Source organism: Flavobacterium pectinovorum (assembly GCF_022802975.1).
Taxonomy (GTDB): domain Bacteria; phylum Bacteroidota; class Bacteroidia; order Flavobacteriales; family Flavobacteriaceae; genus Flavobacterium; species Flavobacterium pectinovorum_B.
This window is the reverse complement of record NZ_JAFEVZ010000001.1, coordinates 57,672-115,342: the sequence shown is the minus strand read 5'-3', so window position 1 is coordinate 115,342 and position 57,671 is coordinate 57,672. Positions and strand designations below refer to the sequence as shown.

Annotated in this window: 47 protein-coding genes (2 of these 47 cut by a window edge); 24 read left to right on the top strand and 23 right to left on the bottom strand. The window is 35.0% G+C overall.

Annotation, left to right across the window (positions count from 1 at the left end; translation table 11 throughout):
- From FLV_RS00500 to pruA, 4 genes are all read left to right on the top strand, one after another.
- Positions 1–1,196: the 3' portion of a DEAD/DEAH box helicase gene (locus FLV_RS00500; RefSeq protein WP_243230014.1), read on the top strand. Its footprint begins 1,705 nt before the window's first position; only the last 1,196 of its 2,901 coding nucleotides appear in the window; its start codon lies off the left edge, out of view; it ends in the stop codon at positions 1,194–1,196.
- Between the two features lie 256 nt (positions 1,197–1,452).
- Complete coding sequence (locus FLV_RS00495; protein WP_243230012.1) at positions 1,453–2,706, top strand: DUF5103 domain-containing protein; 1,254 nt, start codon at positions 1,453–1,455, stop codon at positions 2,704–2,706.
- Positions 2,707–2,787: 81 nt separating this feature from the next.
- Positions 2,788–3,174: a Co2+/Mg2+ efflux protein ApaG gene (gene apaG / locus FLV_RS00490; RefSeq protein WP_110348906.1), complete on the top strand. Its 387-nt coding sequence runs from the start codon at positions 2,788–2,790 to the stop codon at positions 3,172–3,174.
- A gap of 225 nt (positions 3,175–3,399) precedes the next feature.
- Positions 3,400–5,025 (top strand): L-glutamate gamma-semialdehyde dehydrogenase, encoded by a 1,626-nt coding sequence (pruA, locus tag FLV_RS00485; protein WP_243230010.1) that lies wholly within the window; start codon positions 3,400–3,402, stop codon positions 5,023–5,025.
- 97 nt (positions 5,026–5,122) lie between these two features.
- Here the strand turns inward: pruA and FLV_RS00480 are convergent, their stop codons facing one another.
- The 5 genes from FLV_RS00480 to rsmG all read right to left on the bottom strand — a co-directional run bounded on the left by FLV_RS00480 (position 5,123) and on the right by rsmG (position 11,113).
- Positions 5,123–6,865 (bottom strand): CocE/NonD family hydrolase, encoded by a 1,743-nt coding sequence (locus FLV_RS00480; RefSeq protein WP_243230009.1) that lies wholly within the window; start codon positions 6,863–6,865, stop codon positions 5,123–5,125.
- A 57-nt stretch (positions 6,866–6,922) separates the two neighbouring features.
- Entirely contained in the window at positions 6,923–7,636 is a 714-nt protein-coding gene (locus tag FLV_RS00475) for a LytR/AlgR family response regulator transcription factor (protein WP_243230006.1), read from the bottom strand.
- The gene (locus FLV_RS00470; protein WP_243230004.1) at positions 7,633–8,694 is read right to left on the bottom strand and encodes a sensor histidine kinase; all 1,062 of its coding nucleotides are present in this window, start codon (positions 8,692–8,694) and stop codon (positions 7,633–7,635) included. The genes FLV_RS00475 and FLV_RS00470 overlap by 4 nt, the downstream gene beginning before the upstream one ends.
- A gap of 227 nt (positions 8,695–8,921) precedes the next feature.
- Entirely contained in the window at positions 8,922–10,337 is a 1,416-nt protein-coding gene (locus FLV_RS00465) for an alkaline phosphatase (RefSeq protein WP_243230003.1), read from the bottom strand.
- A 146-nt stretch (positions 10,338–10,483) separates the two neighbouring features.
- Positions 10,484–11,113: a 16S rRNA (guanine(527)-N(7))-methyltransferase RsmG gene (gene rsmG, locus FLV_RS00460; RefSeq protein ID WP_243230000.1), complete on the bottom strand. Its 630-nt coding sequence runs from the start codon at positions 11,111–11,113 to the stop codon at positions 10,484–10,486.
- Positions 11,114–11,220: 107 nt separating this feature from the next.
- Here rsmG and FLV_RS00455 point away from each other — a divergent pair, with 107 nt between their 5' ends.
- From FLV_RS00455 to FLV_RS00390, 14 genes are all read left to right on the top strand, one after another.
- Entirely contained in the window at positions 11,221–12,315 is a 1,095-nt protein-coding gene (locus FLV_RS00455) for a fatty acid desaturase family protein (RefSeq protein ID WP_243229997.1), read from the top strand.
- Positions 12,316–12,385: 70 nt separating this feature from the next.
- Positions 12,386–13,576 (top strand): pyridoxal phosphate-dependent aminotransferase, encoded by a 1,191-nt coding sequence (locus FLV_RS00450; RefSeq protein ID WP_243229995.1) that lies wholly within the window; start codon positions 12,386–12,388, stop codon positions 13,574–13,576.
- A 147-nt stretch (positions 13,577–13,723) separates the two neighbouring features.
- Positions 13,724–15,580, top strand: a complete 1,857-nt coding sequence (locus tag FLV_RS00445; protein ID WP_243229993.1) for a rhamnogalacturonan lyase — start codon at positions 13,724–13,726, stop codon at positions 15,578–15,580.
- A 200-nt stretch (positions 15,581–15,780) separates the two neighbouring features.
- A complete protein-coding gene (locus FLV_RS00440; RefSeq protein ID WP_243229992.1) occupies positions 15,781–17,952 on the top strand; it encodes a T9SS type A sorting domain-containing protein in 2,172 nt (723 codons plus the stop codon).
- A 127-nt stretch (positions 17,953–18,079) separates the two neighbouring features.
- A complete protein-coding gene (locus FLV_RS00435) occupies positions 18,080–19,000 on the top strand; it encodes a DUF1593 domain-containing protein (RefSeq protein WP_243229991.1) in 921 nt (306 codons plus the stop codon).
- A gap of 29 nt (positions 19,001–19,029) precedes the next feature.
- Positions 19,030–19,374, top strand: a complete 345-nt coding sequence (locus FLV_RS00430) for a DUF5060 domain-containing protein (RefSeq protein WP_243229990.1) — start codon at positions 19,030–19,032, stop codon at positions 19,372–19,374.
- A 137-nt stretch (positions 19,375–19,511) separates the two neighbouring features.
- Entirely contained in the window at positions 19,512–21,380 is a 1,869-nt protein-coding gene (locus FLV_RS00425; protein ID WP_243229989.1) for a peptidase U32 family protein, read from the top strand.
- Between the two features lie 154 nt (positions 21,381–21,534).
- Entirely contained in the window at positions 21,535–22,194 is a 660-nt protein-coding gene (locus FLV_RS00420; RefSeq protein ID WP_243229988.1) for a response regulator transcription factor, read from the top strand.
- A 101-nt stretch (positions 22,195–22,295) separates the two neighbouring features.
- Complete coding sequence (locus FLV_RS00415) at positions 22,296–23,774, top strand: MFS transporter (RefSeq protein ID WP_243229987.1); 1,479 nt, start codon at positions 22,296–22,298, stop codon at positions 23,772–23,774.
- 272 nt (positions 23,775–24,046) lie between these two features.
- Positions 24,047–25,435, top strand: coding sequence for a CmpA/NrtA family ABC transporter substrate-binding protein (locus FLV_RS00410; protein WP_243229985.1), 1,389 nt, complete (start codon positions 24,047–24,049; stop codon positions 25,433–25,435).
- A 190-nt stretch (positions 25,436–25,625) separates the two neighbouring features.
- Positions 25,626–25,991: a hypothetical protein gene (locus FLV_RS00405; protein ID WP_243229983.1), complete on the top strand. Its 366-nt coding sequence runs from the start codon at positions 25,626–25,628 to the stop codon at positions 25,989–25,991.
- Positions 25,992–26,514: 523 nt separating this feature from the next.
- Positions 26,515–27,285: an alpha/beta hydrolase gene (locus FLV_RS00400; protein WP_243229980.1), complete on the top strand. Its 771-nt coding sequence runs from the start codon at positions 26,515–26,517 to the stop codon at positions 27,283–27,285.
- A gap of 491 nt (positions 27,286–27,776) precedes the next feature.
- Positions 27,777–28,667 (top strand): hypothetical protein, encoded by an 891-nt coding sequence (locus tag FLV_RS00395; RefSeq protein WP_243229979.1) that lies wholly within the window; start codon positions 27,777–27,779, stop codon positions 28,665–28,667.
- 21 nt (positions 28,668–28,688) lie between these two features.
- Complete coding sequence (locus tag FLV_RS00390) at positions 28,689–29,828, top strand: OmpA family protein (RefSeq protein ID WP_243229977.1); 1,140 nt, start codon at positions 28,689–28,691, stop codon at positions 29,826–29,828.
- Positions 29,829–29,878: 50 nt separating this feature from the next.
- Here the strand turns inward: FLV_RS00390 and FLV_RS00385 are convergent, their stop codons facing one another.
- The gene (locus tag FLV_RS00385) at positions 29,879–30,805 is read right to left on the bottom strand and encodes a ClpXP adapter SpxH family protein (RefSeq protein WP_243229974.1); all 927 of its coding nucleotides are present in this window, start codon (positions 30,803–30,805) and stop codon (positions 29,879–29,881) included.
- A 188-nt stretch (positions 30,806–30,993) separates the two neighbouring features.
- Positions 30,994–31,353 (bottom strand): nuclear transport factor 2 family protein, encoded by a 360-nt coding sequence (locus tag FLV_RS00375; RefSeq protein ID WP_243229971.1) that lies wholly within the window; start codon positions 31,351–31,353, stop codon positions 30,994–30,996.
- 143 nt (positions 31,354–31,496) lie between these two features.
- On the opposite strand from FLV_RS00375, the gene FLV_RS00370 reads away from it, so the two are divergent.
- Complete coding sequence (locus FLV_RS00370) at positions 31,497–31,871, top strand: winged helix-turn-helix transcriptional regulator (protein ID WP_243229970.1); 375 nt, start codon at positions 31,497–31,499, stop codon at positions 31,869–31,871.
- A gap of 239 nt (positions 31,872–32,110) precedes the next feature.
- On the opposite strand, the gene FLV_RS00365 is transcribed toward FLV_RS00370, so the two are convergent.
- On the bottom strand, positions 32,111–33,415 hold the full coding sequence (locus FLV_RS00365) for an ammonium transporter (protein WP_243229969.1): 1,305 nt from the start codon (positions 33,413–33,415) through the stop codon (positions 32,111–32,113).
- A gap of 383 nt (positions 33,416–33,798) precedes the next feature.
- Between FLV_RS00365 and FLV_RS00360 the strand changes: the two genes are divergently transcribed.
- Entirely contained in the window at positions 33,799–34,545 is a 747-nt protein-coding gene (locus FLV_RS00360) for a PAS domain-containing protein (RefSeq protein WP_243229968.1), read from the top strand.
- Positions 34,546–34,795: 250 nt separating this feature from the next.
- Here FLV_RS00360 and FLV_RS00355 read toward each other — a convergent pair whose 3' ends face one another.
- From FLV_RS00355 to FLV_RS00335, 5 genes are all read right to left on the bottom strand, one after another.
- Entirely contained in the window at positions 34,796–35,602 is an 807-nt protein-coding gene (locus tag FLV_RS00355) for an ABC transporter ATP-binding protein (RefSeq protein ID WP_243229967.1), read from the bottom strand.
- Positions 35,603–35,700: 98 nt separating this feature from the next.
- Entirely contained in the window at positions 35,701–36,588 is an 888-nt protein-coding gene (gene ntrB / locus FLV_RS00350; protein WP_243229965.1) for a nitrate ABC transporter permease, read from the bottom strand.
- 147 nt (positions 36,589–36,735) lie between these two features.
- Positions 36,736–37,950: a CmpA/NrtA family ABC transporter substrate-binding protein gene (locus tag FLV_RS00345; protein WP_243229964.1), complete on the bottom strand. Its 1,215-nt coding sequence runs from the start codon at positions 37,948–37,950 to the stop codon at positions 36,736–36,738.
- Between the two features lie 29 nt (positions 37,951–37,979).
- Positions 37,980–39,431, bottom strand: coding sequence for an alginate export family protein (locus FLV_RS00340; protein WP_243229962.1), 1,452 nt, complete (start codon positions 39,429–39,431; stop codon positions 37,980–37,982).
- A 381-nt stretch (positions 39,432–39,812) separates the two neighbouring features.
- Positions 39,813–40,517, bottom strand: coding sequence for a Crp/Fnr family transcriptional regulator (locus tag FLV_RS00335; protein WP_243229960.1), 705 nt, complete (start codon positions 40,515–40,517; stop codon positions 39,813–39,815).
- A 276-nt stretch (positions 40,518–40,793) separates the two neighbouring features.
- On the opposite strand from FLV_RS00335, the gene FLV_RS00330 reads away from it, so the two are divergent.
- Together FLV_RS00330 and FLV_RS00325 are read left to right on the top strand one after the other, a co-directional pair.
- On the top strand, positions 40,794–44,312 hold the full coding sequence (locus FLV_RS00330; RefSeq protein ID WP_243229959.1) for a nitrate reductase: 3,519 nt from the start codon (positions 40,794–40,796) through the stop codon (positions 44,310–44,312).
- Positions 44,313–44,407: 95 nt separating this feature from the next.
- On the top strand, positions 44,408–45,841 hold the full coding sequence (locus FLV_RS00325) for a rubredoxin (RefSeq protein WP_243229958.1): 1,434 nt from the start codon (positions 44,408–44,410) through the stop codon (positions 45,839–45,841).
- A gap of 147 nt (positions 45,842–45,988) precedes the next feature.
- On the opposite strand, the gene FLV_RS00320 is transcribed toward FLV_RS00325, so the two are convergent.
- Entirely contained in the window at positions 45,989–46,852 is an 864-nt protein-coding gene (locus FLV_RS00320; RefSeq protein WP_243229957.1) for an AraC family transcriptional regulator, read from the bottom strand.
- A 97-nt stretch (positions 46,853–46,949) separates the two neighbouring features.
- Between FLV_RS00320 and FLV_RS00315 the strand changes: the two genes are divergently transcribed.
- Complete coding sequence (locus FLV_RS00315) at positions 46,950–47,312, top strand: DUF983 domain-containing protein (protein ID WP_243229956.1); 363 nt, start codon at positions 46,950–46,952, stop codon at positions 47,310–47,312.
- A 74-nt stretch (positions 47,313–47,386) separates the two neighbouring features.
- Positions 47,387–48,262, top strand: coding sequence for an ACP S-malonyltransferase (gene fabD, locus FLV_RS00310; RefSeq protein WP_243229955.1), 876 nt, complete (start codon positions 47,387–47,389; stop codon positions 48,260–48,262).
- Positions 48,263–48,596: 334 nt separating this feature from the next.
- Here fabD and FLV_RS00305 read toward each other — a convergent pair whose 3' ends face one another.
- The 9 genes from FLV_RS00305 to nirB all read right to left on the bottom strand — a co-directional run.
- Complete coding sequence (locus tag FLV_RS00305) at positions 48,597–49,130, bottom strand: YceI family protein (RefSeq protein ID WP_243229954.1); 534 nt, start codon at positions 49,128–49,130, stop codon at positions 48,597–48,599.
- 292 nt (positions 49,131–49,422) lie between these two features.
- The gene (locus tag FLV_RS00300) at positions 49,423–50,139 is read right to left on the bottom strand and encodes a pirin family protein (protein ID WP_243229953.1); all 717 of its coding nucleotides are present in this window, start codon (positions 50,137–50,139) and stop codon (positions 49,423–49,425) included.
- Between the two features lie 348 nt (positions 50,140–50,487).
- Positions 50,488–51,063 (bottom strand): Crp/Fnr family transcriptional regulator, encoded by a 576-nt coding sequence (locus FLV_RS00295; protein WP_243229952.1) that lies wholly within the window; start codon positions 51,061–51,063, stop codon positions 50,488–50,490.
- Positions 51,063–51,383: a DUF6370 family protein gene (locus tag FLV_RS00290; RefSeq protein ID WP_243229950.1), complete on the bottom strand. Its 321-nt coding sequence runs from the start codon at positions 51,381–51,383 to the stop codon at positions 51,063–51,065. Before FLV_RS00290 ends, FLV_RS00295 begins: the two co-directional genes overlap by 1 nt.
- Before the next feature lie 2 nt (positions 51,384–51,385).
- A complete protein-coding gene (gene purT / locus FLV_RS00285; protein WP_243229949.1) occupies positions 51,386–52,546 on the bottom strand; it encodes a formate-dependent phosphoribosylglycinamide formyltransferase in 1,161 nt (386 codons plus the stop codon).
- Positions 52,547–53,079: 533 nt separating this feature from the next.
- A complete protein-coding gene (locus FLV_RS00280) occupies positions 53,080–54,900 on the bottom strand; it encodes an ATP-binding protein (RefSeq protein ID WP_243229948.1) in 1,821 nt (606 codons plus the stop codon).
- Between the two features lie 11 nt (positions 54,901–54,911).
- Complete coding sequence (locus FLV_RS00275; RefSeq protein ID WP_243229947.1) at positions 54,912–55,496, bottom strand: DUF4202 domain-containing protein; 585 nt, start codon at positions 55,494–55,496, stop codon at positions 54,912–54,914.
- Between the two features lie 34 nt (positions 55,497–55,530).
- Positions 55,531–55,908, bottom strand: a complete 378-nt coding sequence (gene nirD, locus FLV_RS00270) for a nitrite reductase small subunit NirD (RefSeq protein ID WP_243229945.1) — start codon at positions 55,906–55,908, stop codon at positions 55,531–55,533.
- A gap of 264 nt (positions 55,909–56,172) precedes the next feature.
- Positions 56,173–57,671: the 3' portion of a nitrite reductase large subunit NirB gene (gene nirB / locus FLV_RS00265; protein ID WP_243229944.1), read on the bottom strand. It continues 1,012 nt past the right edge of the window; only the last 1,499 of its 2,511 coding nucleotides appear in the window; its start codon lies off the right edge, out of view — the gene reads right to left on this strand; the stop codon is at positions 56,173–56,175.

The window sequence follows — 57,671 nt, the reverse complement described above, 5'->3', positions numbered from 1 at the left end:
TGGTTTTTAACTGGTTTAATGAAGCCGGAAAGTTTACTCCGCACTTTTCTAAAATGCAATACGTAGGCAACGACAGAAAATTATTAACAGGAAGATTAGATTCGACCGATTTGATTTTTACGAGTTACAGTATCATTCACCGAGATATTTCACTCTTAGAAAAATACGATTTCCGTTATTTGATTTTAGATGAAAGTCAATACATTAAAAATAAAAATTCTAAGATTTTTAAAGCGATCAATAAAATCAGAACGGGTCATAAAATTGCCCTGAGTGGTACGCCTATCGAAAATTCGCTTGACGATTTATGGTCGCAGATGCAGTTTATAAATCCGGATATTTTGGGAACTTATAATTTTTTCGCAGAAAATTTTAAAATTCCAATTGAGAAAAAGCAGAATGAAGAAGTTTTGAGCGAATTAAAAAACCTCATCCAGCCTTATATTTTGCGACGAACCAAAGAGCAGGTTTTAAAGGATTTACCTGAAATGACTGAACAGATTTACTACTGCGACATGGATCCGGAGCAGGAAAAATTATACGAGAAAGAAAAATCTAAAGCTCGTAATTTTCTGCTTAAAACAGATGGATCAAGTCCGGATAAAATTAGTATTATCAATACTTTGATGAAGTTAAGACAGCTTAGTAATCATCCAAAAATGATAGATTCAGATTCCGAAATTGATTCCGGAAAATATATTGCTGTCAAAAATTATCTTCAAAATTTAGTCAAGGCAAAACAGAAAGTCATCATTTTCAGTTCGTTTGTTACCAATTTGAATTTTTATACCGATTGGTGTAAAGAAAATAAAATCTTCTATTGCGAAATAACAGGCGAAACTCCTGCAAGCAAAAGAGAACAACAAGTTAAACTGTTTCAGGAAAAAGAAGAACCCTTGTTATTTTTTATTTCACTGAAAGCAGGAGGCGTTGGTCTGAATATCACCAAAGCTTCTTATGTCCTGTTCTTAGATCCGTGGTGGAATCCTTTTGCAGAAAAACAAGGCGTTGGGCGAGCACATCGAATTGGACAACTGAACAAAGTAAACGTGATTCGTTTTATTTCGAAAAATACCGTCGAAGAAAAAATTATCAAACTCCAGGAAAATAAAAAGCTGTTGTCTGATTCCCTTTTAGAAGAAAGCTATATTAATGACGAACTTGAAGTTAATTTAGAATATATCCTGGGTTCTTGATAAATTGTTCTTAAAACCAATAAAATGGTATCGTATTCGTTACATAAATTTATTATATTTAACCCGTTAGGTAAAATTAGTTTTTAATGATAATTTTTCGTTAGTTCGAGTGATTTTCGATAGAAAATTGTATTGAGAACAGAAAAATTATCATTAAAAACGGTTCTCGATACTTTTTTGTTCTGTTTCCCTACACAAAAAACACTCGAACTGACGTTTTTAATAATTACTCCCAATGGGTTTACAATATATTAAGATGCCGAAATTTTTATATACTAGCTTTGTTTTTCTTTTTATTTTCACTTTAGCGAAAGCTCAGGAAAAAGAAATTGACCCTCCCTATAATATTAAAACTGTTTCTTTTGTTCAGAACGGAAGTAATGTGGTTCCAATATTTGAATTGGGATCTACATTTCAATTACAATTTGACGATTTGTATAGCAATGAAGCCAATTATTATTTTGAAATAGTACATTGCGATTACAATTGGAAACCTTCTGACATCCCGAAAACAGATTACATTCTTGGCTTTGATAATCAACGAATTATGGATTACTCAAATTCTTTTAATACGCTTCAGAATTATTCTCATTATCGCCTTTCTTTTCCTAATCAATTCACTACCCAATTACGCATTTCAGGAAATTATATTTTAAAAATTCTAAATGAAGACAGAGAAGTTATTTTCTCCCGAAAATTTATTTTATTCGAAAATCATGCTACAGTTGCTGCTCAGGTTAAACGAACGCGAAATTTAAACAACATCGATTACAAACAGAATCTGGACATGACAATAGCATCAAATGATATCACGTTTCAGACACCCTTAAAAAATGTAAAAATTCTTTTACTTCAGAATGGAAATTTTAATACGAGCATCAAAAATGTTCCTCCACAATACACACTTGGCAATCAACTGGTTTATAAATACGACAGCGAAACACAGTTTTGGGGTGGAAATGAATTCTTGTATTTTGAAAATAAAGACATAAGGGCCGCCAATAACAATGTCGCCAAAATAGGTTCAAACAATGATATTTACAATTCGTATTTATACACAAATGCGGCAAGGGGAAACCAGATTTATACCGTATATCAAGATATAAATGGAAATTTCGTAGTTAAAAACATCAATGCTTCCAATAATGAAATAGAAGCTGACTATGCCTGGGTTTATTTTAGTCTTTCTGCTCCGGCTTTCAGATTAAACAAAGACATTTACATTACCGGAATGTTCAATAACTACAGTTTGTCGCCCGAATACAAAATGGATTATAACGTCGAGAAGGCAATTTATGAAAAAGCGGTGATGATTAAACAGGGGTTCACCAGTTTTCAATACACTGTAGCCGGTAAAAATGGCGTCATAGACAATGAAAATGCTATAGATGGAAACTTTTACCAGACTGAAAATGAATATACTATTTTGGTTTATTACCGTGAAAACACTGACCGCTATGAAAGAGTCATCGGTAAAGGAAATGCTAACTCCCTGAATATTATCAATTAAACATTCTGAAAAAGGATTAAAATTGAATCATTTTTTTTTGTAAATTTGCAAATATAACTCACACATATATACTGCTTTAGTATGGTTTCTCAAATAACAAGAGGCATAAAAATATCTGTTTTAACTAGTTTTGAAGGCACATACTTCAAGAACTATAAGATTCATTTTGCCTTTAGTTATGTGGTTACAATTGAAAACCACAGTAAAGATTCGGTACAGTTAACGTCCCGTCACTGGGAAATCTTCGACTCGCTAAACGACCTTGAAGTAGTTGATGGAGAAGGTGTTATTGGCAAAAAACCGGTTTTAAAACCAGGTGAGAATCACACTTACAGTTCGGGTTGCTTATTGTCATCTCCTTATGGTGCTATGAAAGGTCACTTTAATATGATTAATTTTACTACAACTAAAATATTTAAAGTAATAGTGCCTACGTTCAGAATGTGCGCTCCGTTTGCACTGAATTAATTTAGCATTTATTCCCTCTTTTACTATTTCGTAAAACTCTCTTACTTTTATTAGATTTTAACAGTACGCCGGTTATATCAATATTATAATTCTGAATATTTTGTAATCCTGCATATCTTACTTATTAAATTACAACTTTTTAGTATTGTATTGTGATATAATCAAAATAACCTTTGTACTTTTGCCTAAAATTAAACAATTCGTAATTTCAAAATATCTCATCCCATGTTAAAAGGATTTTTTAATGTACCTAAAGCGGTAAATGAACCGGTAAAAGGATACGCACCAAACTCACCGGAAAGAGCCGCTGTTCAGGCAGCTTACACCACAATGTGGAATTCTCAAATTGACGTTCCTTTGCATATTGGAAGCGAAGAAATCAGAACCGGAAACACAAGAAATATTACAGCTCCCCATGATCACCAGCACGTTGTTGGAAAATATCATCTTGCTGAAAAACAACATATCGAAAAAGCGATTGCTAATGCTCTTGAATCAAGATATGCATGGGCAAACATGGCATGGGAACAGCGTGCTGCTATTTTCTTAAAAGCTGCAGAACTTATCGCAGGTCCATACAGAGCCCGTATCAATGCGGCTACTATGATTGGGCAATCTAAAAATATCCATCAGGCAGAAATTGATGCTTCTTGTGAGCTGATTGACTTTTTACGTTACAACGTAGAATTCATGACTCAGATTTACGCAGACCAGCCAAAATCTGATTCTACAACATGGAACCGTTTAGAATACAGACCTCTTGAGGGTTTTGTTTACGCGATTACTCCTTTCAACTTTACGGCAATTGCTGCCAATCTTCCAGCCAGTGCTGCAATGATGGGTAACGTTGTGGTTTGGAAACCAAGCGACAGTCAGGTTTTTTCAACAAAAATTATCCTTGACGTTTTCAAAGAAGCAGGAGTTCCTGATGGCGTTATCAACGTAGTTTTTGGAGATGCTTTGATGATTACAGATACTGTTTTGGCAAGCCGTGATTTTGCAGGAGTTCACTTTACAGGATCAACTCACGTATTTAAAGATATCTGGGCTAAAATTGGAGCAAACATCCACAACTATAAAACTTACCCTAGAATTGTTGGAGAAACAGGTGGTAAAGATTTTATCATTGCTCACCCAAGCGCTAACGTAAAACAAGTTGTTACAGGAATCACTCGTGGTGCTTTTGAATTTCAGGGACAAAAATGTTCCGCAGCTTCAAGAGTTTATATCCCGCAAAGTTTGTGGCCAGCTGTAAAAGAGCAATTGATTACAGATGTAAAATCAATGAAAATGGGGTCTCCGGAAGATTTCGGAAACTTTATTACTGCGGTTATCCACGAAGGTTCTTTTGATAAATTAGCCAGTTACATCGATCAGGCTAAAAAAGATGCTGATGCTGAAATTATTGTGGGTGGAAATTATGATAAATCTGTTGGATACTTTGTAGAACCAACGGTTATTGTAACTACAAATCCAAAATATACTACAATGGAAACCGAATTATTCGGACCAGTTGTGACAATTTATATTTACGAAGATGCAAAATGGGAAGAAACTTTAGAATTGGTTGATACTACTTCTGAGTACGCTTTAACCGGAGCAGTCTTCAGCCAGGATCGTTACGCTATTGAGGTTGCAACTGTAAAATTGCAAAATTCTGCAGGTAACTTCTATATCAACGATAAGCCAACCGGAGCAGTTGTAGGAATGCAGCCTTTTGGTGGTGCAAGAGCTTCAGGAACTAACGACAAAGCAGGTTCTGCATTGAATTTATTACGTTGGGCTTCTCCTAGAACTATCAAAGAAACTTTTGTAACTCCTGAGGATTACAGATATCCTTTCTTGGGATAGTCTTAAAGTCGAATGTCAAAAGTCTTAAAGGGCTTTGTCCATATAAAAAAGCCGAATCTTTACATCCATTAAGATTCGGCTTTTATTTTGCTGAATTTTACTTCCAAACCGGAATTTTTATAAAGCTGTCAGTGTACCATTTTATTTTTAATGGTTCTTTAGCATCTTTGATAGTTTCTTCTGTTACATTTTTTCCAGTTCCGTAGTTTAATTCTGAAAATGGATTTTTGTTTACATTCAGCGTAATCAATAATCTGCTTCCTTTGTTTAACTGTTTACTTACCAAATGGGTATTTGAAAAAGAAATCGATTCAATCGAATCAGGCATCAGTAAATTTCTTTTGGTAATATCTTTGGCATAACTCGCACGACCAATAAAATAAGCCAAATGAAAATATTCTCCATTGGGCATTACTTCGTATAAAGTGACACCAATATCAATATCTTTTTTATTGATACTTGCTTTTATTTCTCCTAAAAATGATCCATTGACTAATAGCGGTTCTTTTAACGGATCACTTACAAAAATATAACCATTTGTAGTATCAATTTCTTTTCTGACAATTGGATCCGGATAGTAATCATTATTACTGTGCTCTCTGTCTTTAAAATCTACTTCCTGAGATAAATAACTCTTTTTATCCGGCTTATTAATATTCAAAGAATAGAATTTCCCTGATTTATAATCTGTCAGATAAAATGTTAGAAAACCATTGCTCATTTTATCAATAGACGGAGCACTTCTCCACTCATTTGCCCCCATAACCTGATAATTAATTCGATCTTTTATAATTTCCGGTTTTGGTCCGTTTTTCAAAATATGGTCAAACCATTCATAGGTTATTTTATTGGTATTAATCAACGCATTTGCATCTGTCTTATAACCGTTTATTTCAGGAGTACCTCCTGTTTGTGCACCAAAATGACCGTAAGGTCCAATTATTAAATAGGAATTGGCTTTAGAATTATATTTTTGAAGTTCTCTTAAATAATATAAACTTGAATTTTGAGAATCATTATAGTAGCCGTCAATTACTAAAACAGGGATATTAATCTGAGCAAAATCTTTTTCGTAAGGTGCCATTTTCTGCCAATAATCATCAAATGAAGGGTGTTTGATCCATTTTTGAAATAGCCTGTTTGGATAGCCATCAATGCTGTCCATTTTTTTATAGGCGACTCCTGTTTCCCACCATTTAAATTGCATCCTTCTAAAGCGCTGCCTGTCATTTCCGGCAATTGTATCCAGATATTTACTGTTTCCAACATAAAAAGACCATTCGTAATTAGGATTTATAAATACGTTATTTTCCATTGGCAAACCCATTCCGGGTCTGTTAGCCACATAAGGAACGATGGTTTTTAGTGCAGGATGCATTTTTTTGCAGGCTGCCCATTGCGTAAACCCATTATAACTCCCTCCGTACATTCCTACGCTTCCGTTACACCATTCCTGTTTACTAATCCAATCAATAACATCATAAGTATCATTAGCTTCATTTTCATAAGGAAATATTTCATTTGGACTAAATCGTTTCCCTCTTGCAAAAGCAATTACACCCACATAACCATTGTCTGCTGCTAATTTTAAAGATTTAATTCCGGTTCCTTTCTCTGTTACATAAATCGTAAATTGGAATATTACAGGTTTTGGGGTAAAATCTCCTTTTTTTCGCACCACTATTGCCGAGATCAAGGCACCATCTCTGGTTTTAATCATTACGCTATCCTGAATATTATAAGCGTTATTTAAATCCTGAGATTTTGCTAAACGTGTTTGTTGTGAGGATGCATTCGATATTATCAAAAGAAGAAATACAAATTTAAAAATTGCTTTCATATCGTTTATGGATTTTTTTTAAAGTATTTAAAATCAAGGCATCATACATAAGATGTATTAAATGCGATTGCTGTTTTTGAATTTGACAGCTTGCCGTTTTGAGACTTGTAATAATTCTCCGGTTTCTAACCTTACCTCCAGCCCTCCGCCAACTGTATGATTTACTTCCCGGACATACTTAATATTTACAATTTCAGTTCTGTTTATCCTGAAAAAAATATTTTCATCCAATATCTCTTCCCATTGTCGAAGTGAACGTCTTTGCAAGGCTTTTTTCCCCTGAAAAAAAAGTCGGCTGTAATTTTCAAGTGATTCAATTAAATAAATCTCATCCAGTTGAACAAAGAATCGTTTCTCTCCATCCTTAATAAAAATTTTTCGGTCTTCCACTTTGTTTATGGCAGATTTTGATTGTATCGTATCCCTTATTTTTTCAATTGCTTTTGAAAACCGCTCTTCTCTTATGGGTTTCATTAGATAGTCTAAAGCATTCACTTCAAATGCTCTTACCGCATATTGGTCATAAGCTGTCATAAATAGCACCGCCGGTACGTAGTTTAGGGATTCTAATAAATCGAACCCTGTTTTTTCTGGCATCTGAATATCTAAAAACATTAAATCCGGCATTTTCTTCTCAATCAAATCTTTAGCATCATCTGCATTTTCAGCCTCACCAATCAGAACAAAATCATTATATACCTTTAATGCATTTTTCAGTTCTTCTCTTGACAAACGTTCATCATCAACTATTATAACTTTTATCTTTTTCATATAAGCGGTAATAAAATAGTTGCTACAACAGTTTCGTCTTCCATTTCATTAATTTCAAAAGAAGCCGCTCCATTATATTGCAATGACAACCTCTCTTTCAGATTATTTAACCCGATTCCTGAATATTTAATTTCTCTATTTAGTTTCCCCGGATTCTGAACACTAATTTTTATAAAACGATTCTCTTTTTCTACCTTCACATTAATAAATCCTCCATTTTTTCTTTTTTCAATTCCGTGTTTTATTGAATTTTCAACTAATGATTGAATACTCAAAGGCAGAATAGCATATTTAGAAAGATCAATACTTGTTTCAATATTTATTTCCAGACGTTCCTCAAATCGTATTTTTTCTAACTCAAGATAATCTTTAACAAGGTTCATTTCATCATTTAAGGAAACTAATCTTCCAATGTTGCTGTTTAAGGAATTTCGCAGCAGCTCAGACAAAAGGTCAATTGCTCTTCTGGCTGAATTTGGGTTTTCTAACACCAAAAATTTTATATTATTCAATGAATTAAAAAAGAAGTGAGGATTAAGCTGTGCACTGAGATTATTGAGTTGTGCTTCTTTTATTATAATAGCTAATCGGGCATTTTCTTTCACCGTTTGTATTTCAAGTCGTGAATAATGATAAAGATGGTATGCCAAAACCCAAATAGACATTAATCTGGTTCCTGTGATAAAAATCTGTAGTTGTGCAGATTTGAAAAAAGTCATAAATGAAAGTGGATTGCTTTTTAAAACAAACAAACGTATCAGATAAAGTTTACTCACAACCAGAAACATATACAATAAGGAAAGTATCAAAATACAAACTATCATTTTTGGAATCAGCTTTTTTAGATTTAATTTATTCCACTCTTTTTTTAAAGCAAAATTGCGGTAAAGATGAGTTAACATAACTCCAATAAACACATCCAGTATTAAATCTGTTACGCCAATTTTCCAAATAAAATTACTGTTCAAAAAAGCCAGTACCGCCCAATACAAAGAAGCAGTAATCCAACCAATAAGCTGAAGTTTCCAATAGTCAGATATCCTTTTAATAGTTTTCAAGACATACTTTTTAATACTTTAGTAAAGGTATCCCTCTAATACAGAATGAGCAAATAAAAGTACATGAGCGTAAAATAATAGAGGATGAATGGAATTCTCTAACACAAGTTTCAGATTTCCTGAAGCAATTAATCAATAAAACAGCCGGTCCTTAAAATTTAAGGACCGGCTGTTTTATATATTTTTTTTTAAATTTATATAGATTTTAAAGATTCCTTTTCTCCTGTCTAAAATTTATTCTCTACTTCTGCAGCCTGCAGCATTAGATAATGCAAATCGGTATTTTTTACGAAAGGTTTTAAAAGTTCACTTCCGGGTCCAAACATTGCCAGTTCAACATAGTCTGCAGAATGGTCCATACTAATCCAGCCTACAGAGTTTATTTTCCCCTGCATTTCTGCGAAAGCTTTATAGGGTAATTTTTTGTAATTGTATAAACCATCTTCTTTATGCAATCCGTCGTAATAACCCAATACGGTTTTTGCCTCTTCATCTGAAACGGAATGGCCGTTTGCTTTTTCAATAATTTCTTTTACCTGCGAAACAGAAGATTCCGGTTTTATCTGATTCAGAATCCATTCATTAGTCTGGGTATATTTCCAGATACTGTCAAAATTATCATTGGCATTTTTTCCGTAAATGATTCCGGGGTTAGCGTTTCCGTGATCTGTTGTAATAATTACTAATGTTTCTTTATCTTTTTCAGCAAAATCTATCGCCACTTTTACCGCTTCATCAAATTCAATCTGGTCGTTAATTAAACCTGCGATATCATTACCATGAGCAGCCCAATCCACTTTTCCACTTTCAATCTGTAGAACAAAACCGTTTTTATGGCCCTTCATTCTGTCTATTGCTTTCTGAGACATTTCAGCAAGGCTTGGAACAGTGGTTTTTAATTTTTCATCACTGTTTCTGTCCACATAATACGGAAGTCCATCATCTGCAAACACTCCCAGAACAGGTTTAGAATTGGATGCACCCTCCATTTCAGATTTAGTTTTTACAACTTGGTATCCTTTCGATTTAAAAGCAGCATACATATCTTTTTTATCTTTCCGTAACTCCGGACTGAAATAATTGGCCCCGCCGCCCATCATAATATCAAACCCCAATTCTAAATATTGTTCAGCAATATCTTCCTGAGCATTTCTGCTTTTGCTGTTCACGCAAAAACCGGCAGGAGTTGCATGCGTTATAGGAACTGTCGTTACACAACCGGCCATTTTACCCGATTTTTTAAACTTTTGCCAAATCGGTAAATGCGGTTCGCCTTTCGGACTAACATTCAAAGCACCGTTATTAACACGAAAACCGCCTCCCCATGAAGAACTGGCTGCTGAAGAATCGGTTACTATGGAACTGGCTGAGGCTGTATCCATCAAGGCTCTGGAAACCCTGTTGTCTTTATACAATTGTATCCAGTTAGAACCTTTGCCATTTTTTCTATTCAGGAACAAATCGGTCATATTAAGTGTACCTGTACTCATTCCGTCACTAACCAGTAAAATGATATTTTTTGCTTTTTTGTTTTTATTTACAGACTCTACATCCAAAACATTTGCAGAACCCTCAAACGGATTCATAATTGCCGCCCCTATCGTAAACAATGAGCCATTTCTAAAGAACTTTCTTCTATTCATTATAACTCTATTTAAGTATTTTCAAAGATAAAAAAAATGGGGGCAGCTACAAATTATCATTAAGTTATGATTGCTTTTGAAGCATAAAAAACCGATAACAATTTTTAAGTTAAAGTGTTATCGGTTTTTTTATGTAGAAATAAGAATTAAGGCTGAAACTTCAGAGGCAAATACACCACTTTCTTGGTTTCAAAAAACTCATCTTCAAAGATATTTGCCAAATCATATAAAGTTGCTTTTGGAAAATCTTTTAATTCTTCGGACAAATCACCGCCTTTTAAATATAAAATTCCATTTTTTAAAGTGTGTTTGTGCTGTTTTTTAATTTTATCATGAATCCATGAAACAAAATCCGGCATGTTGGTTACGGCACGGCTTACTATGAAATCAAAATCTCCTTTTACCAGTTCGGCACGTTTTTGCTCTGCCTTTACATTTTTTAATTCCAAAGCATCTGCAACGCCCTGAACCACTTTTATTTTTTTGGCAATGACATCAATTAAATAAAAACGGGTTTCCGGAAACAGAATCGCTAAAGGAATTCCGGGAAAACCGCCTCCGGTTCCAACATCCAAAACCGTAGCTCCGGGTTCGAATTTCATGATTTTTGCAATTCCAAGAGAATGCAGAATGTGTTTTGTATATAATGCATCAATGTCTTTTCTGGAAATAACATTGATTTTTTCATTCCAGTCGTGGTATAAAAAGTCTAATTTTTGAAACTGTTCGATTTGAAGATCAGTCAAATCAGGAAAATATTTCAATATCTCATCCATTGGTCTAATTTTTTAACAAAAGTACTACTTTACGATTGAAATATTTAACTCAATTTTGCAAATTGAAAATTTATAATAATTACCTTTGACAACTATTTAAAATTAATATGAATAACATCGCACCGACATTTTCAAAGCAGGATAATCTGAAGTTTTTCAGAACGCTTAACTCACGGGTAAACAATTACTTCAAAGAGAATAATATTCAGAAAACCGGAAACTGGAAACTGCACTTAAAAGCGATTATTCTTTTTACTGTTTTCCTTACCCCCTATTTTTTGATTCTGGCACTTAACATGCCTTTTTGGGCACAACTTCTCTTAAATATCCTTATGGGAATTGGAATGGCAGGAATTGGAATGAATGTAATGCATGACGGAAACCACGGGTCTTACTCTTCAAAATCATGGATTAACAAAATCATGGGCGGCAGTATTTATGTTTTGGCCGGAAATGTACACAACTGGCAGGTTCAGCATAATGTCCTTCATCATACCTACACTAATATTCACGGACATGACGAAGATCTTGATGCAGGAAGAATTATTCGCTTTACGCAAAATGCAGAATGGCATCGTTTTCATAAATTTCAACACTATTATTCTTTTTTCTTATACGGGTTATTAACTTTTAATTGGGCTCTGACAACCGATTTTAAGCAGATGAAAGATTACTTAAAAAGAAAATTATCTTACGGAGCTCCACAGAGTCCAACAAAATTATGGACAGTTTTGGTTATTACTAAAATAATCTACGTATTAATCTGGATGGTTTTACCAATGGTTTTAGGCGTAATATGGTGGAAAGTAATCGTTGGATTTTTTGTAATGCATTACACTGCCGGACTAATTTTGAGTATCGTTTTTCAGTTGGCACATGTTGTGGAGGAGACTTCAAATCCGGTTCCGAATGAAGAAGGTGAAATAGAAAATACCTGGGCAATTCACCAATTATATACTACAGCTAACTTTGCTCCAAAAAACAAAATCGTAAATTGGTTTACAGGTGGATTAAACCATCAGATTGAGCACCATATTTTTCCAAATATCAGTCACATCCATTACGGAAAAATCGCTGAAATTGTAAAACAAACAGCCAAAGAATGCAATTTGCCTTATTATGAATTCAAAACCATGAGAGGTGCAATCTGGGCTCATTACAAGCATTTAAAAGATCTTGGGACAAAACCTGAGTTTGCGTAACAAAACTAAAATCTATTAATAATAACCTCTCTTAAAAACAGCAAATTAAGAGCAATTAAATTTTTTTATAATGAACCATATTCTTTCAGACAGAATTAACAATTTAGCTACTTCGCAGACTTTGGCGATGGCTGCATTAGCTCGTGAGTTAAAAGCACAAGGAAAAGATATTATCAGTTTAAGTTTAGGCGAGCCTGATTTTAATACACCGGACTTCATTAAAGAAGCGGCAAAAAAAGCAATCGACGACAACTACAGTACATATTCTCCGGTTGATGGCTATCAGGATTTAAAAGAAGCTATCTGCAGAAAATTCAAAAGAGACAATGGTTTAGAATACAAACCTTCTCAAATCGTAGTTTCTACAGGAGCAAAACAATCTTTATATAACATTGCTCAGGTAATGTTAAACGATGGTGACGAGGTAATCTTACCGGCACCTTACTGGGTTTCTTATTTCGAAATTGTAAAACTTTCCGGCGGAGTTCCTGTTGAAGTTCCAACTTCTGTTGAAACAGATTTCAAAATCACTCCGGAGCAATTAGAAGCCGCCATCACACCAAAAACAAAAATGATGTGGTTCTCTTCTCCATGTAATCCTTCAGGATCTGTTTACAGCAGAGAAGAATTAACAGCTTTGGCAAAAGTGTTAGAAAAGCACCCAAATATTTATGTTGTTGCTGATGAAATCTATGAGCACATCAATTTCTCAGGGACTTTCTGCAGTATCGGTTCTATCCCGGGAATGTTAGAAAAAACAATTACAGTTAACGGAGTAGCAAAAGCATTTGCTATGACGGGATACAGAATTGGATATATTGGAGCTCCTGAATTTATCGCAAAAGCGTGTACAAAAATTCAGGGACAAGTAACATCAGGTGCTAATTCTGTGGCTCAACGTGCTACAATTACAGCTGTAGATGCGGATCCAAGCGTATTAAACGAAATGGTTCAGGCTTTCCACGGTCGTAGAGATTTAGTGGTTGGATTGTTAAAAGAAATCCCAGGCGTAAAAATCAACGTTCCGGAAGGAGCATTTTACGTATTCCCAGACGTTTCTTCTTTCTTCGGAAAAACATTAAAAGGAACTGAAATTAAAGATGCAAACGACGTTTCGATGTATCTTTTAGCAGAAGCAAACGTAGCAACAGTAACAGGAGATGCTTTCGGAAATCCAAACTGTATTCGTTTCTCTTATGCAACAAGCAACGATATTTTAACAGAAGCATTACGCAGAATCAAAGAAGCTTTGACTGCATAATAAACGATTAAAATTTAAACATTTAGAGCCTCAGGATTTTCCTGAGGCTTTTTTTTTAAGCAAAAACCAACATTAGGATAGTACAGGACAGTATTACTTTTTATTAAACTTATTTTTAAAAACTACTAACCAACCTTTCCTGTAATCATGCAGCAAAAAACCAAATCAAATTCATTCAAAAACTTACTCATTTTTCCGTTTTTATTATTAGGAATTACTTCTTCAATACTCGCTCAGCATACAGTAGAAAAGCTTAATCGCGGACTCGTTGCAACACGTTTAAATTCTGATGAAGTCTATATTAACTGGAGAATGTTAGGGACCGAACCCACAAATGTAAGCTACAATTTATACTGCAATGACAAAAAAGTAGCAAGCAGCCCTTTCACTACAACGACCAACTTTACACACAAAATTGCCACAGACGAAAAATATTATATTCGGGCAATTATTAATGGCATTGAACAGCCCGAATCTGAAACTGTTCCCGTATGGGCAAATCAATATTTGGATATTGCCATGCAGATACCTCAGGGAGGAACCACTCCGGATGGACAGACTTATACCTATAGCGTAGGCGATTGCAGTGTTGGCGATGTTGACGGAGACGGACAATACGAAATTTTTGTAAAATGGGATCCGTCTAATGCTCACGACAACTCTCATAAAGGATACACAGGTAATGTATTTATCGACTGTTACCGTTTAGAAGGAACACTTCTCTGGAGAATTGATTTAGGAAAAAATATTCGTGCAGGAGCTCATTATACGCAATTTATGGTGTATGATTTAGATTCGGATGGCAAAGCCGAAATGGCCTGTAAAACAGCCGATGGAACCATAGACGGAACCAAAACAATTATTGGATCAGCTACCGCAGATTACAGAAACCCTAACGGATATATTTTAGAAGGACCTGAATTTTTAACCGTTTTTAACGGAGTAACAGGTAAAGCAATGGCTACTGCTAATTATTTGCCAGCACGCGGAAATATTAAAGACTGGGGAGATGGATATGGCAATCGTGTAGACCGTTTTATAGCCGCAGTTGCTTATCTAGACGGCTCAAAACCAAGTTTGGTAATGGGCCGTGGCTATTATACCAGACTGGTTCGTGTGGCCTGGGACTGGAGAAACGGCAAGCTTTCACAGCGATGGATTTTTGACAGTAACGATTCAAAAAACAGTGCTGCATTTGGACAGGGAAACCATCAAATGACTGTGGGAGATGTTGATCATGATGGTAAAGATGAAGTTTTTAACGGAACCAGCGCCATTGATGACGACGGAACAAAATTATACGCCAACGGTTTAGGACATGGCGATTCATTGCACATGACCGACATGGATCCTGATCGCCCGGGGCAGGAAATCTGGCAGTGTCACGAAGATGCATCAAGTTACAAAACTTATGGACTTGAATTTAGGGATGCCAGAACAGGAGAACCTTTATGGGGAGTTAACGGAAAAGGCAATGATGTAGGCCGCGGGAATGCTGCCGATATTGACCCTCGTTACAAAGGATATGAATGCTGGGGAGCCGTAGGTAATTTATATGACTGCAAAGGAAATCAGATCAGTACTTCAAAACCATCTATGAATTTCTCCATTTGGTGGGATGCCGATTTAAACAGAGAATTATTAAACTCAAACCGAATTGACAAATGGGATTACATCAATTCAAAAAGCGTTAATTTACTGACTGCAGCAGATCATAAATCAAATAATGGTACCAAATCAACGCCTTGCCTAAGCGCAGATCTTTTTGGCGATTGGCGTGAAGAAGTTATATTTCGCAAGACAGACAATTCTTCTATTAGAATTTATACTACCAACATTCCAACGACACATCGCTTATATACTTTGATGCACGATTCTCAATACAGAACCGCTATTGCATGGCAAAACTCAGCTTACAATCAGCCGCCGCATCCGGGTTTTTATTTGGGAGTTGATATGGAAGTCCAAAAACAGCCCAATGTTATTACTGTAAAATCTGAATAAACATTACATCATTAAAGCAAAATAATCTTGTGTTTAAAAGTTGAAGCTTCAGAAAAAGTCTGAAGCTTTTTTTATACAAAATAACAAGCCTCCAAAACAAATTATCATTACTAAAGACCGACAAAGGATAGTACAGGACAGTCTATCACATTTTAAAACTTATTTTAGTAAATACTAACCAACCAACCCATTACAAAACCATGAAACAAAAATCCTCTGTTATTTTTTTTAGAAAAACCATTCTTTCATTACTATTTTTATTTGGAATAACCACTCCATTATTAGCACAACGAAGTGTTGAAAAGCTTAATCATGGCCTGGTTGCAATGCGTTTAAGCTCTAATCAGGTTTATATTGGCTGGAGAATGTTAGGAACAGAACCTACAGATGTCAGTTACAACTTGTATTGTAATGATATAAAAGTAGCAGGAAGTCCTTTTACAACCACTACAAATTACACCCATAACATTAGTACAAACGGAACATATTCAGTTCGTGCTATTATTAATGGTGTCGAAGAAACAACTTCTGAAACCGCTACGGTATGGGCAAATCAATATTTAGATATTGCCATGCAGATACCTGATGGAGGAACCAATGTGAGTGGCTCTTACACTTATAATGTAAATGATTGTAGTGTGGGTGATGTAGATGGTGACGGACAATACGAAATATTCGTGAAATGGGATCCCTCAAACTCAAAAGACAACTCTCAGCCCGGTTTTACAGGTAATGTTTATATTGATTGCTACCGTTTAGACGGAACACGTCTTTGGAGGATTGATCTAGGAAAAAATATTCGTGCCGGCGCCCATTATACCCAATTTATGGTTTATGATTTAGATTCGGATGGCAAAGCCGAAATGGCTTGCAGAACTTCTGACGGAACCATAGACGGAACCGGTGTTGTTATTGGCAGTGCAACTGCAGATTACAGAAACACTACCGGCAGTACAACTACATCCGGAAGCCCTTATGGCGCTGTCATATCAGGACCTGAATTTTTAACTGTTTTTAACGGACTAACAGGAAAGGCAATGGCTACCACCAACTATTTACCTGCCCGCGGAACAGTATCTTCATGGGGAGACAATTATGGAGGCCGTTCAGAACGTTTTGTTGCTGCCATCGCTTATCTTGACGGCTCAAAACCCAGTCTAATAATGGGGCGTGGTTATTACACCAGATTGGTACGTGTGGCTTGGGACTGGAGAAACAACACGCTTTCTCAAAGATGGATTTTTGACAGTTCCGCAGCAGGAAATTCAGCTTATGCAGGCATGGGAAATCACCAAATGACAGTAGGAGATGTTGATGGCGATGGTAAAGACGAAATTTTTAATGGTTCGAGCGGCATTAATGATGACGGAACAAAATTATATACCAACACTTTAGGTCATGGAGATGCTTTGCACATGAGCGACATGGATCCTGATCGTCCGGGACAAGAAATATGGCAATGCCTGGAAGAACCTGCAAAATACAAAACTAATGGTTTAGTTTTCTTAGATGCTCAAACGGGAGCAACAATATGGGGGATTCCGGCAAATATAGATGTCGGTCGTTGCAATGCTGCAGATATTGACCCCCGCTACAAAGGATATGAATGTTTTGGCAGTGCTGGCATAAAAGACGCTGCAGGTGTTACTACCACTACAAATTTTTTAATGGATTGCAAAGGAAATCTTATCAGCAATAAAAAACCCTCGCAGAATTTTTCAATTTGGTGGGATGCTGATTTGAATCGGGAATTATTAGATTCAAACAAAATAGACAAGTGGGATTACATTAATGGTAAAACCAGTAATATGTTAACTGCAACCGGATATACTTCAAACAACACCACCAAAGCAACCCCTTGCTTGAGCGCCGACCTCTTTGGAGATTGGAGAGAAGAAGTTATCTTCAGAAAAGACGATAACACTTCTATCAGAATTTACACTACAAAGATTCCTACTACTCATAAATTGTACACCTTAATGCACGACACACAATATAGAACAGCTATAGCATGGCAAAATTCAGCTTACAATCAACCTCCGCATCCAAGCTTTTATTTAGGGGCAGATATGGCAGCACAAACACAGCCCAACATTGTTACAACTGAAGCAACTTTGGCTACTAATGATTTTTCGAATGTATCATCTTCAATAAATGCGCTGCTTTATCCAAATCCTACAAGTCAAAGTTTTACCATAATTTCTGAAGGTAAATTCACTTACACCATTCATACTCTTTTAGGAGAAAAAATTGGATCTGGAAAAGGAGAAAACGAGACCGAAGTAGGAACAATATCTGCTAAAGCTGGCATTTATATTATTACTGTAAAATCTGAAAAAGGCTCTACATCTATCAAACTGATTAAAGAATAAAATCATCCAAATTTTTAATTTTAAAAAACTACTTAATTAAAATGATTCGGTGGTTTCTTTATTAAAGTCCAAAAACAAACGTAATTTCAAACCATCAAATACTCTTCTAAAAACTTAAACAATAAACATGAACAGATTTATCTTGTCTTTTTTACTGTCTATTTATTCATTTACTATAATTGCGCAACAAAAAGTTCCTGTAAAACCCCGAATTCTTATCAGCAGTGATATTGGGGGCACGGATCCTGATGACAATCAGTCGTTTACTCATTTATTTATGTATAGTGAATTATTCAATATTGAAGGACTTGTTTCCTCTCCTTCTTTTGGTGATGGAAACAAAGAAGAAATTTTACGCATGATAAATCTTTACGAAAAAGACCTGCCTAAACTAAAAAAACATCAAAAAGGACTACTTTCTCCTGATTATTTACGCTCAGTCACCAAACAGGGACGTCATGGCGCAGCGCCTTATATTGGTTACACAACAGCCACCGAAGGCTCAGACTGGATTATAAAATGTGCCAAAAAAGAAAGCAAAGAGCCTCTTTGGGTATTGGTTTGGGGAGGACTGGAAGATGTAGCTCAGGCATTACATGATGCACCCGAAATCCAAAGTAAAATACGAATTGTCTGGATTGGTGGTCCAAACAAAAAATGGAGTGCCAACAGCTATGCTTACGTCGTTGAGAATTTTCCAAATCTTTGGTTTATTGAAAACAATGCATCTTATTATGGCTTTTTCTCAAATAATAATGAACCGGACAGCGTAAAAACTACCGATTACTATGATAAATATATTGCATCAGCCGGAAATCTGGGCAAAGATTTTAAAAATTACTATAAAGGAAATGTCAAAATGGGAGACACTCCAACCCTTCTTTATATGATGGACGGCAACCCAAACGACCCGACACGTGAAAGCTGGGGAGGCAGTTTTGAAAAAATGAGCCACAGTCCAAGAGTCATTTTTAATGATATTACATCCGTTAAAGATACTGTAGCCTATTGTACCATTACAGAGTTTTACCTAAAAGGTCCATTATAAATGTTCCAACAGACTCAGCCTGCTTCTGGATGGAAACCACTCTTAAAGGAAAAGTCCAAAAATGGCCTGGGTATTATATCGGTAATGGCGAATATGCCATAAAATATGTTCCGAAACAGGCAGAGCTATTACACTATAAATTTACTTCAGACATTCCAAATTTCCCTCTACAAGAAGGAAAATTAGTTGTCGAAAATTTATGGCCGGGTAAAAAACACAGTACCGATTATAAGTTAGGCGATAACTGGTACACCGACAAAGCTGATCCAAATTTGTATGACGGAAAAATACAGGGAGGAAAAACAATACTAAAATGGAGAAAGGATATATTACTGGATTGGGCAAAACGCTGGAATTGGTTATTGGATAAGTAAACCGATAATTACACCACCACCCTACATTAAGTTAACAATTTCAAAAAAAATCGCCTCATCTTTAGCAATCTCAAATAATTTATAAGACCTTTGCACACTTTTTTTCGTGAATACCACAAAAGCCTAAAGTTTTAAAAATGAAGAAGAAGATTGAAATATTAGCTCCAGCCAGAGATTTAATCGGTGGAATGGCAGCGATAAACAGCGGTGCCGATGCCGTGTATATTGGTGCACCACAATTTGGAGCACGTTCTAATGCCAACAACTCTATTGAAGATGTTGCCGCATTGGTAAAATATGCACACTTATTTAATGCTCAGGTTTTTGTAGTAATGAATACCATTTTATACGACAACGAATTAGAAACGTGTCGCTCCATGATTTGGGAATTATACGATATTGGTGTCGATGCCCTGATTATTCAGGACATGGCGATTATGGAAATGGACTTACCTCCTATCGTACTTCACGCCAGTACTCAGGCCAATAACCGTGACGCAGACAAAATTAAATTCCTTAAAGATGCCGGAATCAAACGGGTGGTTTTAGCGCGCGAATTAAATCTGCACCAAATTAAAACAATTTACGACGAAGCTGATGTTGAATTAGAATTTTTCGTAACCGGAGCTTTATGTGTATCCTTCAGTGGAAACTGTTATATGAGTGTGGCAAACGGCGAACGTAGCGCCAACCGTGGTTCCTGCGCTCAAAACTGTCGTTTACCTTATAACTTAATCGACGGAAACGGAGATACTTTAATCAAAAACAGTCACTTGCTTTCGATTAAAGATTTAGACGTTTCAGATCAGATTCCGAATTTGATTGAAGCCGGAATTGTTTCATTCAAAATTGAAGGTCGTCTTAAAGATGTGGCTTACGTTAAAAACAACGTATCTTATTTACGTCAAAAATTAGACAGTTATTTAGAAGGAAGCGATAAATACACCAAAGCTTCTTCAGGGAAATGCACCTATACTTTTGATTCGACTTTAAACAGAACTTTCAACCGTGGTTATACCGATTATTTCGTAAACGAAAGACATAGCTCGATTGGTTCCTGGGAAAGCCCAAAATCAAAAGGACAATACATTGGTAAATTGATACGAACTGTTGGAAACGCTTACGAAATCGAAAACGGTGAATTGTTAAACAACGGTGACGGACTTTGTTTCATCAACGAAAACAACGAAGCTGACGGAATTTACGTAAACAAAGCCGAGAACGGAAAAGTATATCCAAACGTTCTAAAAGAAATTAAAGACGGAACTTTCATTTACCGCAATAACGATATTGCTTTTATCAAAATTGTTGAAAGAGAAGACAGCGCCATTCGTAAAATCGGAACTACTTTATTGCTTACCGAAAGCGAAACCGGTTTTGAATTAATCGCAACCGATGAAGACGGGAACGTAAGCACCATAAAATTAGAGCACGCAAAAGAGCAAACTAAAACCGGCGAATCGATCGAAGAAAACATTAAAATTCAGTTGGCAAAAACAGGCTTTACACCTTACAGCGCCGATGAAATCAATGTAATGTTTTCTCAAAACTGGTTCCTTCCTATTTCAAAAATCAACGAAATGCGAAGAAATGTTTTCGAACAGTTATCCCAAATTCGTCTGGCAAACTACAAACGTGAAGAACACCAATTGGTAAAAACGTCACATCCGTATCCGGAAACCAAACTGGACTTTATGTACAACGTTTCTAACAAAACGGCACGTAAATTCTATGAACGCCATGGTGTTACCGAAATCGAAAAAGCATTCGAATTACAGTGGGATCCGGGAAAATCTCGTGTAATGACTACGAAATATTGTATCAAATACGAATTAAAAAAATGTCCGATACACCAAAAAGATATAGTAGGTGTTAAAGTAAAAGAACCTTTGGTTTTAAAACAGGGAGAACTTGAATACAAACTAAAATTCAACTGCAAACCCTGCGAAATGGAAATCTGGGAAAAAGATGCTGAATTTGAAATCGAAGAAGATCACTTTCATTAAAATACAAGCCGATACTTTTTCAGTATCGGTTTTTTTATGCTTATCATTTTCATATTTTGTAATTAACTAATTTCTTAATTTAAAAATTACGTATCTTAGCGCCTCGTTATAGATGAATATACGTAAAAGTTTAGAATCAAAATTAAGTAGAATTATGAGTGATATTATTCGCGTTGTGCTAGCAGACGACCATGTTTTTGTAAGAGATGGAATCAAATCTTTACTTGAAAATGAAGCAAACATAGAGGTTGTTGGAGAAGCAATAGATGGTGCAGATGCGCTTGAAGTTGTTACCGCCAATAAACCCGATTTACTTATAGTAGATATTCGCATGCCAAACTTAACCGGTATCGAAGTAGTAGAAAAACTTAGAAACGATAATAACACTGTAAAAATCATTATGCTTTCGATGCACGAATCGGAAGAATATGTATTAAAATCTATAAAAGCAGGTGCAGACGGTTATTTACTAAAAGGTTCCAGTAAAGATGAATTCCTGAAAGCATTGCATACTGTAGCCAATGGCGGAAAATATTTTAGCGGTGATATTTCCTCTATCCTTATAGGTCAGTTAACAAGTTCATCCCTTTCAGCAGAGCCAAAACAAAATTTGGGCGAAGAAATGATGATAACCAAAAGAGAAAAAGAAATTTTGACCCTTTTATTATCCGGAAAAGGAAATAAAGAAATAGCTGAAGCGTTAGATATAAGCAAACGTACTGCTGAAGTACACCGTTTTAACTTAATGAAAAAATTAAAAGTCAAAAACTTAATGGAACTTTCCAATAAAGCGACTGAATATTCTTTATTGTAAAAAAAAACTACGTATAATTACGTAAATATTTTTAAAAAACTGCGTTTTCGCAGTTTTTAACTACGTTATAGTACTTATTTTTACCAAAAAATATAAGTACCATGACAAATACGAATTCATTATCGCAATCACACAAAATTTTATTTTTAAACACATTGGCATTTACGGTGTGTTTTGCCTGTTGGACCTTAAATGGAGTTTTAGTAACCTTTTTAGTCGACAACGGTATTTTTAACTGGAGCGTTGTTCAGGTAGGCTGGTTATTGGGAATCCCAATTCTTACCGGATCTGTAATGCGTTTGCCAATAGGGATACTTACAGATAAATTTGGTGGCAAATACGTATTTTCATTATTACTGTTACTATGTTCAATTCCTTTATTTTTATTGCCTTTTGCCGATAGCTTTTTGATGTTTGCCGTATTGAGCTTTTTGTTTGGAATGGTAGGTACAAGTTTCGCTGTCGGGATTGGATATACTTCTATTTGGTATCCAAAAGAATGGCAGGGACGTGCTTTGGGAATCTTCGGAATGGGGAATGCCGGAGCCGCAATTACTACTTTTTTAGCACCTTCGTTATTAAATCATTTTTCAATAGATGACCCTCAAAACGGATGGAAAATACTTCCTGTTATCTATGCTGTTGCATTGGTTGTAATTGGGGTAGCCTTTTTATTATTCGCAAAAAATAAAAAAATAGAAAACAATACTAAAAGTGTTTCGCAAATGTTGGGCTCTTTAAAATCGGCTCGTGTTTGGCGTTTTGGAGCTTACTACTTCTTAGTTTTTGGATGTTTTGTAGCCTACTCACAATGGTTATTGCCAAATTTCATGAACGTTTATCAAACCAGCCTTGTAATGGGAGGTTTATTTGCTACTATGTTTAGTTTGCCTTCAGGAGTAATCAGGGCTTTTGGAGGTTATTTATCAGATAAATTTGGAGCCAGAAAAGTAATGTACTGGGTATTGAGTTCATCTGTTGTTCTGAGCGCTTTATTAATGGTTCCGAAAATGGAAATTATCACTAATGGTCCCGGAGTTTTGGCTACCAAAAAAGGAATAATAACTGCTGTTTCAAATGAGAACATTAAAATTGGAGAAACAAATTTTGCTATAGCACAAAAAAAGGAAACAACAGCAGAAAACACCATTTTTCCAACCAGCACATCCTGGCAGCAGGTTGTTGTTGAACAAAATCAACCTGTAAAGAAAAAAGAATTGCTTGCCAAAGGAATTACCGTAATTAAATTTGATGCCAATATGTGGGTTTTCTTAGTGTTGGTCATTTTGATTGGAATTTCCTGGGGAATAGGAAAAGCAGCCGTTTACAAACACATTCCTGAATATTTCCCGACTGAAGTTGGAGTAGTTGGCGGAATGGTAGGTATGATTGGCGGTTTAGGAGGTTTCTTTGGACCAATTATCTTTGGATACTTATTAACCGCAACCGGAATCTGGTCAAGTTCATGGATTTTTATTCTGCTTCTTTCTGTTATATGTTTGATCTGGATGCATTATACGATTACCAAAATCATGAACGAAAAACAACCAGTTTTGTCAAAAGTAATAGATAGACGATAAGCTTTTTATATTTTTTTAATTCATAGTTATTTAGTTATTTGAATTAGGCTAAAGCCAAAATTGTTCTGTTTTTTCCTTTTTTACCACCAAAAAAGGATTCAAAAAAGAGTTTCTGATTAATTTCAGGAGCTCTTTTTTATAAAATCCCCCACTAAGTCACTGATCTTAATCATTTTAAAAAGAATACAATATTTTCTTAAAGAAATATTTCAGCACTCTTATTCTTTAGAGTGAAATACCCAAATTATTTTATAACCTAAAAACCAGTCCGTATGAAACCAACCTTACTTAGATTTTCTATGCTTATTATTGTACCCTTTATTATTTTTAGTTTTAGAGGAAAAAATACAAACTGGACATCTTTTAAACCCGGGATACCAGATCCTCCAACAACAAAAAAATTAGTTCTGGAGAAACCAAATGTAACCATAGGATTCATTAAACTTACGGACATGGCTCCATTGGCAATTGCAAAGCATCTTGGTTTTTTTGAAGCTGAAGGCTTAAATGTAAAACTGGAAGTACAGGCTAACTGGAGAGATATTTTAGACAAAGTTCTTGACCAGCAAATAGATGGTGCACAGATGCTTGCTGGCCAGCCCATCGCTGCAGCAGTAGGCTGTGGAAGACAGGGTGCGCTGGTTACCACATTTTCTATGGATTTGAATGGTAATGCCATTACAGTATCTAAAGATATCTGGTCAAAAATTGCAGACAGTATTCCGCAGGAATATGGCAGACCTGTACACCCTATACCGGCAAGCGCTCTGATGCCGGCTTTAAACATGTATAAAAAACTAAAAAAACCTTTTGTTATAGGAGTCGTTTCGGCCTATTCTAATCATAATTATCAATTGCGCTACTGGCTTGCAGCTGCCGGAATCAATCCCGGATTTTACAGCAATAACAATATCCAGGGAAGCAAAGGAACCACAGGCGGAGACGTATTGCTGAATGTAACGGCACCACCACAAATGCCTGAAACATTGCTCGCAGGTACCATAAATGCTTATTGTGTTGGAGAGCCATGGAATCAGCAGGCGGTCGATCAAGGAATTGGAGTACCAGTTGTAACGAGTAGGGAAATCTGGAAAAACCATCCTGAAAAAGTATTTGTGATGACAAAGGAATTTGTAGAAAAGTATCCAAATACAACCATTGCTATTACCAAAGCATTAATTAAAGCCGGAAAATGGCTCGATGATCCTGTAAACAGAAAAGAAGCAACCCGTATCTTATCAAAATCGGCTTATGTTGACGGAGAAAAGAGAGTAATCGATAATTCTATGTTGGGAACATTTGAATTTGAAAAAGGCGATATACGGTCTGTTCCTGATTTTAATGTTTTTTTCAGATACAACGCCACCTACCCTTATTATTCTGATGGTATTTGGTTTTTGACACAAATGAAACGCTGGGGACAAATTTCAGAATCTAAAACAAACGAATGGTATCATTCTAAAATTAAAGAAGTTTACAAACCTGAAATCTGGATGAACGCTGCCAAATTATTAATGGAAGAAGGTTTTTTAACAAAAGCCGAAATTCCGGTAACGGATGGGTATAAACCCGCAACCACAGAATTTATTGATAACATTCTTTATGACGGAAAAAAGCCTTTGGAATACATTAAAGGTTTTAAAATTGGAATTAAAGATTAACTGCCTAATCATTATTTCTATGAATCCCAAAATTTTTAGCTTGAAAAAATAATTTTTATTTAAAATTAACCTATATATTTTACCCTTTTCCTATTTCGGAAAAGGGTATCTTTTTTTGGCTTCCAAAAAACACATTATACGCTTTAATTATTTATATTTGAACCGATTAAGAACCCCAAATTCTATCCAAATGAAACCTTTTTTAAAGTTATCTATGTTAACCTTTTTTGTAACTCAAACCGGTATTGCTGAAAAATTCAACGAGGCCTTAATTTCAAAAAACTCTGAAATAAATTTTGCAAAAACACAAAAAAGAGGAATTAAAAAAAACAACATAATCTACTATGTTGAAAACGATTTGCAAACAATTTCTGCCTACAAAAGAAGCAAATTGAAATGGCAAACCAATGTAATTTCTGTTTGCGGAAAACCAAAAAATGGAAATCCTGAAATACGATATGTTGGCTATAATACAAACAAACTTCTTATCGTTATGGGAAAACACAATTTTGCAGAAATTGACATCAATAGCGGCATAACAACACTTGTTGGTTAAAAATAAAAGAGCAAAGCGATATTTAATCTAAATCAAGCATATCTTTTATCTGATGAAACTCATCGACTGGAGTTGCAATATGACATTCAGAAAAAGAGGCTGTCCGAAAAGCACTTTTCAAACAGTCACTGTCTTAATTTCATTACTATAAACAATTTTAGATTGAGGATTAATTATTTTTGACGCAAGCAATAGCAAACTGGTGAAGCATTTAAGATTTCATTCAGCTAAATATTTGATTGCCAATTCTGCAAAGCCATTTAATATTAAAAATCAGCAATCATATTATTTTTTTAAGCATTCGCTTCTACCTCTTTGTAGCTGCTAAAACCATTAATAATAAAAAACACTAATTAACAAAAAAACAATATTCTAAAATTAAAATCATAATTTTTAATTTGTATTTTCGTAAAAAAAAGACTACCAATTACTAACGACCTGAAAAATTTTGACAGGATGTCTCTCATTTTGCATTAACCATATTTTGAATTTAAAAAACACCCTAATTTAAACAAATTATATAATGTCAAAATCAAAAACAATTGTATTAGTACACGGCATGTTCGTGAATAATAATAGCTGGTCTGAATGGGAAACTTATTTTCAGCAAAAAGGATTCACTGTTTATGCACCTCCAAACCCAGGACATGAAGGAGATCCTTCAAGACTAAGAAAGACGCTTCACCATGAACTTGTCGAAACGGGTTTTATTGATGTCGTAACCAAAATAGCAAGATTTATTGATCGATTACCCGAAAAACCACTCGTTATTGGTCATTCGATGGCAGGACTCGCAGTACAAAAACTTCTGGACCTTGATAAAGTAGATGCTGCGGTGAGTATCAATGGAGCTCCTCCAAAAAATGTTTTTCCACCATTTTCTACTGTAAAAATTGTCTGGCCGGCAGTTAATTTCTTTTCCCTTAAAAAATATTATTTAGGAACCAGAGACTGGTATAACCGGGCATTTTTCAATACGCTTTCAAAACCAGAACAAGACAAAGCTTATGATTTAATTGCCGTTCCTGAAAGCAGAAAAATTGGAAGAGAAACACTACTGAAGTCTTTTTCTAATGCCAATTTTAAAAAACCACATCAACCGATTTTGTTTATTGGAGGAGGAAAAGACGCTATATTTCCACCAGAATTAACTAAAAAAATTGCCAGTCAATACAAAGACTCTAACAGCAAAGTTGATTTGAAAATTTTTGAAGATAAAAGCCATTATATCTGTGGCGAAAAAGGCTGGGAAGAAATCGCTGATTATATTTTGAATTGGTACGAAAAGTTATAAAAATTAAAAAAGCAGAGACATATTCTATACATCTGCAATAATATTTTTAAACTAACAAACAACACTTTACATATAAAAACAGGGATTAAAAAAAAAAAAACCTGATTTTTAGTTTAAATCCAAAATAAGGCTTTTGATTAATGTTCAAAGGTCTTATTTTTTTTATTGATTTTTATACATTATTATTATTTCTCAGTAAATAAAATGCCCGTTTTTATGGGGTTTATTTGGATATCATAGCCGTTTTTGAGTTTTATGAATGAGGAAAAACGACATCTAAGAGCGAAAAAACAGCAATTTCAGCATTGAAACATATTCATTAAAAATGTTATTTTTTTCAAATAATTATTTCGATTGTGAAAAAATAACTAATTAATAAAATAAAAAATGCTTTTATACTGATAATACAATAATACTCCACAAAAAGACTTTTAGTCCTAAATAGCTTGGTGTGAAATTTTTCATTTTATAAATTTGAAAAAAAAAAAACTATGACAGAGAAGAAAAGCACTAACAAAAAACCACTCATTTTATCACTTTTATTATTACTTGTAGGAGGCTATTCCTATTACCTATATGAAAGTAATGCTAAACTCAATACTGAAAAAACAGCATTAATTGACAATCTTACCAAATCCAGGGATTCAATTGCATCTGTAATCAATGAAAACAGCTCTATTAAAGAAGAGTTATTGGTAGAACAGCAAAAAATCACCAATCTGATTGATGAATTAAAAGAATCAAAAGCCACTGTAGAAGAACTGAACAAATACAAAACAGAAGTTATAAAACTCAGAAAGCAGGTAACACTCCTCAAAAGTGATAAAATGGAATTGGTGGAGAAATACGAAGCTTTAAAAAACAAACAAGACAGTACATTGACTGTTTTAAAAAATAAAGAAGAAAGCAATGGCAGCGGTTACGATAATACTAAAGTTAATTTGTCATCGAATCGTGGTACAAGTCTTTCTGAACACCTTAATGTTACTAAAAGTAAAAATGTAGTTTTTGCCAATTTGAGAGTAGAAACTTATTCTGCAAACAAAACGTTGACCAAAATGGTTACAACGGATAAATCCGATATGGTTAATTTTTGCAGGATCAAATTTTTGATACGTGGAAATTCAAATGTAAACGATTCAAAAGGAAGATATTATGTTCAAATTATCAATCCCGAAGGAGATGTAATAGGGTACAGACTTTCTCATAAATTTGGTTCCATTGTTTTAGATTACAGTTACCACGAAGACTATAGTTATGCAGGAGAAAATTTAGAAGAAATATCAGGTCTGCCTTTGTCTGCTTTATCAAAAGGAAATTATACCATCTATTTGTTTAAAAACGACAAAATTGCCTTGAAATCAGGTTTTACTTTAATTTAATCCTAATACTCTATCCCATCAATGTATTCAAAACAAATTCAAATTCTAAAAAGGTCTGTCAGCAATTACAATATCAATGAATCAAGCAAATATTTGGACGAATTTGAAAATAGTGTATCCAAAGCTATTGATTTGTCTTTAGAAATAATTGTAAAAAAAATAATTGATACTACCGATAGCTTCAAAATAGACTTGTTTTATAAAGATGCCTATAAGATAAGAAATACCCATGAAAATATAATCCAGAATATCCCTGCTGTTTTAACCAATGATACTTCATTGGATGAGCTTAGTGAAAATTTTGAATTGAATTTTTCGCTTGATTTGAATACTATCACGGAGTCTATTGCTCAAAAAACCTTCATTAAATTAGATTCTGCTGAAAGAATCTTTAAGATGTCGATTATTGTAGTAATTTGTTATTTTGTTGAACAAAAAATAGACAAAGCCCACATCAAATCTCATTTTGAAGACGAAGTAACAGAGAAAGAACCCGAACAGGATATTCAGGAAAAAGAAATAGAAGAAACCGCTAAGCCTGGTTTGTCCAAAAAAATGGTTTTTGCCATAGCAGCCATACTTCTGGTGGGCTTATCCTTGTTTTTTATGACAGGTTCCAGACAAGGAACAACCGCAACAGAAACCACTATCGATGCCGAAAAACAGCCTCAAAACATCGAATTTAAAGATATTAACAAACTCGGCGACTATATCGATTATATGCTGCCAAGTGACGATATTATTACCATACCGGAAAAAGGCAGTGAGAAAGCCATTCTGGATTTTATTCTCGATAATTCCAACAGTCTCAATGGTTCAGGATACTGGATTGTTTTAGACAGAATTCATTTTAAAGACAGAGCCCCTTCGTATTTTATTGATTCTGAAGAACAAATAACCAACATTGCTCTGATTTTATCTTCTTTTCCAAAAACCAAAATAGAAATTGCAGGTTACACCGATAATTTAGGAAATCCCAAAAGCAATGAAACGTTGAGTTTGAAAAGAGCAAATTCCATAAAAGACGCACTGGTTAAATTAAAAATTTCAGAAGATAGAATTTCCACAAAAGGCTATGGGCAGGAATTTCCTTTGTTCAAAAATGATAACGAAACCAATAGAAAAGAAAACAGAAGAATTGCTGTTAAAATAATTAAATAAATGCCGAAGCTTTCACTTTGGCATTTATTTAATTAACATAACAGATGGTATTAGAACTTGGTATTTTTAACTGACCAGATCGAACCATTTTTAGTTGTTGTTTTATGAAGTTTTGCTTCGTCAGTCAGTTTTTGCAAAAGTATTTCGCTCTCTTTTCGTGATAACCCCGATAATTCCGAAAATTCTTTTACAGTCAAAGAAGAGTATTTGTGGAATAAGCCTGTCCATGAGGTATCAAATTTATTTTTTTCTGCCTTTGGAAATGCAGTCAGTACAGCATCTTCAAAGGTCTGATACGGCTTAAAGCCATAAACGGTCTGCTCATTATTCAGGCTGTCAATAAAAAACAAAGTTGGAAAACCTCTTACTCCCAGTTTTTTTGCTAATGCTAAATCTTCTTCAAAAAGCATTTTGGCTTTAGTGTCGTAATCTGTTTTTAACTTTGTAACATCTAAACCGGTTTTGCTGGCGGCTAATGCCAAATACTCCCATTTGTCAATATTTTTCTTTTCGATGAAAACCATTTCCCGTATTCTTCTTAAAAACGATACCGCCTTTGATTCATCCTGCATCTGAGCGGCTTTAAATGCAATAGAAGGAGGATAAGAAGAACTTAGAGGATCTTCAATCCAGACATCACCATCAATCGGCATATCATAATAACGGCTTACTTCGTCCCAATGTTGTGCCACATCCGAAGGTTTGCTTATCCCGCCACTGTTGTAACTCCAGTCCGGTAAAAGTCCTCCCATGCGGTATTCAATATCAATATTATTTCCGTATTCCAGTTTTAGTTTTCGCAGCTGCGGTTCAATACCCCAGCAGGAAGAACAAATAGGGTCTGTAAAATAAATGATTTTCACAGGTTTATTGTGTTCAAAAGAGTGTGTGCCGTTTTTGGTTTTGTCATTTACAGGCATTTCGCAGATACCTTTTTCAGGATCACATAAAAGTGGATTGTTATTTTTTTCTTTCATTTTGTTATTGGTTTGAGACTGACAGCTAATATTGCAAAGCACAATTAATGTCATTATTGTTTTTAATATCATTTTTTGAACAATTTTTCAGCATACGCAGTGTTGGCATATTCTTCCATTCTTGTAATTAAACCTTCTTCAACCGTGTAAACCTGTACCCATTTTTGCTCCAAAATTTCTCCGTTTTTTTAATTTTTTTGTTTTTCAGAACCAAGAACAACAACCGTTTTTCCATTGTTTAAAATTTGTTCAACCTTAAAATCAAGAATTTCAACATTTGAAACAATATTACTAATAAATTTTACAACTTCATTTTTACCTTTATAAGTACCCGAATAAGGAATAAGTTCACTGCCATTGTAGTTCCAAATAGTAGATTCTGAAAGTGTTAATTTTAAAGCTTCCATGTTCCCTGTCCCAAATGCCTGAAGCATTGTGTTTATGATTTCAACTTCTTTGCTTTTGTTATTTTGCGCATTTACCTTTAATGTTATTAGACTTAATGTCAATAAAATCATTCCTGCCGTTTTGTTAATTGTGTTTTTCATTTTTTTAATTTAATTGTTATTAATTTAGGACAAAATTAAAGTACACTGAATGTACATTAGCTACGGGTTTCCTTTTAGATATTAGTTTCCTCTTGGAAACTAATATCTAAAAGGATAATTTAGCAGTGTAAATAATTCATAAAATGAAAAAGAACGCTCAAATAAATTCAACACAAGTTTGTCAAGTAAGAATGAGGGCCATAAGTGATGCAATGAGTTTATTGTCTGGTAAATGGAAATTTCATATTTTAGGGACACTCATTGAAGGAAATACATTGGGTTTCATGGACTTGTTGAGAGAAATAAATGGAATAGGAACCAAAATGCTGTCCAAAGAACTTCAAGATTTAGAAATAAATAATTTAGTGAGCAGAACAGTAATGAACACAAAACCCATTACGGTTCAATATTCCATTACTGAGTACGGAAAAACTCTTTTGCCTCTTATTGATGAATTGGCAAAATGGGGCACTGATTATAGAAAATCTGTTTACCCAAAAAACATAGGTGAGAAATGAATGCAGGGGTGATATATTTTTACTTTTTTAAACTTGTTTTTAGGTTAAAGCAAAGGGGAATTTAATTATATTTTTTTGAGTATTTATTTTTCACTCATTTGAAAAAGGCTAATATCAAAAAAAAAAAATGCCCGAATCCGTTTTATCCGCATTCCATCTTCTCAAACAAAAAGCCATTATTTATCATCAGTAACAATGATAAATAATGGCCTTACCAGTAAATGAAGCAGGGCAAAAAATTATTTATTAATGAACTGGTTACCATCCAATCCATCAATTTCCTGTTGTTCACTTACTTTAATAGGTGAAATAGCATTGACGATAATAAATAGTAAATAAGAAACCGCAAAAGAAAATACAGAAACGATTACTATGGCAATAATCTGGTTTACGATTAATGTTGAACCTCCAAATAACAAACCAGCCTCAGTAATACCAGGATTAATCGCTTTATTGGCAAAAACTCCTGTCAATAACATCCCTGAAATTCCACCTAAGGCATGACACCCAAATACATCCAGTGCATCGTTGATGATTTTGAATTCACTCACAATAATATAACTGATGATGCTGGCAATACAGCCTATCGAAACGGCATGTTCAATACTTACATAACCGGAAGCAGGTGTAATGGCTACTAAACCAACCAGAATTCCCAGACAGGTTTCGACAGCAGTGATTTCATACCCTCTGATTTTATCCAGAAACATCCAGGCAAATCCGCCCGCTGCAGCAGCTACAACCGAATTGGCTATGGCTTGTGCCGCCAGACCATTTGCCGCTAAGGCCGAGCCTCCGTTGAAACCCAGCCATCCAATCCATAAAATTCCTGTTCCTAAAAGTACATACGGAACCTGCTCTGCTTTAGACACATGCAGTTTTCGTTCTCCTAAATAGATGGCTCCTGCTAATGCCGCCCAGCCAGCACTCATATGTACAACGGTACCTCCGGCAAAATCCAAAACTCCCAGTTTAAAAAAGAATCCGTCAGGATGCCAGGTCATGTGTGCAATTGGAGCATACACAAATAATGAAAACAAAGCGATAAATAATATATAAGGCAGTAAGTTGATACGTTCTGCAAATGAACCTGAAATTAAGGCAGGCGTAATAATGGCAAACATCATTTGATAAACTGCAAAAATAATCAATGGTGTAGTGGGCGATAAAATCCAGCTGGATTGTATGCCAACGCCCTGAAAAAAGAAATGGGTAGTCGGGTCTCCGATAATTCCTCTAATAGAAGGACCAAAACTTAAACTGTACCCTACGATTAACCATAAGACAGCGATCACAACCATAGCCAAAAAACTTTGCAGCATAGTTGTAATTACACTGTTTTTACCCACTAAACCTCCGTAAAAAAAAGCAAGTCCCGGGGTCATCAATAATACTAAGACACTCGCAACAATCATCCAGGCTGTATCCCCGGAATCGAACTTGGGAGTAGAGACAGGAATGACCTGATCGACAAAAATTAAATTAGAAAAAATAGGTACAATCATTACCAATAATAAAATCAATGTTAAAAAAATTCTTTTCATGTTATATTGTTTTGAGTTCATTTCAAAAATATTGATTTATTAATTATTTGTTAAAAACAGACAGGATCGTTAACCGCAAAAAAGGGTGGTTTTTAGCAGGATTAACTGTCTAAAAACAGTAATCTGCTTTTTTTAGACAGGCTAATTTTAACAATTCCATAATTTAGGCATATAAAAAAAGTAGTCAGATTATGAGATACACAAAAAACACACAAATTGAAAATATTTATCAAAAAACACATTTAACTGAGAATTATATTACGTTTTTGTTAATTTTAGCTTATTGATTAAAAAATACTTCTTAAAAACACAGAGTTGTAAAAAATATACTAATTTTGCCAATAAGCCAAAATGATATATTTATTGATTAAAAAAATAAGAAAATGGGAGCGGAAGAATCTAAATATAATATAAGTCCTATGACTTCAGATGATAAAGTATTTGAATTGACACAAAGACCAACACCTTCTGACCGAGAAGTAATTTGGGACAAAACAAAGACTTTGCTTTGTAAAACCGATTCTAAAGGAATTATAATGTATGCCAACGAAGCATTCATTGATGTATGCGGTTATGACGATTTTGAATTAATCACCAAAAGCAGCAACATTACCCGACATCCGGATATGCCCAGAGTAATATTTAAAATCATGTGGGAAATTATTTCTGAAGGTAAAGATTTTATCACACTGGTTAAGAATATGGCAAAAACAGGCCGATATTATTGGGTAATCAATGAAATCAATACGGCTACAGATAAAAACGGAGAGTACACATATACCAGCAGACAGAATTCTTTATCAGAAGAGAGCAAAGCTTTGAAAAAAGTGAATACATTATATAAAAAACTGCTGCATATTGAACAGGCAAGCGGTGTAGTGGCCAGCGAAAATTATCTGATTGGCTTTCTGGAAGAACGCAATGAAACATTTGTAGAATACATCAGCGGTATTTTGGAATCCAATAATTCAGATGAAAATGAAGCTGTAGAAAATAATGCAGAAGCTGCTATCACTTCAAAAGTTGCTGAAAAAACTGTCTCTGAAAATTCAGACACAGAAACTTCTGACATTGTTAAGATTAAGAAAAAAGGGTTTTTTACAGGTTTCTTCGCTAATGAGGAAAAATAAATCTCAATAAATAATAAAAAAACCTCAATGTCTTTATAAATTACTTAAAAAGAAATTGAGGTTTTTTTTATTTACTTCAATATTTTAATTGACCTTGACATACTCAAATGCCTCCATCTGATCAGAGGCTATTGATCCTTTTTTTTGAAAATCAAAAGGATCAATATGAAATTTGATTAAAACAATAGACAAAGAAACAATTGTCTGTTTTGTTGTTTTGCAAAGTTTTAAATTGATTTTTAATTAAAAACTAACTTTTGTACACCATTCCCATATCTTCGATAGAGAATTTATCTGTCAACAAATGCAATAATCGGTCTCTTAAAGCGATATATTCAGGCATTTTTACAATTTCGATTTTGTTTCTAGGTCTTGGTAAATTTACTTCTACGATTTCACGAATAGTAGATGCTGGGCCATTATTTAAAACCACAATTCGGTCTGATAAAAACAACGCTTCTTCGATATCGTGTGTAATCATAACAATCGTTTTTTCACGGTTGTTTAAGTTCCATAATTTTAAAACCTCTAATTGCATAGAACCTTTTGTCAGGGCATCCAAAGCACCAAACGGTTCATCTAAAAGCAATACGCCGGGATTTATAGCAAACGCTCTCGCAATGGCAACACGCTGTTTCATCCCGCCCGAAAGCTGTCCCGGTAATTTATCTTTATGCTCAAATAAATTAACCATTTTTAGGTTCTGAATCACGATTTCGTGTTTTTCTTTTTTAGAGATATTCATTACCGAATCAACAGCCTGAAAAATATTTTCTTCAACCGTCAGCCATGGCAAAAGCGAATAGTTCTGGAAAACGATTCCGCGATCTGGTCCCGGTCCTTTTATTTTTTCACTGGCCAATTCAACAGAACCTCCGGTTGGGGTTAACATCCCTCCAATAGCATTCATAATCGTTGATTTTCCGCAGCCTGAATGCCCAATGATAGAGATGATTTCTCCTTTTTGGATAGACAAATTAATATCGCGAACAGCTATATATTTTCCTTTTGGGGTTGGGAATGATATTTCTAAATTTTTTATTTCTAAATAACTCATGATGTTTTAGTTTTAAATTTTTGAAAAGTTTCAAGTTTCAGGTTTCAAGTGAAAAAAACTTAGTGTCTTAGCCACTTAGAACCTCAGCACCTTTCTTGTTAGGCTTTATACGCTACTTTGCTCTCAATAAAAGTGAATAATTTATCAAATAATAATCCCACAATTCCGATGATAATAATGGCTGAGATAACTTTTTCCAAACTCAGGGCATTCCAGCTGTCCCATACGAAAAATCCAATTCCTGCTCCTCCCGAAAGCATTTCTCCGGCAACAATTACCAACCAGGCAACACTGATACTTAAACGCAATCCGGTAATGATGTGAGGCAAACTATACGGAATTAAAATTTTGGTTAAATAACGCATTTTGGAAAATCCGAATGCTTTTGCCACATTTTTATGATCCTGCGGAATCGAAGCCACTCCAAAAGAAGTATTGATTAAAGTAGACCAAAGCGAAGTAATAAAAACAATAAAAATAGTCGCCATTCCGGTATCCTTAAAAACCACTAACCCGATTGGAAACCACGCCAAAGGCGAAACCGGTTTTAAAAGCTGTACAATTGGATAGAAAATTTGTTTGCAAATCGTACTCGCTCCCATCAAAATCCCAATAGGAATCGCAATTAACGATCCTAATAAAAATCCTGACAAAACAGTTTTTATTGAGTTGAATAACTGCAATCCGATTCCTTTGTCATTCGGACCATAATCGTAAAAAGGATCACTGAGCATTTCTTTTAAAACCGTAAAAGTTGCTAAAGGTCCCGGCAAGGCATCTTTGGTATAACTACTGAGTAAACTCCAAAAGCCTATAAAAATAAGAACTCCAATTCCGGCTAATACAGTCGATTTTAGTTTGGTTCCGAATTGACTAATTATTAATTTAAGTTTCTCACTTTTTACTGAATCCTTGATAGTTTCCGAAGTCAAAACCTCAGCCTGACCGGTAATATCACTTAGTGTTAATGTATCTTTATCTGACATGATATTGAAATTTAAATTTGAAAAATATTTTAAAGTTTGCCACAGATTAAAAAGATTCTTTTTGATTAAGGGCTTCAAGTAGGTTTAAAGAATAATCTTTTTAAATCCTTAAATCTGTGGCTGAAATAATTCTATATCTTATGATTTCTATTTTTTAACTACTTTTAAATAAGCTGCCGGATTCGAAGGATCAAAAACCGTTTTATCCATGGTTAAAGAGAAAGGTTTCATATCATCATTTGGCACTTTTACCTTCATACTTTTTGCCACTTCTTCGTATAAATCCTGTAAAATCAATTTGTCTGCAATTGCTTTGTAATTAGGAGCTTCTTTTAAATATCCAAATCGTACATATTGCGCCATTGCCCATATTGCATGTGATTTGCGAGGGTAATTTACCATTCCGCCTTTATAAAAAAGCATATAATCTTTGTCGTAAATTTCAGTTCCCTGATTACATCCTAAATCGTAATTCCCCATTAATCTGTTTTCAATAACATCTGCAGGAGCGTTTACATAAGGTGCTTTACCGATGATTGCAGCTGCCTTTTTACGATTGGCCGGATTGTCTAACCAGATACAGGCTTCTAAAACTGCTTTCATTACTTTTACCAAATTGGTTCTTTGTTTTTCGCTAAACTCTTTATTAACAACTAAAGCTTTTTCAGGATGGTCTTTCCAAATATCCTGAGAGGCTACTTGTGTAAAACCAATTCCCTGTTTTACCGCAACTCCTCCCCAAGGCTCTCCAACACAGTAACCATCCATGTTTCCAACTTTCATATTGGCTACCATTTGCGGAGGCGGAATCGTAATAATTTTAGATGTTTTTTGGTTTACACCTGCAATTGCCATCCAGTTGCGCAACCATAAATCGTGTGTTCCTCCCGGAAAAGTCATCGCAAAAGTCACTTCTTTCTCTGCTTTTAATTTTGCTGCCACAACCGGTGCCACCTTATTCATTTGTTTGAAACCAACTTTTCCGCAAAAATCTTTTGAAAGTGTAATCGCCTGCCCATTTACATTGAGCATCATAGCGATTTTCATTTCAGAACCTGCTTTACCTCCTACCCCTGTGTAAACCGAAAATGGCATTGAATACAGACAGTGCGCTCCGTCTAATTCTCCGGTTAAAATTTTATCACGAACATTCGCCCATGAAGATTCTTTGGTCACTACGACTTCAACGCCGTATTTTTTAAACAATCCCAGTTCTTTTGCCATTACAATTGGCGAGCAATCGGTAAGCGGAATAAATCCTAATTTTACCGGGTCATTCTGAGCTGACATTTCCGAAAAGGAAGCTACGATGACTACTACTAAAGTCAATATCGTTTTTGTGAGTGTGTTTATTTTTTTCATTTTAAATAGATTTAAAAGTTATTTAGAATTTATTTTTTGGCTAAAAAATTGGGTTTGATATTTAGCATTACATAAGCAAATTGTGGTGTTAAATCGGCATTGGCAACATTTTTAACCGGTGCAGAAGCCATTGAATTTGTTGCTTTCATGATAGAATAACCAGCTTCAAAATTGATAATTTTTGTTAGATTATATTTTACCGTCAAATCAACTTCTGTTCCCAGATAAGAGTTTAATTTTCCTCCGGTTCCGTTAGCAATTTTGTTTGCCGATTCAAAACCGTGTACATCTAAAAAGAAGCTTAGATTGTCTTTGGCATTGTATTTTATTTTAAAGAAATAATTTAATAACCCTTGTTTTCCGAAGCCATTGGCTGCATAAAAATAATCCATACTCCCCCAGAATTTATGAGGTGTTCCGTATAATGGATCAAAACGATTATTGTCAGAAGCTGCAGTTACTGATTTTGTCCCGTCATCACCGGATAGATAATCTACTCCTGGACCTATAAATAATTTTCTTCCAACCTGATAAGTTGATGTAATTGAAGCCATGTTAGCACTTAAAGATCTTCCGTCTTTGTCATGACCTCCCTGATGATAAAAGCTCCCTGTAAAGTTTAATTTTCTGGTTGCGTTTACATTATAATAAATTCCGGTTGTGTTTCTGCTCCAAACCCCTTCTCCGTTTACTTTTGTAGTTACAGGAGGCGTTCCGGCTGTTACGTTGGTGTATTTATTAAAATCATCTTTAAAGAACAAAAAAGACAAATCACCAAAGAAGAATTTTTTACCTATATAAGCATATTGAAATGACTTATACATCGTTCCGATTCCGTTCGTTCCTGCACCATACGCCGGGTTAGTTCCGTTGTAAATTGTTCCAGTATTGTTTTCTTTATTTTGGTTAAAGGCTGCTCCAATATCTGCAATCCAGCCTTTATTAGCATATTTCAGGATAATCGCATCGTGGCGTCTTGCTTGTTGTAACCAATCTAAGCTTCCTAAAACTTTTTGATCATCATAAGCAATTTCCTGACGCCCTGCTTTTACCGAAAAGTTCTGAATAGTACTTAGTGTGTCTACCAATGAAATTTCTGCCCAGGCTTCGTGCAATAAAATTCCGTTGTTAACCTCGGTGGTGCTTTTGTTGATAGAAGATGCATCTTGTCCCCATACGCGAACATCCTGCAATGAAGTGTAAATTTTAAAACGGTATCCGGTATATCCTGCAGATAATCTTGTTCTTTGACTTGTAAACAAGGCTGCTTTATCTCCTTTTTGCTGTAAAGTTCCTTGTCCGGCTCGCACTTCAACACGGTCTCTTAACTGACCTGTAAATGTAAATTGTGCTTTTGCTTCAAATTTCCCTAAACAAGTAACTGCGAATCCCAGTAAAATTGTTTTTGACAGTTTTGTGTTAAAAAGACTTTCTTTTTTTTGACTTTGATTCTTTACTATTAGATTGGTTAATTTAGACATGGTTATTTGTTTTGATTAGTATGAAGCAAATCTACATACGTATTAATACTTAAGTAGTATGCTTTTACCATATCAAAACATTTTTTTTTAACTCAAAAAAGCGTTTTAAAATCAATTTATTTACTGTGTTATCGCAGAAATTTAAAAATATCCTAGATATAACAAGGCCTTTCGATTACGCAACTTTTAGATTTAGTATCGTATTTTAAAGAAAAATGGTTTTAAATAAATGAAAAACAAAGCCTTTTTGAGATGTTTTTTAGCATTTAAAGCGAAAAAACTTAAAAATATACGTAGATTTATTTCTAAGTGCCTATAAGAAATACGTAAATAGAGGTTTTAATTAAGGAGGAAATATTTCTGGAATGGGAAATGTATCTTTTAGAAATACTTATGTTCTATTATTTCAGATTGCAGTTTTGGAAGTGCCAATAACCCAATTCTTTTGCCAACCGTTTTAACAAGCCCTTCTTTTTTAAGGCTGGAAAGTACACGAATTGCCTGTTCTTCAGTAGTTCCGGCAAAATCAGCGATTTCTTTTCGGGATAGTTCAATTTCTATCAAACCATTGGTTTGTCCGAATTTTTTGTGAATATAAAGCAGTAAATCAATTACACGTTCACGTACATTCATGTGAGCAATTTTTCGAATATTATTTTCGCTTTTGTTTAATTCATCTGCATAAAATAACATTAAGTCATAAGTGAATTCAGGAACATTTCGAAGAATCTCCATCATGGTTTCATTACTGAAATTACATAAAACAGTATCTTCCAATGCATAAGCTCCAATTAAATATCGCTTGCTGGTTCCAAAACCACGAAATCCGATAGTATCGCCGTTTTTAGTTAACCGAACAATTTGTTCACGTCCGTTGATACCGGTTTTAACCGTTTTTACTTTTCCCTTGCAGATAAAATAAAGTCCCTGAATAGGAGCACCTTCAATAATAAACTGATGTGATTTTTTGCAGATGAAGCTGTGTTTTTTTGCCACATACTGCTTCATTTGCTCTAAATGCAGGTGTTTTTTTATAAAACAGTTTTCGTTTGCGCAGGTATCACAAATGGCCAATTCTTCTTTCATGTGGACAGCTTTTTTTTAGTACTTAGTGATTAGTCCTTAGTGATTAGCTTTAATTCGGTAAATCTTTTTAGATCTAATTACTTATAACTATTCACTAATTACTTATATACAAACGAATTTCCTTTCCCTTATTTATTTTGATTCAAAAATAGAAAAATAAATTGACAAAATAAGTATTTATACGTAAAAATACTTATTTTTGTATAACTTTAAATAAGTGCTTTATCTAAAACCTTATTAAAAGACAATATTTTGTAGTATTTAAAAATAACCGGGATGCAAAACACAAAAATCAAAACTACCTGTTCCTACTGTGGCGTTGGCTGCGGAATTATTGTAACAAATGATTCCAAAAATGGTGTAATGGTTGAAGGAGACAAAGATCATCCTGTGAACAGAGGTATGTTGTGTTCTAAGGGAAGAAATTTACATTATGTTGTAAACGATACTTCAGACAGGATTCTATATCCGCAAATGCGCGGCAGCAAATCGTATCCTTTAGAACGCGTAAGCTGGGATACTGCAATTGATCGTGTTGCAGCCGTTTTTTCTTCTATCATAAAAAAGCACGGACCGGATAGTGTTGGATTTTACATTTCAGGCCAATGTTTAACCGAAGAATATTATTTAGTAAATAAATTAGTAAAAGGTTTTTTAAAGACGAATAATATAGATACCAATTCCAGACTTTGTATGAGTTCTGCTGTAGTTGGGTATAAAAAAACATTTGGCGAGGATTCTGTGCCAATTGCTTACGATGATATTGAACTGGCTGATACGTTTTTAATTACTGGGGCAAATCCTGCCTGGTGCCACCCGATTTTATTTAGAAGATTAGAGAAACACAAAGAAAATAATCCGAAAGTAAAAATTATTGTTGTCGATCCAAGAAGAACGGATACAGCAGCTTTTGCCGATTTACATTTACAGATTATTCCGGGTTCTGATATTATTTTATATCATGCGATGGCAAAACGTATCATCGAAAAAGGATATGTAGATCACGATTTTGTAAAAAATCACGCTGAGAATTTTAAAGAATATAAAGATTTAGTTTTAGGGACTTCACTGGAAAAAGCCTCAAAATTATGTGGAATTTCAGTAAACGACATTAAACTTGCCGCTGATACCATCGGAAAAGCAAAAGGTTTTATCTCGTTATGGGCAATGGGATTAAATCAAAGTGCAGTTGGGGTAGATAAAAATACCGCTTTACTGAATTTATCACTTTTAACAGGTCAGGTTGGTAAACCAGGTTCTGGCCCTTTTTCGCTGACAGGACAGCCTAATGCTATGGGCGGAAGAGAAGTGGGTGGAATGGCAACTTTGCTTGCAGCCCACAAAGACATTGCAAATCCGGAACACAGAAAAGAGGTTGCCGATTTTTGGGGCGTTGACTCTATATCAGATAAACCGGGTTTGACTGCGACCGAAATGTTCGAAGCACTGGAATCAGGTAAAATGAAAGCCGTTTGGATAATCTGCACCAATCCGTTAGTAAGTTTACCTGATTCCCGTCGTGTCGAAAAAGCCTTGCAAAATGCCAAATTTGTTGTGGTTCAGGATATTTCGCATAATGCCGATACGGCTAAATATGCCGATTTATTATTACCCGCAGCCGGCTGGCTGGAAAAAGACGGTACAATGACCAACTCTGAACGTCGTATCTCCTATTTACCAAAAGGAATAAACGCTCCGGGTGAAGCACTTCCGGATATTGAAATTTTAATTCGTTTTGCTCAAAAAATGAATTTTAACGGCTTTAATTTTAATAATGCCGAAGAGATTTACAAAGAGCATTGCGCCCTGACCAAAAACACGAATATCGATATTTCATTTTTAAATTATAACCGATTAAAAACCGAAGGTACTTTTCAGTGGCCGGTTCCAGATTATGGACACCCGGGAACTCCTCGTCTTTTTACGGATAAAAAATTCTATACGCCATCACAAAAAGCGATTTTTAATCTGCCAACGTCTATTGAAAATACATCAGAACTGCCTTCTCCTCAATTTCCTTTTATTCTTACTACAGGAAGGGTTCGCGACCAATGGCATACCATGACAAAAACCGGAAAAGTATCGCGTTTAATGACGCATACACCAAATCCTGTTCTTGAAATTAATCCAATCGATGCTTTTAAAACAGGCATTAAAGATGGCGATATCGTAACTGTAACCAGCAAAAATGGGGAGGTTCGTGTAAAAGCAAAAGTTACGGATTCGATCAGAGAAAAAGTAGTTTTTCTGCCAATGCACTGGGGAAAACAACTTGAAAATGATTTAAACAGAACCAACAATTTAACCAATACTTTAATCGATCCGGTTTCAAAAGAACCTGATTTTAAATACACTACAGTTTCGATTACGAAATACGTAAAACCTTTTAAGAAAATTGCGATTGTAGGAGCTGGTGCTGCGGCTTTCCGCTTTATTCAGAACTATCGTGAATTCAATTCTACTGATGAAATTATTGTTTTTTCAAATGAAATAAATCCATTTTACAATCGTGTATTGCTTCCTGAATATATGACAGGCGAATTTACCTGGCAGCAATTATTAAAAGTTAAAGATGGAGAAGCATTAAATAAATTGAAAATTACCATGAACGCGGGTGTTGCTGTTGGTAAAATAAATGCTGCCGAAAAAACAATCATTGACAGTAACGGCGACAGACATTCTTATGACTCCTTGATTCTGGCTACAGGAAGCCGTCCTTTTGTGCCGGAAAATGCACAATTACATTTGCCGGGACGTTTTACTGTAAGACGAAAAGAGGATGCCGATCGTTTAAAAACACATCTTGATAACACTAATTTACCTCCCGAAGAACAACATGTTGTAATCGTTGGCGGAGGATTATTAGGATTAGAATTAGCAGCAGCCTTAAAACATAAAAAAGTAAAAATCACTATAATTCAAAGAGCTTCACGTTTAATGGAACGCCAACTGGATCGTGTTTCAAGTAAATTATTAGCCGAAGAAGTCCAGCTTCGTGATATTCAGATATATTTTGATAACGAAGTAAGCACTGTTTTTGAAACTGATAATGACAACGAACTTGAAATAGCACTAAAAAGTGGCCGTATCATTACCGCAAATGCTATTGTATATACGATTGGAACGATTCCGAATATTGAAATTGCACGTGAAACAGGACTTTCCTGTGGCCGCGGTGTAAAAGTAAATCAGTATTTACAATCATCAAATCCTGACATTTATGCCATTGGAGAAATAGCGGAATTTGAAAATAAATTATTCGGAATCACATCAGCCGCTGAAGAACAAGCGGATATTCTGGCTAACTTTTTAGCGGGAGATATCAGCAGTTACTACAAAGGTTCCGTTTTAATGAATATCCTAAAACTGGAAGATATTAATCTGTGTAGTATTGGAGAAGTAGAAATTCCGGAAAACGATGATTCCTATGAAGAAATTGTTTTCTCTGATCTGAAACAGCGTTACTACAAAAAATGTATCGTTAAAAACGACTTATTGGTAGGCGCTATTTTAATGGGTGACAAAAACGAGTTTGCCGAATTCAAAACGATGATTGAGAGCAAAATCGAATTATCAGAAAAACGAAATTTATTGCTTAGAGGAAGTTCAAACGCCAAACCTGTTCTTGGGAAATTAGTTTGTTCCTGCAGTCAGGTTGGAGCCGGAAACATCGAAGAAACCATTAAAAGCGGCGTAAATAATTTTACCGATTTATGTAAAAATACCGGAGCCGGATTAGGCTGCGGAAGCTGTAAAACAGAGGTTAAAGAGATTTTAGCGAAGTGTAAAGTTTAAAAAAATGTTTCATGTTTTCTTTGTTTCACGTTTCAAGTTACCGCATCGAACATAACCTGAAACCTGAAACCTGAAACTAATAAAACTAAAAGAAAATGGAATTAACGAGATTAATAGTAAAGGGAGGCGTTATTTCGCCGGGAGAACTTAGAGAAGTTGTGAATATGGCAATGGATCAGGGGTTGGATTCAATTTCATTTGGTTCAAGACAGGATATTATTTTTCCAAAAGGTTTTAAAGCTTTGGATAAAGAAAAAATGGGGAAACATCATTTTGTTTTTCCGGATGAAAAGAGCGGCAATAATATCGTTTCGTCTTATGTTTCTACCGATATTTTCAGAAATACCAACTGGCTTACAGGAAATAAGTTTTTATATATTTTAGAACAATTTAAAGACCAGCCTAAGCTTAAAGTGAACATCAACGACCCTAAGCAGCAACTGGTTCCGTTGTTTACAGGACACCTTAACTTCATTGCTTCGGAGCATGAAGATTACTGGTATCTGTACATTCGTTTACCGAAATGGCAGCGTATGGAAGTCTATCCGGTATTGATTTACAGCTGGGATATTGCAACATTTTACTACGAAATTGAACGTATAGTTACTACTGAAGAATCTTGCGGAATTGACCTGATTTTTAGTCTGGTTACCGAAGCCTTGGAAACAAACAACAGAACAATCGACAAACCACTGAATGTTCCGTTTTACCCTTTTCCGTATTATGAAGGGATGAACCGAATGGGAATCGATCAATATTGGCTTGGCTTGTACTGGAGAAATAATCTTTATGATTTAGAGTTTTTGAAAGAAATGTGCGACTTGTGCTTCGATTGTAAAATTGGTAAAATATGCATCACCCCCTGGAAATCCTTCATTGTAAAAGGGATTCCAAAAGACCGAAAACTGGAATGGGAAAAATTTTTAGGCAAAAAAGGAATCAATGTACGTCATTCACTTTTAGAACTGAACTGGCATTTGCCTGTAGCGATGGAATGGGCACTAAACCTGAAAACGTTTTTAGTACGTACGCTCGATCAGTTTGACATCAGTACATACGGATTGAATTTCGGTTTATCGGAATACAATCGTGACGGACATTATTTTACTTCGATTGTAGTTGAAAAAAATGATTTACCCAAAGATCTGGAGTCGATTAAGATTCGTGATACTTACAATGTGTTGTATGCGAAGAATTTTGATCCGAATACACGAGAATATATTGTACATTCACAAGATATAGACAAACTGGAGTTGCCTACAATTTTGATAGAGTTAAGCCGAAAATACTTTGAAGAATTAGGGAATTCTGTTCCGGAAACTAAAGAAAATACACAGAAAAAAGAAAAAGCACCCACTGATATTTACCAATGCCAGGAATGCCTTTCGTTATACAATTCAGAATACGGCGATGAAAGTCAGGGAATTCCAAAAGGCCTTTTATTCACCGATTTAGCAGAAACCTATTGCTGCTCCTTATGCGAAGCACCAAAAAGCAACTTTAAAATTTTAGAACCTGTTACTGCGTAGGTTTTTAAACTATATAAGTAATATAAGTTCATTCAACTTTGTGGTTTAGTTTTACAATTGTCACCCTGAGCGGAGTCGAAATGCTTTTGTGAAAACAGAGAATAAGTCAAACTTAAATGAACTTACATCACTTATATGGTGAAATTTTTATTTTTTAAAATCCCGAAAAGCTGTTGGAGAAACTCCCGTTTGTTTTTTGAAAACCCTTGAAAAATAAGAGTAATCATCATAGCCAATAGCCGATGCAACTTCGTTTACAGCCAGTTGTTTATCCGTCAGCATTCGTTTGACTTCAAGAATTACTCTGTCCATAATAACTTCTGTAGCTGTTTTTTGCAATATTTCATTACAGATTCGGTTCAGATGCTTCATTGTAATATTTAATTTTTCAGCATAAAAAGAAGGTAATTTTTCTTTCCTAAAATGCTGTTCCAAAAGCTTTTCAAATGTGCTTATTTTGACATTATACGAATGTGCCTGATGCGAATAAGTTTCGCTGTATTTTCGTGAAATTTCGATATGAATGCAATCCAGTAAATTCAGCATTTTATCCAGCTGAAAATTAGTATGCTGACTATTTTCTTCAATCAAAAGATTGAAATAAGGCAAAATTTTAGGTGTTTCACTGTCTTCAAAAACCATTTCCGGACGATTGTGAATCGAATGATAAAAGTTGTAATTATTGATGTTTTTCTGTCCGAAATATAAATTATAAAGTTCCTGCGAAAATATAATCACAAAGCCTTCAATATCTTCCGACAAACTCCAATGATGCATTTGCCCGGGCTGTAGGACGAATAAACTTCCTTTCTTAATTTCAAAACGATCAAAGTCAATTTCATGTATTCCCGAACCATGCGTAAAAAAAACCATCAAATACGAATCATGACGATGCGGTTCTTCTACAAAGCTGTGACTTTTTAAATGCTCCTTAAACGTATTCACATAAAATTCACGATGAATATCGTTACAGCTAAAATTTTCTACACTATAAATGGGATATTTTTTCATGATAAAAATGTCTTTATTGTGCTATAATCAGCGAAGATATAAAAAAGGTTTTAATAGAATCTGTTTTACCTTTGTATAAATATAAAACAACAATATCATGTCTAATGCATTAACTCATATTTTAAGCAACGAATGTCCGGTTTGTCATAAAGGAAAAGTTTTTAAAGACAAAAATATTTTCCTGAATTTTGGCTTCCCGAAAATGAATGAAACCTGCAGTCATTGTCATTATAAATTTCAAAAAGAACCTGGTTTTTTCTTTGGAGCAATGTATGTAAATTATGGTTTGACAGTAGCTCAGGGAATTGCAACATATTGTATCGCTCAGTTTTTCTTTGAAAATACGTTCGATTTAAGAATTATACCGATTATTGCAGTTGTCATTATCCTGTTGACTTCTTTTAATCTCCGATTCTCAAGATTAGCATGGATTTACATTTTTAAGGATTATACGAGCTAAAAAATTGCTATTTTTGCCTTTCAATTGAAACTAATTTTCAATTTCAAAAAAAAACAAAAAAATAAATTAGACAAATGAAAGCATACGTATTTCCGGGTCAGGGCGCACAATTTACAGGAATGGGCAAAGACTTATATGAAACATCCCCATTAGCCAAAGAACTATTCGAAAAAGCAAATGAAATTTTAGGTTTCAGAATTACAGATATCATGTTTGAAGGCACTGCCGAAGAACTAAAAGAAACTAAAGTAACACAGCCAGCCGTTTTTTTACATTCGGTTATTCTGGCAAAAACTTTAGGTGATGATTTTAAACCTGAAATGGTGGCTGGACACTCTCTAGGAGAATTTTCTGCATTGGTTGCCAACGGAGCTTTATCTTTTGAAGACGGATTAAAATTAGTTTCACAACGTGCTTTGGCTATGCAAAAAGCCTGCGAAATCACACCTTCAACAATGGCAGCAGTTTTAGGACTTGCGGATAATATTGTAGAAGAAGTTTGTGCTTCTATCGACGGAGTTGTGGTTGCTGCAAATTACAACTGCCCTGGACAATTGGTAATTTCAGGAGAAACTTCAGCGGTTGAAAAAGCGTGTGAAGCGATGAAAGCTGCGGGAGCAAAAAGAGCATTAATTTTACCTGTTGGAGGTGCTTTTCACTCGCCTATGATGGAACCGGCAAGAGAAGAACTGGCAGCAGCCATTGAAGCAACTACTTTTTCGACTCCTATTTGTCCGGTGTACCAAAACGTAACAGCAAATGCGGTTTCTGATGCTAATGAAATTAAAAAGAACTTAATTATTCAGTTAACTGCTCCTGTAAAATGGACACAGTCTGTACAAAAAATGATTGCTGACGGTGCTACTTTGTTCACAGAAGTTGGACCAGGAAAAGTATTAGCTGGTTTAATCAACAAAATTGATAAAGAAGCTGCTACGGCGAATGCTTAATTTATTTCAGATAATAAAGAAACCCTGCTTAGACAAATAGTTTAAGAAGGGTTTTGTGTTGAATTTAAATAACAATAAGAATTAAATGTAACGTTCCTATGGAACTCCATCGTTCATGATTGCTATCTACAACGGATTAAAATCCGTTGCTACAAAATAAATCGTTCCTCCGAAACTTTAAATAAAGAGCCATGGGCTCGGAGTATATTGTAGCGACGGATTTTAATCCGTTGAAAATAAAGAATGTCCATAAAAAAGTTCCGTAGGAACGATTCATATAAACTAATTTAAAAGCTATAGATTATATTGAATTCAGGTTAAAAACAACCAATAATTACGCCTGTTTAGCAAACTGCAATTCAATGTTTAGTTTCACTTCTTCACCAACCAAAACACCACCGGTTTCAAGAGCAGAGTTCCAGTTTAGTCCCCAGTCTTTACGGTTGATTTTTCCTTCGATACTCAAACCTACTTTAGTATTTCCCCATGGATCAGTCAGGATTCCGCTAAATTCTACTGGAAAAGTTACTGTTTTTGCTACACCTCTGATGTTTAAATCTCCCGTGATTTCATACTTTTCATCATTGATTTTTTTGAATGAAGAAGCTTTGAAAGTCAGTTTTGGGTGGTTTTCAGCATCAAAGAAATCGCCGCTTTTTAAGTGATTGTCTCTGTCTAAATTTGCAGTATCAATAGAAGCGATATCGCCGGAAAATTCAATTGTTGCATTTTCGAAATTATCTCCGTCTGTAGTGATTGTTGCATCATAAGTTCCAAATTTTCCTGACACATTAGTAAACATCATGTGTTTTACTTTAAAACCAATTTCTGAATGAGTTGGGTCAATTGACCATTTTGTAGTTGCCATAATTTTATTTTTTAAATAGTAATTTCATTTTGATAGGACAAAGTTACGGTGACAGTACCCTTAAAGCACTTAACCTAGATTAAGAAATAAAAAATGCAAACCAAGATTGTGATTTGTTTTCTCGCAGATTTGGCGGATAAAGCAGATTTTTTTAATCTCCTGAATCTGCAAAATCTGCGAGAGGCCTTTTTAACTACTTATTGTTCAAGTAGCAAAAAAAAGAAACGATAACAATCTGGTTTACAGATTTATTATCGTTTCAGGGTACAGGTATTATTTTTTTGTTACTGAATTAATAATTCATCGGAATGTCCATCAATAAAAATTCAGCATCTGTATTGGCTTTAATAGTTAAAGTGTCAGTTCCTGAAATCCCAACCGCATCACGGGTACTTAATTCCTGACCGTTGATGGTTACGTTTCCTTTTAAAATAAAAGCATAAACGCCGTTTCCTTCTTTTTTGATTTTGTATTCAGCAGTTACACCTGAGTCAAAATTACCCATATTGAACCAAGCATCCTGATGAATCCAAACTCCCTCGTCATCTGCATTTGGAGATAAAATCTGAGATAATTTATTGTGTCTGTCAGCAACATCGAGAGTAATTTGCTGATAACGCGGCTCTACATTTCTTTTGTTTGGAAACAGCCAGATTTGCAACAATTTAGTCTGCTGATCTGCATTCGGGTTAAACTCACTATGCTGAATTCCGGTTCCGGCGCTCATTACCTGAACATCGCCATTTTTAATGATCTCCGTATTCCCCATGCTGTCTTTGTGAGCTAAATCGCCTTCAAGCGGAATGGTAATAATTTCCATATTATCGTGCGGATGTGTTCCAAAACCCATTCCGCCTGCAATGGTGTCATCGTTCAAAACACGTAGCGCTCCAAACTGAATTCTGTCCGGATTGTACCAGCTTGCAAAACTAAAGCTGTGGTAAGCGTTTAACCATCCGTGATTTGCATTTCCTCTTGTTTCTGCTTTGTGCAATACTATATTTTCCATGATTTTGTGTATTTGTTATTTTTATAATACAAAGATACCATCAACATACACGAAAAGCACTTAATGTAGATTAAGAAAAGATTCTGAGGTTCTAAGTCGCTAAGATTCTAAGTTTTCCCACAATTTTGTCATCCTGACAAAGGAAGGATCCCCGAAAGCAGCTCGCCAATTTAAATACTATTTGATGTTGTTTTTTAAAGTAGCAGAAATAGTAATTTTCAGAAGACCTTTAGTCCTGCTATCCGCTGTATCTATTGCTGCGAACCCCGCAGCAATAGGATGCCGCTGCTATCAGGGCTGAATTAGACATTTTGTTTTCAGAAGATCCATAAAGTGAAACCATTCTTTTTATTTCTTCAAAAGCCTGGCTTTCATTTTGCTGAAAAACTCAGGAGTTACACCAATAAAGGAAGCAATTTGCTTTTGAGGAACTTTATGAACGAGTGTTCCATATTTAGCACAGAATTTCTCAAAACGTTCTTCGGCAGGCAAACTCAAATTATCCATCAATCGCTGTTGATTCGCAACCAATGAATTTTCAATTAAAATCCTGAAAAAGCGTTCCAGTTTCGGAATTTCACGATACAACTGTTCCTGATTTTCTTTAGACAAGGAAACGACTTCTGCTTCTTCCAGAACTTCAATGAAAAGCTGTCCCGGTTTTTGCGAAAAATAACTGTACATATCGCTCATCCACCAGCCTTCGCAAGCAAAGGAAAGCACATGTTCTACAATATTATCGTTGATATTAAAACTTCTTAAAATACCCGAGTTTACGAAATACGAATGTTTACAGACTTCCCCTGCATTCAGTAAAATGGTTTTGGCTTTGTAAGTGTTCGTTTCTAATTTAGACAAAAAAAGCGCCTGTTCTTCTGCGGTCAGAGAAACGTGTTTGGCAATATTTTCAAGAATCAATACCATTATTTTTTATCTTCTATTAGTTTAAAAGAAGTCGCTCTAAATCTATTGTTTACGATTTCTCCGGTAACTAAAGCTTTACTAATCGCATTGCAAAAACCTTTTTCAGCATGTGCATCTCCGTGGTCATGAATCGTTGTTCCGTCTACAAAATAACTTTTTCCGTCAATTCGAACAGCTAAATCACAGCTTTTACCTTTCATCCCAAATTGACATTCTCCACAGGAAGCTTCAACGATGGTTGGTTTATCAAATTTCTTTTTGTTTTGAGCCTGTACAGTGATTCCAATAAAAAGGAATGTTGCCAAAAGTATATTTTTCATAATTAAGAATTTACAGTTATTAGTTTTGAAGTTGCTTTGGCTCGTTCCACGACTTCCTCAATTGGAGTTGCTAAAGTATCAGAACTCAAAACAACACCCATTCTTCGATAAGGTCTTGAAGTTGGTTTTCCGAAGATTCTAAAATCGGTTTTTGGTAAAGCCGCTACTTTTTCGATTCCGCTAAAAGTTGGATTTGTAGAATCTTCCGAAGCTAAAATTACGGCACTTGCCCCTGCTTTTTCTAAAGTAATTTCAAAAATTGGAAGGCTTAAGATGGCCCGTAAATGCAATTCAAATTCATTGAAATTCTGCGTTCCTGCCAACGTTACCATTCCGGTATCATGAGGACGAGGAGAAAGTTCAGAGAAATAAACCCCTTCGTTCGTCAGGAAAAATTCAACACCAAAAAGCCCGGCACCACCAAGCGCTTCGGTAATTTTTTCTGCCATATCCTGAGCTTCATACAAATCTTTTTCTGAAACCTGAGCAGGCTGCCAGCTTTCCTGATAATCGCCTCTTTCCTGTCTGTGTCCAATTGGCGCACAAAATAAAGTTGGATTATCATTTTGGGTAATCGTTAAAAGCGTAATCTCCGAATGGAAATCTACAAATGCCTCAACAATCACTTCGATAACATCGCCACGTGAACCTGCAACAGCATATTCCCAGGCTTTTAAAATATCTTCTTCTGTTTTTATTGTAGATTGCCCTTTTCCTGACGAAGACATCAAAGGTTTTACCACACACGGAATTCCTATTTCTCCAACTGCTTTTTGAAGTTCTTCGGCAGAAGTAGCATACTCATATTTCGCAGTTTTTAAACCTAATTCTTTTGCTGCTAAATCACGAATGGCTTTACGATTCATGGTAAAGTTAGCCGCTTTTGCTGAAGGGACAACAGTAATACCTTGTTTTTCATAATCGTAAAAACGTTCCGTTCGAATAGCTTCTATTTCGGGAACGATGAAATTCGGTTTATGTTTGGCTACGATTCGGTCCAAGGCTTCACCATCGAGCATATTGATGACTTCAAAACCATGAGCAACCTGCATCGCCGGTGCATTTTCGTAACTGTCAACTGCAATTATGATTTGTCCGATTCGTTGTGCTGCGATGACAAATTCTTTGCCTAATTCACCTGAACCGAGGAGTAGTATTTTCATTTTGGAATGTTGTAATGTTGAAGAAGTAAAAGTAGGGAAAAACCTTTTTTTAACCGCAAAGTTCGCTAAGATTTACGCTATGAACGCAAAGTTTTGTTTTTATTTAAAAGTAAGGAGCACAAAGAGTTTTCTCGCAGATTTGCTTCGCCTGTTCGCTTTCGCTCAAGTTGCAGATTCGGTGGATTTGATTTGATTGCAAATTTGATTTTTTTTACATAGAGTAGCCGTACAGCTTGTCATTTCGACCGAAGGGAGAAATCACACTAGAAACTCTACAAAGATTGGTGATTTACTTTACGGAATCCCGAATATGATTTCTCGTTCCTCGAAATGACAAGATTGAGGGAAATTCTAAAGTGAATAATTTTGTTTAATAAACTAAAATCTTCTTATAGACCGTTTGCGTGAGGGATAGAAGTGGAAAGCCCACAGCCTGACGAAGGAAGAGCGAGGACTTGGAGCGGATAGCCCGACCCTTGTGGTCACGCCAAAATAAAAAACTAACTTTTATAATTGACACATTTCTAGATTATCTAATTTTCTAATTTAGAAATCGGAATATTAAACGTAATTCTCGTTCCTTCTCCTAGAATCGAATTGATAAAGACACGCCCGTTGATGTATTGAATCCTTTCATTCATAAACAACAGTCCCATTCCGGATTCACTGTTTCGTTTTTTATCAACTGCTGTTTTATCAAAACCTTTTCCGTTGTCATCAACAATAATACTTAATAAGGTTTCACTGTGAGAAAGCTGGACGATAATATGGGTTGATTCTGCATATTTTATCGCATTATTAATTGCTTCCTGAGTCAGACGGTAAATATTTATTTCAATCAAAGAGTCTAAACGCTGGTCAAAATCGGTTTTGTTGTAGAACAGAATTTCTTTTCCGGTCAGTTTAGAAAGTTCCTGGGTTAATTTTGATATTGACGAAACTATTCCGTGATCACTTAACTCGGGCGGCATCAGGTTAAAAGTAGCCGTTCGGACACCTTTTATAATATCGAGTGATAGTTTTTTCAGATATTCAATTTTCTGAGCCGATTTTTCCTTATCCTCCAGATTAATACTTTCCAGGCTGAACTTCAATCCGGTTAACATCTGCCCTATTCCGTCATGAATTTCTTTGGCAATACGATTTTGTTCGTTTTCCTGGTTTTCAACAATTTTGCTCGAAATAATCTTTTGCTGATTGATTTTTTCGGTACTGTTTTCAATGTTCAGACGTTCAACTTCGCGTTGTGCTTTTTTACGTTCGGTAATATTAAAACAAACAATTAAAAGTTCCAGCTCATCCTTTTTTATCATCACCGGAACCATTGATAAATCGAGCCAAATAGTCTGATCTTCTCTGTTGTGAATTTTAATCTCACCCTGCCAGCCGCTTCTTTGCTTCTCAAAAATAATACGATCAATATTAAGCTGTTCCTTTTCATCAATCGTTAAAATCTGTGAAAAAGTTTTATTGGAAGAAAATTTGGTGTAGTTTAAAAGTTTGGCGAATTTTTCACCTACGTGAATAATAGAGCCGTCGGGCGCAATACGGCAATAAAGCAAGGTATTTTCCATCGCATAATTCAGCGATTTCAGCTCTTTTACAGAGTTTTCCTTTATTTCACTGATAATTTCGGTATCATAAGCCAGTTTTAAGGCTTTCTTTTCAGATGATAAAAGTTTGGCTATAAGTTTTTCAACTTTTTTATTGGTAGGTTTAAAGATGAACAAAAATTCTAAAAGTAAAACAAGCAGTGTAAATCCGAAAATCCAATATTCGGTTGTACGCTGCTCCGTTACTTTTTCATGTGCTTCTTTATCGTATTGCGTTACAATTTCATTCATTTTCGAAAGAAATATTCCTTCGTTTTTTAGAATTTTCTGTACCAATTTTTGATTATCTGAAGAATTGTTTTTTTCTTCTAAATTTAAAAGAAACAAATTTACCGATTCAACCATAGTATTGAAACTCGGTTTTATTTCTGCGTATAACTTAGACAGTGCTTCACTTTTTTCTTTAGGAAAAGCCAGACTGTCACTGCCATTTTCTAATGCATCCTGATTAATTTTCCAAAGAGACAACACATTTCGAACATGTGCAATTTCTTTTTTGGGAGAAGCATCAGAAACAAAATTTAAAATTAAAACTTCCTTGGTAATCCTTTGACTCAGCATTCTTTGTTTACCTGAAATATTGATAATTTTAGAATCGCTAAGCTGTTGTTTTAAATTGTACTGAATTAAAAGCTGACTTAAAATGATAGTTATGGCAATAGTCCAAAGTGCAAAAAAATACAGACGTCGTAAATTTTTGAATGTAATTTTGTCTGCAACTTCCTGATTGCCCTTCTTCATATAAAATCAGATTATAGACCTAAAGACGCTTTTATCAAATTAAGATTTTCTTCAGAATAATTGATTTTTAAGGCTTCCTGATGCCCTTTTTCAGACATTTTATCCCAGGTTTTTTTGATGATGTTTTTGAGTTTTTCCTCATCATGTTTTTCAACAAAAGGCTCTAAGTAATAATCTAAAAACACCAGACAAATTACATCTTCCAATAATTGGGTTTCGGCATCTTTTTTAAGCAGTTTTTTTTCAATTAAAAAAGAAACGCGGTCAATAAAACTTTGCTCATAACCTGCTCTTTCCAAGATTTCAGCAGTAGTTTTGGCATGAAATTTTTTCAGATCTTCTCTCCATCTCAGGTAGCCTACACGATCCATTGGGTAGGATTCGCGTGCCACTTTCCATCGGCAGATATGTTGTGCTTTTGAAGCAATCTGAACCTCTTGTGAAGCCTCAGGAGAAAATTGCATCAGTTTTTCATACATCCTGTTTGAGTATAAAAGCTCTTTTGGATATTCAATATTCTGATCTGTTTCGATGTTCGGATCCTGAGCGTTTTCGGCATCAATCCACTCACTTGCTTTCTGAAAAGGTGTACTCATTTTTTATTGAAAATATATTTTCAAATATACGTAATTAATCTAAAAAGCCAACGAATACTTCGTCTTCAACAATTTTAACCGGATATGTTGCAATTTTTAAATCATCGCCATTCAGGTTAGAACCGTCTACTAATGAAAACGTTTTTTTGTGCAGTGGGCAGGCAATTTTAGGAATATCATCAGCAGAACCTGTCATTCCTCTTGACAAAACCATTTCCATTTTATGAGGACAGGCATTTTGGCAAGCGTACCATTCGTTACGGCGTGCAAAATTAAAAACGGCAATTTGTTTGTTTTTGTATTTGATGCAACCGCCACGGTTAGTTGGAAAATCACTCACATTACCGGCTTTGAACCATATTTTAGCATCGCTTGGATGCACTGTTTCGTATTGGTTTAAAATTTCTTCCATTTTGGTTGTATTTATAATCTGTGTTCTTATCCCTCCCTTTACAATCAAGAGAGTTTGATGGCGCAGTAAAAAAGAGGGTAAGAGGACAGCAAACGTTAATTCTGTTTTTTATACTTTTTTAAACACATCGAAACATAGACTTTAATTATCGGAAAAGTAACTCTAAAAGAGACTCGTTTCTCACACATAACGATGTGTTTGTATGATAATAAAATATCTTTTTTAGTTTATAAAATCTATGTTTCTATGTGTTAAACATTAAATTTATGACCAGGCTTTTGGCATTTTTTGATCTCTTAAAGGAACGAAAGCAATATTATCATCCTTTTCATCAGAGTTCACAAAGTGACTGAAACGTTTTAATAATCTTGGTTTTTCAAGAACTTGTTTCCACTCACACTCAAATGTATTAACCAGAGTCTGCATTTCAGCTTCCAGGGTTTCACAAATTCCTAAACTGTCTTCGATAATTACTTCTTTTAAGTAATCCAAACCTCCGTCCAGTTTTTCCAGCCAGGTTGATGTTCTGATTAGCGGACCGGCTGTTCTGATGTAATACATTAAAAAGCGATCCATATATTTAATAACAGTTTCTTTATCAATTTGTTCAGCCAGCAGAACCGCATGTTTAGGATTAGCTCCACCGTTTCCGGCAATGTATAGATTCCAACCGCCTTCAACAGCAATTAAACCAAAATCTTTTCCACGAGCTTCAGCACATTCACGAATACAGGCTGAAACACCACCTTTTAATTTATGAGGAGAACGAATTCCTTTATACCTGTTTTCTAATTCGATAGCAAAACCGGCACTATCATCCATTCCGTAACGGCACCAGGCGTTTCCTACACAGCTTTTTACAGCTCTCAACGATTTTCCGTAAGCATGACCGCTTTCAAAACCATTATCAATTAATACTTTCCAGATTTTAGGAAGATCATCTAAATGTGCTCCAAATAAGTCAACACGCTGTGCTCCTGTAATTTTTGTATATAAATCAAATTGTTTGGCAACTTGTCCAATCACGATTAGTTTTTCAGCAGTAATTTCACCTCCGGCAACTCTTGGCACTACAGAATAGGTTCCGTTTCTTTGAATATTAGCCAAAAATTTATCATTAGTATCCTGAGCTGTAACGTGTTTGTTAGCCGTATCGTTGTAAATACTGGAGAAAATTGAAGCCACTAAGGGCTTACAAACCTCACAGCCATCTCCTTTTCCGTGGTGATCCAATACGTCATAAAAATTTTGGTATTTATTAATTTTCACCAAATCAAATAACTCCTGACGGGTATAGCTAAAATGTTCGCAGATAATATCTTTTACTTCTTTACCCATAGATTTCTGAGCCGCTTTTACCAAATCAGAAACCATTGGCTTACATCCTCCACAACCAGAAGTTGCTTTGGTCAATTTTACAACATCAGAAAGATTAGAACAGGTTTCATCTAAAATAGAACAGCAGATGGCACCTTTTGTAACATTTTCACAAGAACAGATTACAGCAGTATCCGGCAAATCCATTACACCTACAGCTGAACTTTCAGAACCGTCTCTTGAACCTAAAATCAAATCTTCAGGATTTTTAGGCAAAGCCATTCCGTTGTTGTAAATCTGAAAAAGTGAATTATAATCGCTCGAATCCCCTACTAAAATTCCACCTAATAAGGTTTTAGAATCTTTAGTAACATTAATTCTTTTATAAACTCCTGATAATTTATTTTCATAAATAATAGCGGTTACCTCATTATTTTCGATAAAAG

Bases quoted from the DNA above. Each gene is read 5' to 3' on its own strand.
- FLV_RS00495 (WP_243230012.1), top strand. From the start codon at position 1,453: ATGCCGAAATTTTTATATACTAGCTTTGTTTTTCTTTTTATTTTCACT.
- apaG (WP_110348906.1), top strand. From the start codon at position 2,788: ATGGTTTCTCAAATAACAAGAGGCATAAAAATATCTGTTTTAACTAGT.
- pruA (WP_243230010.1), top strand. From the start codon at position 3,400: ATGTTAAAAGGATTTTTTAATGTACCTAAAGCGGTAAATGAACCGGTA.
- FLV_RS00480 (WP_243230009.1), bottom strand. From the start codon at position 6,865: ATGAAAGCAATTTTTAAATTTGTATTTCTTCTTTTGATAATATCGAAT.
- FLV_RS00475 (WP_243230006.1), bottom strand. From the start codon at position 7,636: ATGAAAAAGATAAAAGTTATAATAGTTGATGATGAACGTTTGTCAAGA.
- FLV_RS00465 (WP_243230003.1), bottom strand. From the start codon at position 10,337: ATGAATAGAAGAAAGTTCTTTAGAAATGGCTCATTGTTTACGATAGGG.
- rsmG (WP_243230000.1), bottom strand. From the start codon at position 11,113: ATGGATGAGATATTGAAATATTTTCCTGATTTGACTGATCTTCAAATC.
- FLV_RS00455 (WP_243229997.1), top strand. From the start codon at position 11,221: ATGAATAACATCGCACCGACATTTTCAAAGCAGGATAATCTGAAGTTT.
- FLV_RS00450 (WP_243229995.1), top strand. From the start codon at position 12,386: ATGAACCATATTCTTTCAGACAGAATTAACAATTTAGCTACTTCGCAG.
- FLV_RS00445 (WP_243229993.1), top strand. From the start codon at position 13,724: ATGCAGCAAAAAACCAAATCAAATTCATTCAAAAACTTACTCATTTTT.
- FLV_RS00440 (WP_243229992.1), top strand. From the start codon at position 15,781: ATGAAACAAAAATCCTCTGTTATTTTTTTTAGAAAAACCATTCTTTCA.
- FLV_RS00435 (WP_243229991.1), top strand. From the start codon at position 18,080: ATGAACAGATTTATCTTGTCTTTTTTACTGTCTATTTATTCATTTACT.
- FLV_RS00430 (WP_243229990.1), top strand. From the start codon at position 19,030: ATGGAAACCACTCTTAAAGGAAAAGTCCAAAAATGGCCTGGGTATTAT.
- FLV_RS00425 (WP_243229989.1), top strand. From the start codon at position 19,512: ATGAAGAAGAAGATTGAAATATTAGCTCCAGCCAGAGATTTAATCGGT.
- FLV_RS00420 (WP_243229988.1), top strand. From the start codon at position 21,535: ATGAGTGATATTATTCGCGTTGTGCTAGCAGACGACCATGTTTTTGTA.
- FLV_RS00415 (WP_243229987.1), top strand. From the start codon at position 22,296: ATGACAAATACGAATTCATTATCGCAATCACACAAAATTTTATTTTTA.
- FLV_RS00410 (WP_243229985.1), top strand. From the start codon at position 24,047: ATGAAACCAACCTTACTTAGATTTTCTATGCTTATTATTGTACCCTTT.
- FLV_RS00405 (WP_243229983.1), top strand. From the start codon at position 25,626: ATGAAACCTTTTTTAAAGTTATCTATGTTAACCTTTTTTGTAACTCAA.
- FLV_RS00400 (WP_243229980.1), top strand. From the start codon at position 26,515: ATGTCAAAATCAAAAACAATTGTATTAGTACACGGCATGTTCGTGAAT.
- FLV_RS00395 (WP_243229979.1), top strand. From the start codon at position 27,777: ATGACAGAGAAGAAAAGCACTAACAAAAAACCACTCATTTTATCACTT.
- FLV_RS00390 (WP_243229977.1), top strand. From the start codon at position 28,689: ATGTATTCAAAACAAATTCAAATTCTAAAAAGGTCTGTCAGCAATTAC.
- FLV_RS00385 (WP_243229974.1), bottom strand. From the start codon at position 30,805: ATGAAAGAAAAAAATAACAATCCACTTTTATGTGATCCTGAAAAAGGT.
- FLV_RS00375 (WP_243229971.1), bottom strand. From the start codon at position 31,353: ATGAAAAACACAATTAACAAAACGGCAGGAATGATTTTATTGACATTA.
- FLV_RS00370 (WP_243229970.1), top strand. From the start codon at position 31,497: ATGAAAAAGAACGCTCAAATAAATTCAACACAAGTTTGTCAAGTAAGA.
- FLV_RS00365 (WP_243229969.1), bottom strand. From the start codon at position 33,415: ATGAAAAGAATTTTTTTAACATTGATTTTATTATTGGTAATGATTGTA.
- FLV_RS00360 (WP_243229968.1), top strand. From the start codon at position 33,799: ATGGGAGCGGAAGAATCTAAATATAATATAAGTCCTATGACTTCAGAT.
- FLV_RS00355 (WP_243229967.1), bottom strand. From the start codon at position 35,602: ATGAGTTATTTAGAAATAAAAAATTTAGAAATATCATTCCCAACCCCA.
- ntrB (WP_243229965.1), bottom strand. From the start codon at position 36,588: ATGTCAGATAAAGATACATTAACACTAAGTGATATTACCGGTCAGGCT.
- FLV_RS00345 (WP_243229964.1), bottom strand. From the start codon at position 37,950: ATGAAAAAAATAAACACACTCACAAAAACGATATTGACTTTAGTAGTA.
- FLV_RS00340 (WP_243229962.1), bottom strand. From the start codon at position 39,431: ATGTCTAAATTAACCAATCTAATAGTAAAGAATCAAAGTCAAAAAAAA.
- FLV_RS00335 (WP_243229960.1), bottom strand. From the start codon at position 40,517: ATGAAAGAAGAATTGGCCATTTGTGATACCTGCGCAAACGAAAACTGT.
- FLV_RS00330 (WP_243229959.1), top strand. From the start codon at position 40,794: ATGCAAAACACAAAAATCAAAACTACCTGTTCCTACTGTGGCGTTGGC.
- FLV_RS00325 (WP_243229958.1), top strand. From the start codon at position 44,408: ATGGAATTAACGAGATTAATAGTAAAGGGAGGCGTTATTTCGCCGGGA.
- FLV_RS00320 (WP_243229957.1), bottom strand. From the start codon at position 46,852: ATGAAAAAATATCCCATTTATAGTGTAGAAAATTTTAGCTGTAACGAT.
- FLV_RS00315 (WP_243229956.1), top strand. From the start codon at position 46,950: ATGTCTAATGCATTAACTCATATTTTAAGCAACGAATGTCCGGTTTGT.
- fabD (WP_243229955.1), top strand. From the start codon at position 47,387: ATGAAAGCATACGTATTTCCGGGTCAGGGCGCACAATTTACAGGAATG.
- FLV_RS00305 (WP_243229954.1), bottom strand. From the start codon at position 49,130: ATGGCAACTACAAAATGGTCAATTGACCCAACTCATTCAGAAATTGGT.
- FLV_RS00300 (WP_243229953.1), bottom strand. From the start codon at position 50,139: ATGGAAAATATAGTATTGCACAAAGCAGAAACAAGAGGAAATGCAAAT.
- FLV_RS00295 (WP_243229952.1), bottom strand. From the start codon at position 51,063: ATGGTATTGATTCTTGAAAATATTGCCAAACACGTTTCTCTGACCGCA.
- FLV_RS00290 (WP_243229950.1), bottom strand. From the start codon at position 51,383: ATGAAAAATATACTTTTGGCAACATTCCTTTTTATTGGAATCACTGTA.
- purT (WP_243229949.1), bottom strand. From the start codon at position 52,546: ATGAAAATACTACTCCTCGGTTCAGGTGAATTAGGCAAAGAATTTGTC.
- FLV_RS00280 (WP_243229948.1), bottom strand. From the start codon at position 54,900: ATGAAGAAGGGCAATCAGGAAGTTGCAGACAAAATTACATTCAAAAAT.
- FLV_RS00275 (WP_243229947.1), bottom strand. From the start codon at position 55,496: ATGAGTACACCTTTTCAGAAAGCAAGTGAGTGGATTGATGCCGAAAAC.
- nirD (WP_243229945.1), bottom strand. From the start codon at position 55,908: ATGGAAGAAATTTTAAACCAATACGAAACAGTGCATCCAAGCGATGCT.